45 protein-coding genes and 1 tRNA gene are annotated in these 57,671 nt (G+C 36.5%); 17 read left to right on the top strand and 29 right to left on the bottom strand.

Features of this window, described 5'->3' with window-relative positions; all coding sequences use genetic code 11:
• The first annotated feature begins 107 nt into the window (after window positions 1-107).
• Window positions 108-731, top strand: coding sequence for a YqaA family protein (locus tag M0051_RS15755; RefSeq protein WP_306742473.1), 624 nt, complete (start codon window positions 108-110; stop codon window positions 729-731).
• Window positions 732-1,008: 277 nt separating this feature from the next.
• On the opposite strand, the gene M0051_RS15750 is transcribed toward M0051_RS15755, so the two are convergent.
• The 3 genes from M0051_RS15750 to M0051_RS15740 all read right to left on the bottom strand — a co-directional run bounded on the left by M0051_RS15750 (window position 1,009) and on the right by M0051_RS15740 (window position 1,978).
• Window positions 1,009-1,090, bottom strand: a tRNA-Leu gene (locus tag M0051_RS15750).
• 155 nt (window positions 1,091-1,245) lie between these two features.
• Window positions 1,246-1,596 (bottom strand): hypothetical protein, encoded by a 351-nt coding sequence (locus tag M0051_RS15745; protein ID WP_306742472.1) that lies wholly within the window; start codon window positions 1,594-1,596, stop codon window positions 1,246-1,248.
• A gap of 46 nt (window positions 1,597-1,642) precedes the next feature.
• Window positions 1,643-1,978, bottom strand: coding sequence for a DUF6686 family protein (locus M0051_RS15740; protein ID WP_306742471.1), 336 nt, complete (start codon window positions 1,976-1,978; stop codon window positions 1,643-1,645).
• A gap of 240 nt (window positions 1,979-2,218) precedes the next feature.
• On the opposite strand from M0051_RS15740, the gene mnmE reads away from it, so the two are divergent.
• Window positions 2,219-3,616: a tRNA uridine-5-carboxymethylaminomethyl(34) synthesis GTPase MnmE gene (gene mnmE, locus M0051_RS15735; RefSeq protein WP_306742470.1), complete on the top strand. Its 1,398-nt coding sequence runs from the start codon at window positions 2,219-2,221 to the stop codon at window positions 3,614-3,616.
• Window positions 3,617-3,924: 308 nt separating this feature from the next.
• Here mnmE and M0051_RS15730 read toward each other — a convergent pair whose 3' ends face one another.
• The 9 genes from M0051_RS15730 to M0051_RS15690 all read right to left on the bottom strand — a co-directional run bounded on the left by M0051_RS15730 (window position 3,925) and on the right by M0051_RS15690 (window position 22,653).
• A complete protein-coding gene (locus M0051_RS15730) occupies window positions 3,925-4,674 on the bottom strand; it encodes a DUF6261 family protein (protein WP_306742469.1) in 750 nt (249 codons plus the stop codon).
• 716 nt (window positions 4,675-5,390) lie between these two features.
• On the bottom strand, window positions 5,391-5,978 hold the full coding sequence (locus M0051_RS15725; RefSeq protein WP_306742467.1) for a transposase: 588 nt from the start codon (window positions 5,976-5,978) through the stop codon (window positions 5,391-5,393).
• Window positions 5,979-6,110: 132 nt separating this feature from the next.
• Window positions 6,111-7,406 carry a hypothetical protein gene (locus M0051_RS15720; protein ID WP_306742466.1) on the bottom strand — a complete coding sequence of 432 codons (1,296 nt, stop codon included), beginning with the start codon at window positions 7,404-7,406 and terminating at the stop codon, window positions 6,111-6,113.
• Between the two features lie 359 nt (window positions 7,407-7,765).
• Window positions 7,766-9,715, bottom strand: a complete 1,950-nt coding sequence (locus M0051_RS15715) for a glycoside hydrolase family 97 protein (RefSeq protein WP_306742465.1) — start codon at window positions 9,713-9,715, stop codon at window positions 7,766-7,768.
• 9 nt (window positions 9,716-9,724) lie between these two features.
• On the bottom strand, window positions 9,725-12,106 hold the full coding sequence (locus M0051_RS15710; RefSeq protein ID WP_306742464.1) for a hypothetical protein: 2,382 nt from the start codon (window positions 12,104-12,106) through the stop codon (window positions 9,725-9,727).
• Window positions 12,107-12,350: 244 nt separating this feature from the next.
• Window positions 12,351-13,985 carry a RagB/SusD family nutrient uptake outer membrane protein gene (locus M0051_RS15705; protein WP_306742463.1) on the bottom strand — a complete coding sequence of 545 codons (1,635 nt, stop codon included), beginning with the start codon at window positions 13,983-13,985 and terminating at the stop codon, window positions 12,351-12,353.
• Between the two features lie 41 nt (window positions 13,986-14,026).
• Window positions 14,027-17,116 carry a TonB-dependent receptor gene (locus tag M0051_RS15700; RefSeq protein ID WP_306742462.1) on the bottom strand — a complete coding sequence of 1,030 codons (3,090 nt, stop codon included), beginning with the start codon at window positions 17,114-17,116 and terminating at the stop codon, window positions 14,027-14,029.
• Between the two features lie 273 nt (window positions 17,117-17,389).
• Window positions 17,390-20,032: a helix-turn-helix domain-containing protein gene (locus M0051_RS15695; protein WP_306742461.1), complete on the bottom strand. Its 2,643-nt coding sequence runs from the start codon at window positions 20,030-20,032 to the stop codon at window positions 17,390-17,392.
• A 569-nt stretch (window positions 20,033-20,601) separates the two neighbouring features.
• A complete protein-coding gene (locus tag M0051_RS15690) occupies window positions 20,602-22,653 on the bottom strand; it encodes a TonB-dependent siderophore receptor (protein WP_306742460.1) in 2,052 nt (683 codons plus the stop codon).
• A gap of 395 nt (window positions 22,654-23,048) precedes the next feature.
• On the opposite strand from M0051_RS15690, the gene M0051_RS15685 reads away from it, so the two are divergent.
• From M0051_RS15685 to M0051_RS15670, 4 genes are read left to right on the top strand one after another with little or no spacing between them, the layout of a single operon-like run.
• Window positions 23,049-23,306, top strand: a complete 258-nt coding sequence (locus M0051_RS15685; RefSeq protein WP_306742459.1) for a hypothetical protein — start codon at window positions 23,049-23,051, stop codon at window positions 23,304-23,306.
• A gap of 25 nt (window positions 23,307-23,331) precedes the next feature.
• Window positions 23,332-23,664, top strand: coding sequence for a hypothetical protein (locus tag M0051_RS15680; RefSeq protein WP_306742458.1), 333 nt, complete (start codon window positions 23,332-23,334; stop codon window positions 23,662-23,664).
• Window positions 23,665-23,685: 21 nt separating this feature from the next.
• Window positions 23,686-23,928: a hypothetical protein gene (locus M0051_RS15675; protein WP_306742457.1), complete on the top strand. Its 243-nt coding sequence runs from the start codon at window positions 23,686-23,688 to the stop codon at window positions 23,926-23,928.
• Between the two features lie 3 nt (window positions 23,929-23,931).
• Window positions 23,932-25,587, top strand: coding sequence for a hypothetical protein (locus tag M0051_RS15670; RefSeq protein ID WP_306742456.1), 1,656 nt, complete (start codon window positions 23,932-23,934; stop codon window positions 25,585-25,587).
• Between the two features lie 746 nt (window positions 25,588-26,333).
• Here M0051_RS15670 and M0051_RS15665 read toward each other — a convergent pair.
• The 9 genes from M0051_RS15665 to M0051_RS15625 all read right to left on the bottom strand — a co-directional run bounded on the left by M0051_RS15665 (window position 26,334) and on the right by M0051_RS15625 (window position 38,615).
• Window positions 26,334-26,708 (bottom strand): hypothetical protein, encoded by a 375-nt coding sequence (locus M0051_RS15665; RefSeq protein WP_306742455.1) that lies wholly within the window; start codon window positions 26,706-26,708, stop codon window positions 26,334-26,336.
• Between the two features lie 49 nt (window positions 26,709-26,757).
• Window positions 26,758-27,000, bottom strand: a complete 243-nt coding sequence (locus M0051_RS15660) for a hypothetical protein (protein ID WP_306742454.1) — start codon at window positions 26,998-27,000, stop codon at window positions 26,758-26,760.
• A gap of 84 nt (window positions 27,001-27,084) precedes the next feature.
• Window positions 27,085-28,413: a DUF4302 domain-containing protein gene (locus M0051_RS15655; protein ID WP_306742452.1), complete on the bottom strand. Its 1,329-nt coding sequence runs from the start codon at window positions 28,411-28,413 to the stop codon at window positions 27,085-27,087.
• Window positions 28,414-28,434: 21 nt separating this feature from the next.
• Window positions 28,435-29,343 (bottom strand): putative zinc-binding metallopeptidase, encoded by a 909-nt coding sequence (locus M0051_RS15650; RefSeq protein ID WP_306742451.1) that lies wholly within the window; start codon window positions 29,341-29,343, stop codon window positions 28,435-28,437.
• Between the two features lie 83 nt (window positions 29,344-29,426).
• Entirely contained in the window at window positions 29,427-30,938 is a 1,512-nt protein-coding gene (locus tag M0051_RS15645) for a RagB/SusD family nutrient uptake outer membrane protein (RefSeq protein ID WP_306742450.1), read from the bottom strand.
• Between the two features lie 31 nt (window positions 30,939-30,969).
• Complete coding sequence (locus M0051_RS15640; RefSeq protein ID WP_306742449.1) at window positions 30,970-34,572, bottom strand: SusC/RagA family TonB-linked outer membrane protein; 3,603 nt, start codon at window positions 34,570-34,572, stop codon at window positions 30,970-30,972.
• A 149-nt stretch (window positions 34,573-34,721) separates the two neighbouring features.
• A complete protein-coding gene (locus M0051_RS15635; protein WP_306742448.1) occupies window positions 34,722-35,906 on the bottom strand; it encodes a FecR family protein in 1,185 nt (394 codons plus the stop codon).
• Window positions 35,907-36,047: 141 nt separating this feature from the next.
• On the bottom strand, window positions 36,048-36,566 hold the full coding sequence (locus M0051_RS15630; RefSeq protein WP_306742447.1) for an RNA polymerase sigma-70 factor: 519 nt from the start codon (window positions 36,564-36,566) through the stop codon (window positions 36,048-36,050).
• 279 nt (window positions 36,567-36,845) lie between these two features.
• Entirely contained in the window at window positions 36,846-38,615 is a 1,770-nt protein-coding gene (locus M0051_RS15625) for a tetratricopeptide repeat protein (RefSeq protein WP_306742446.1), read from the bottom strand.
• Between the two features lie 289 nt (window positions 38,616-38,904).
• Between M0051_RS15625 and M0051_RS15620 the strand changes: the two genes are divergently transcribed.
• Entirely contained in the window at window positions 38,905-39,429 is a 525-nt protein-coding gene (locus M0051_RS15620; RefSeq protein ID WP_306742445.1) for a hypothetical protein, read from the top strand.
• Window positions 39,430-39,476: 47 nt separating this feature from the next.
• Here M0051_RS15620 and M0051_RS15615 read toward each other — a convergent pair whose 3' ends face one another.
• The gene (locus tag M0051_RS15615; RefSeq protein ID WP_306742444.1) at window positions 39,477-40,037 is read right to left on the bottom strand and encodes a leucine-rich repeat domain-containing protein; all 561 of its coding nucleotides are present in this window, start codon (window positions 40,035-40,037) and stop codon (window positions 39,477-39,479) included.
• A 225-nt stretch (window positions 40,038-40,262) separates the two neighbouring features.
• Between M0051_RS15615 and M0051_RS15610 the strand changes: the two genes are divergently transcribed.
• Together M0051_RS15610 and M0051_RS15605 are read left to right on the top strand one after the other, a co-directional pair.
• Complete coding sequence (locus M0051_RS15610; protein WP_306742443.1) at window positions 40,263-41,804, top strand: YjjI family glycine radical enzyme; 1,542 nt, start codon at window positions 40,263-40,265, stop codon at window positions 41,802-41,804.
• Window positions 41,779-42,636: a YjjW family glycine radical enzyme activase gene (locus tag M0051_RS15605; protein WP_306742442.1), complete on the top strand. Its 858-nt coding sequence runs from the start codon at window positions 41,779-41,781 to the stop codon at window positions 42,634-42,636. The genes M0051_RS15610 and M0051_RS15605 overlap by 26 nt, the downstream gene beginning before the upstream one ends.
• Before the next feature lie 9 nt (window positions 42,637-42,645).
• On the opposite strand, the gene M0051_RS15600 is transcribed toward M0051_RS15605, so the two are convergent.
• Complete coding sequence (locus M0051_RS15600; protein WP_306742441.1) at window positions 42,646-42,831, bottom strand: hypothetical protein; 186 nt, start codon at window positions 42,829-42,831, stop codon at window positions 42,646-42,648.
• A 44-nt stretch (window positions 42,832-42,875) separates the two neighbouring features.
• Between M0051_RS15600 and M0051_RS15595 the strand changes: the two genes are divergently transcribed.
• A complete protein-coding gene (locus M0051_RS15595) occupies window positions 42,876-43,265 on the top strand; it encodes an FKBP-type peptidyl-prolyl cis-trans isomerase (protein ID WP_306742440.1) in 390 nt (129 codons plus the stop codon).
• A 56-nt stretch (window positions 43,266-43,321) separates the two neighbouring features.
• Here the strand turns inward: M0051_RS15595 and M0051_RS15590 are convergent, their stop codons facing one another.
• Window positions 43,322-43,837: a hypothetical protein gene (locus M0051_RS15590; protein WP_306742439.1), complete on the bottom strand. Its 516-nt coding sequence runs from the start codon at window positions 43,835-43,837 to the stop codon at window positions 43,322-43,324.
• A 377-nt stretch (window positions 43,838-44,214) separates the two neighbouring features.
• On the opposite strand from M0051_RS15590, the gene M0051_RS15585 reads away from it, so the two are divergent.
• On the top strand, window positions 44,215-46,668 hold the full coding sequence (locus M0051_RS15585; protein WP_306742437.1) for a DUF294 nucleotidyltransferase-like domain-containing protein: 2,454 nt from the start codon (window positions 44,215-44,217) through the stop codon (window positions 46,666-46,668).
• Window positions 46,669-46,741: 73 nt separating this feature from the next.
• Here the strand turns inward: M0051_RS15585 and M0051_RS15580 are convergent, their stop codons facing one another.
• The 3 genes from M0051_RS15580 to M0051_RS15570 form a co-directional block, all read right to left on the bottom strand.
• Window positions 46,742-47,422 (bottom strand): DapH/DapD/GlmU-related protein, encoded by a 681-nt coding sequence (locus tag M0051_RS15580; RefSeq protein WP_306742436.1) that lies wholly within the window; start codon window positions 47,420-47,422, stop codon window positions 46,742-46,744.
• Complete coding sequence (locus M0051_RS15575) at window positions 47,382-48,245, bottom strand: 3-keto-5-aminohexanoate cleavage protein (protein ID WP_306742435.1); 864 nt, start codon at window positions 48,243-48,245, stop codon at window positions 47,382-47,384. The genes M0051_RS15580 and M0051_RS15575 overlap by 41 nt, the downstream gene beginning before the upstream one ends.
• 203 nt (window positions 48,246-48,448) lie before the next feature.
• Entirely contained in the window at window positions 48,449-48,748 is a 300-nt protein-coding gene (locus M0051_RS15570; protein WP_306742434.1) for a hypothetical protein, read from the bottom strand.
• A 298-nt stretch (window positions 48,749-49,046) separates the two neighbouring features.
• Here M0051_RS15570 and M0051_RS15565 point away from each other — a divergent pair, with 298 nt between their 5' ends.
• Entirely contained in the window at window positions 49,047-50,099 is a 1,053-nt protein-coding gene (locus tag M0051_RS15565; RefSeq protein WP_306742433.1) for a quinone-dependent dihydroorotate dehydrogenase, read from the top strand.
• Window positions 50,100-50,113: 14 nt separating this feature from the next.
• Here the strand turns inward: M0051_RS15565 and M0051_RS15560 are convergent, their stop codons facing one another.
• Window positions 50,114-50,575 carry a hypothetical protein gene (locus tag M0051_RS15560; protein WP_306742432.1) on the bottom strand — a complete coding sequence of 154 codons (462 nt, stop codon included), beginning with the start codon at window positions 50,573-50,575 and terminating at the stop codon, window positions 50,114-50,116.
• A 107-nt stretch (window positions 50,576-50,682) separates the two neighbouring features.
• On the opposite strand from M0051_RS15560, the gene M0051_RS15555 reads away from it, so the two are divergent.
• The 5 genes from M0051_RS15555 to M0051_RS15535 all read left to right on the top strand — a co-directional run bounded on the left by M0051_RS15555 (window position 50,683) and on the right by M0051_RS15535 (window position 55,770).
• On the top strand, window positions 50,683-51,273 hold the full coding sequence (locus M0051_RS15555; protein ID WP_306742431.1) for a porin family protein: 591 nt from the start codon (window positions 50,683-50,685) through the stop codon (window positions 51,271-51,273).
• A gap of 103 nt (window positions 51,274-51,376) precedes the next feature.
• Window positions 51,377-52,465: an AraC family transcriptional regulator gene (locus M0051_RS15550; RefSeq protein ID WP_306742430.1), complete on the top strand. Its 1,089-nt coding sequence runs from the start codon at window positions 51,377-51,379 to the stop codon at window positions 52,463-52,465.
• Window positions 52,466-52,588: 123 nt separating this feature from the next.
• A complete protein-coding gene (locus tag M0051_RS15545; protein WP_306742429.1) occupies window positions 52,589-54,082 on the top strand; it encodes a reductive dehalogenase in 1,494 nt (497 codons plus the stop codon).
• Window positions 54,083-54,148: 66 nt separating this feature from the next.
• On the top strand, window positions 54,149-54,439 hold the full coding sequence (locus M0051_RS15540; protein WP_054721234.1) for a hypothetical protein: 291 nt from the start codon (window positions 54,149-54,151) through the stop codon (window positions 54,437-54,439).
• Between the two features lie 188 nt (window positions 54,440-54,627).
• Window positions 54,628-55,770 (top strand): FMN-binding protein, encoded by a 1,143-nt coding sequence (locus tag M0051_RS15535; protein WP_306742428.1) that lies wholly within the window; start codon window positions 54,628-54,630, stop codon window positions 55,768-55,770.
• Between the two features lie 179 nt (window positions 55,771-55,949).
• On the opposite strand, the gene M0051_RS15530 is transcribed toward M0051_RS15535, so the two are convergent.
• Complete coding sequence (locus tag M0051_RS15530) at window positions 55,950-56,780, bottom strand: YecA family protein (protein WP_306742427.1); 831 nt, start codon at window positions 56,778-56,780, stop codon at window positions 55,950-55,952.
• Window positions 56,781-57,671 lie beyond the last annotated feature (891 nt).

The raw sequence follows: 57,671 nt of genomic DNA, 5'->3' as shown, positions 1-57,671 counted from the left end.
AATATTTTATCTTATCCATTACCATTTGTAGCTCATCCATTCAATGAGTTAGGTAGTTCATGTTTAATTTTTAAATCTTGCATTGCTGCGAGAATTATAGTTGTTTTATGAAATTACAATCAAGCAAGAAGAGCCGTAAACCAAGACTTGTGCTCTTACACCAATACTATTCATACACCGGATTTTATAATTTTATCATTTCGAATTTAAAGAAGGCAATTTTACCCCTACTTCTGATTGTAGGTTTGTTGTTCTTTCTGGAATACTATGTGCTCGATTTTGAGAACCTTTTCTATACAACAACTAAGGATTTGCCTACCATTGGCCTGTTAAGTGTATTCTTTGTCTCCGAATCATTTCTGGGTCTTATTCCTCCGGAACTGTTCATTGCGTGGGTTAAAACCCTTCCTAGCCCTATTGTATATCTATCGATATTGGCGCTTCTATCCTATTTGGGCGGTTGTGTTTCCTATGCCATTGGGCGATTGGTGCTACGCATCCCTAGCCTGAAGAACTGGATTGAAGTAAAAATTGGCAAACACATCCAAAACATCCGAAAATGGGGAGGATTTCTAATTATTGTAGGGGCATTACTCCCAATTCCTTTCTCTATTGTAAGCATTGCTTCCGGAATTATCAGATTTAGCTTTAAAAAGTACTTGTTCTATGGCTTATTCCGCTTTTTAAGATTCTACTTGTTTGCTATCGCGATATTTAGATTAATGAGCTAATCAGGGAACAATAAGAAATGAACAATTATCAATTAATAATGAGCAGCAAACTATAAAAAGTGTACAAGCAAAAGTCCCTTTTAGGGGATTTAGGGTTATCGAAAAAGTTTGCTTTTAAAATATAAGACTTCTTCGTAAATACGGCATTAGTGCCGTATTTACAAAACCAATTTGAAGGTTTTTTCCTTACACACTCATCAGTAAATAAAGAAGCTTAAAACATCCCATCAAAATCATGGGTATAAAAAAAGGACCAACTTTCGTTGATCCTTTTCTGTGCGGATGAAGGGACTCGAACCCCCACGCCTCTCGGCACTAGATCCTAAGTCTAGCGCGGCTACCAATTACGCCACATCCGCGTTTCGTTGATTGCGGTGCAAATATGAGGTTTTTTTCTTTTCCCACAAAATTCTTTTCGATAAAAAATCTCACCAATCCCTTTAAAAATGCAAGATTCAGCTACAACATCCTGATTTTCAAACGTAGATTTTTTACAAAAAAAATTTCACTTTAATTACTCAATTGGCTTCATCACAAAAACACCATAACACTCATGGTGATCGTAGCTGTGACCCACAATTTGGTTCTGAGAATTCAAGACTCCTTCCCAGGTATCCAAATGATACTCAAACTGTTTTTCACAATCCAAAAGCTCCACTTTTGTCCCAGTTACGCTAAAGTTGGTGCCATCGAAATTACCTTCTACATCTTGCTGAACACGAAAAGGAGTTTCTCCTTCAATTCGTTCGGTATAAACTACTACTCCTGTAATCTTCTTTCCTTCTTGGGTAAATTCGGCAAAACCTTCATCGGTACCAAAGCCAAAATCTTCGTTAAACGACCAACGTCCTGTAATGTTCTTCATTAATTTAAGGTATTTAATAAATGAGAAGCAAAAGTAGGAAACTTATTTAGTTTAGACTAAAATCGATCTCAAGTTTCGACATGTTGAGGATATTTGTATCGAGATGCAATAAACAAAGTCTTTTTAAATCCTCTAATTCACCAGGATGCAACATGAAATTACAGCTACCGCCCCCAATGGGAATTATAATTTTTCTTTGATAAGGGGAATGAGCATTCTGCTTTACCACCGCCGCAATATTAATATCGTGAAGATATTCCGCAAACTGATAATATTTATCCTTGGTCGAAAAATTGATGTTCATATTATTGAATTCCATATGAATAGACTGGCAGGAATCACATTTAAATAAACAGCCATTAGACGTTCTGTTGTATATCATACTGTTCTTATTTAGATTAATTACACAAATCAATCGAAAATATGATGCTTTAGCAATACCAAAATGTAGGGATATTTGAAAATCAAATCTCAAAACCCAAGATCCCAAATCCCATTTTTAAAATTCACAATTGATAATTCATCATTCAGCATTTATAATTCATAATTCTCAACTATCTTTGTTGATTCTAAATCTGGAACGGGCAATATGGCCTGTATTCAATATTTAAATGATTTGTTTATGATCGATCAATCTACCATATGCGCAATATCAACTGCTCCGGGTAATGGAGCCATTGCCATTGTGCGCCTTTCGGGAGAACATGCTCTCGACATTTGCGAGAAAGTTTTTACGCCTGTTAAAAGCAAAAAAATAAGTGAACAAAAAGCCAACACCGTACATTTTGGAACCATTCAGGATGAAGGTGAGGTGATTGATGAAGTGCTGGTAAGCCTGTTCAAAGCTCCACACTCTTACACCGGCGAAAATTCGGTTGAAATCGCTTGTCATGGTGCACCTTTTATTCAGCACCGCATTTTGCAGACTTTAATCAAGAATGGAGCTCGTACAGCCAATCCGGGTGAGTTTACCCAGCGTGCCTTTCTAAACGGTAAAATGGACCTTTCGCAGGCCGAGGCGGTTGCCGATTTAATTGCTTCCAACTCTGCTGCTGCCCATAAAGTGGCCTTACAGCAAATGCGTGGTGGCTTTTCGAGCGAGATTGCCGGTTTGCGTGAGCGATTGCTCAATTTCATCTCTTTAATTGAGCTGGAGCTTGATTTTAGCGAGGAAGATGTTGAATTTGCCGACAGAACACAATTGACCAATCTGGTAAACGAAATTCAAAGCCTGATTCAGAAATTGGTGGATTCCTTCGAGCTGGGGAATGTGATTAAGAATGGAGTTCCTGTAGCCATTGTAGGAAATACCAATGTTGGGAAATCTACCCTGCTGAATGCCCTTTTGAACGAAGACAGAGCCATTGTATCGGATATTGAGGGGACAACCCGCGATGTGATTGAAGACACCATCAATTTGGGCGGAATTACCTTCCGTTTTATCGATACAGCGGGTATCAGAACTACCAAGGATCGTATCGAGAGCATGGGGATTGAGCGTACCTACAGCAAAATGAAGCAGGCACAAATTGTAATGCTATTGGTTGATGCCGACCGCGATATGGATCGCATTAACGAATCGCTTGCCAGCGTGAACAAAACCATTGATCGCGATTCCCAGCACCTTGTGGTTTGTATTAACAAGATTGATTTGATTGAAAACCCTCAGGAGATTGCCAAAAACTTAATTGGCATGCAAACCGAAGACAAATTGTTGTTCATTTCAGCCAAGCAGAAGCAAAATATCGATGCGCTTACCGCCGAACTGCTAAAATCGGTGAACATGAGCAAGGTAAACGAGCAGGATGTGATTGTAACCAACATTCGCCACTTTGAAGCCCTTAAAAACGCCTTGGGCAGCATCGATCGTGTAAATGACGGACTGCAAACACAGATCCCAACCGACTTCCTGGCACAAGACATCCGTGAATGCCTTCATTTCCTTGGTGAAATCACTGGTGACATCTCAACAGATGAAGTTCTGGGAAATATATTCAAAAACTTTTGTATCGGTAAATAAACCAATCCAAATATATCATTTAGAAAGCCTCCAATTTGGGGGCTTTTTTATTAAAAGCCTATACCTCTACCCTAATTGGAGCTCCTCCGCATACAAATGATCAGGCTGAGAAGATGATCCCACAAAAAAATCCCCCTTAAAAAAGGAGGATTAACCCGTTATAAAATGTTGTTGGTATAAAAGTTTTCGAGGATAGATAAATACTAACAAAATGCTCTTATTTTTGTTGGTAAGCTGAGGCCCTTAATTCCCTTTTAAAACTTTCGTCGGTTTAACTCGAGAATTTGTGGAGCCTCTGCTTTTTTTATTTATGCCTCTTGTTCTTCGGTTTCTTCACTTACTTCTTTTGCTTTTTCATTTTTGGTTGAGCGAGTTTTCGCTATGGCCTGATAACGCTGTGTACAATCGTTAATGAAATTGATCATTTTCGTGTACTTTTCGTTTGGAGCAATACGATTCAACACCTCAATGCTTTCAAACAATTGCTCACATGTAACCTGTAGCTCCTTGTACACTTCTAAAGAGTCGTAATCCTCTTCAGCAGCCTGGGCTTTGGTTTTGTCTTCCTGCAATTGTAAAAAGGCTGCATTATCATCAAGTAAATCCTGATACCACTCTGTTGCAGATAAGCTTGCAAGCGCTTGGGTATTTTCGGCTGACGATAACTCTTTTGCCAAACTTGCCAATTTAGCCGATTGCTCTGCCCTGCCCAATCGCTGTAAAGACCAGTCGTGTGAGCGAAGCAGTACACACAGGTTTTCCGCGATTTCGGCTATCTCAGCTGATTTGCGATGCGTGCAGGCCTCAATCATGTTGCGAAAGGCAATATAAGATTCATCTCTGCGATGATCCTTCTCTTTCAACAACTCGGTATACTTACTGGACCGATTACGATTGGCAACCTCAATTGCTTTTTCATAGTTAGAGTCAAAACCATCAATAATGGTATTGATTTGTAAACCTTCCTTATCCATTGCTTTTAGAAAGGCAATGATTTCGCCGCAATAACTTAAAAACTCATTTAAGCGCAGCATGCTAAAAATTAATTTTATTATCATACGAAAAGATTTTTATTGATGAACCAACAACATCATCTTAACGAATATAAATTTATATTATTCTGTAAAACACACAAAGTTTTTATTCATTTTTCACACCTCACATCATCACATTAAACATTTGATCACTCCGCATTTGCCAGAATTACCAAGCACATTACCCTGCAATATCACAAATAAAAAATTTTATTATTGTCAGTATTTGATAATTCTGCAATTTCTCAGGCATATTGCCAAAACAGACCAATTCCATAGCTTTTTTTAAAAAGGGCATGCATGAACAAATGGATGCTAATGTCATACGCCCAGAAGACATCCCTATATTTTAGAAACAACAATTTTTACTTTTTGGAAGGCCCGTACGCTGGCGGATCGAATCATTTATTTTTTTGGGAGGTTCGTCCGCTGGCGGAACTACTCAAAAATTTTTTTGGGAAGCTCGTCCGCTCGCGGAACAGGTTATTTATTTTTTTGACAAGCCCGCACGCTGGCGGAAGTGATCGTTTATTTTTTTGAGAAGCTCGTCCGTTGGCGGAACTACTCAAAAAACTTTTTGGGAAGCCCGTCCGCTCGCGGAACAGGTCATTTATTTTTTTGACGAGTCCGAACTCTGGCGGATGAAGCCATTTTTTTTGCAATAAGATCAATTTAAAACACGCATAAACACTAACAATTCAGCGTTTTTATGACAATCATCCGTAAAACCACCAGTCTAATCATGGTGATGTATATTCATCCTCTTTCCATCTGGCAGGATTATTCTGGATGTATTGTTCTATTCGGTGGTAGGAATCAAAATCGCGGATGATGTGATCGTGAAATCGGGATTGCCATGCGAATTTGGGATTTGTTTTGCGAGCCATTACCGTTACCGATGATTTGAACCCACGAATAATGGATGCCAAATTTTTCGATTGCGCCCCAAAGGTAGAGACGCCATGCCTGGCGTCTTTGTTATTTTTGGTTTGATCAAACGTATAGACGCGAGGCATCGCGTCTATACGTGTATTGTATTTGTTTTTGCCGATGGTGATGATGGCATGAAAATGATTGGGCATTACCACAAATTCGCCCAATTCCAAATTCATATCTGGCCTTAATTCGGGTGTTTTTATCCATTCTTTCTGCACCATTTCCTTTATCGCATTCAATTGCATTTTGCCATCGATGATTTCACCAAAGTAATGTTCCCGTTTATGGGTGCAAATGGTCACAAAATAAATGGCATTGCAACCATAATCCCAATCCTTCAATCGGGCGCTGGCTATGCGGTATTTATTTGGGAATTTATCTTGTACAGACACAAGGCCTTGCGTCTCTGTCTAATATAGATTAATGAAATTTTGGAAGATAATTGAAATCATTCTGCAAACCCACCAGCCTGATATTACATTCGAATGAATCCGAAAGGTTGAGAGAAATCAATAGAACAGAATTTATTCTATCTCATTCGCATCTTCTACCAAAAGCTCCCTAACCTCTTCAGTCCCTTCGTCGAACATTTCGGTTTTGCCACGTTTGATGTATTGTGATAAGGCATTCCAGTTGTAATCCTTCCCATCTGATTCATGTCCGTGGTTAATCTGCATATCGAATAAATGACTTAAGTCAGCTTTTTCAAATAATTCTATCATCTGCTCATTCTCTCTTAAATTGGTATCAATAAAATTTTGTAGGGTATCTATTTTCCAATAGGAAATTTCTTCCTTACTAAGTCCGGATAGTTCCCCCAATTTATCGCCCTCGGGTGTTGAATGGTGAGTTAAAAACAGGAAGGTTTTAATAATAAGTCGATTCTTATTTATAGTGGCAAAAAAATATCCACACTTGGTTTCGAAATAGTAAAAAGGAATTAAAATGCGTCCATTGTAAAATTCAATGTGTAAATCATGTCTCAGGTTGTAATTCATAGCCCAAACCACTTCGGTATCGAATAAAGGTTTAAGCCTGCTTAAAATTCTATGGTAGGCATGTCGTTGAATACACACTGGAAGGTATTTCTTTTTGCCCTTGTACAAGCCTTTCAAATCTTTGGTTCGTACAAAAGTCCAATTCATTTCAAAACCATTGTTTACGTATCCGAGTTGAAAAACAGCTCTATTCCTTCCCTCTTCCTCATAGGAACTTTCTCTTGGAGCAATACTTTCTAAAGATGATTCCCAATTCATTCTCAGCGTGGGATATTCTTTAACCTTTACATTCAATTTTAAAATGTACACATTATAGTCGAAGATATTGGTGGCATTGGCTACAAAAGCATAGTGTTGAATCATCTTTCCAAAATGACTTTCAAAATCACCGATGTATTCTACCATGGGCTGAAAGGCATCCATTAAAAATTCATAGCGTTCGGGGTAATCCTTATTAAATGAGGTAATAAAATAATTTGCCACAAGAAGTTCATAATTTGTAAGTTCAATTACTTTGCTTTTCCACACACAATTCATTGGATTTGAGAAGAAATCGTTTACAAAGTCATCAAAGAACTTTATACAATCCGATGTATAGTGCTGTTTCTTATTGGTTTTTAATTTTAGAACAAAAACTGAACATCCAAAAGCTCTTATTTTTTCTTCCTTGCTGAGCAACTTGAATGAATCGGCACAATTCATTTTTTCGCAAACTGCCTCAATAATTTTTAAATATTTCTTTCTGAGTAGGCTATTCTGATAAGGTGAGTTGTTTTGCTTCCTTTTAACCTGGGGTTTTGCTTTTTTCCTCTTTTTTGCCATAAGATTCAATTTTATAGTAGTCACCTATAAAATTAACAATATAATTTAGAAACAAAACTATTTCTTTCGATTAATGAAATGTCATTAATATTTTTTCTACATAAACCCCTTAACAACTGACAATAACACAACCAACTTTTAAATCCTACAAACTTTAAATTGAATTCTCATTAAACATTTTAGATCATCAAGTGATAAAGATTAACTAGATTGTAATTCCCTTTAATGGCAAAGGGAGGTACATTCCTGCACCTCCTTAATTAAACAATTATTCTTACAAGCGAGCGTTGTTTAAAACCTCAAATGAAAATTTATGATTCATCCATGAAGTAGGCATTGTGAGTTTTTTATTTTATCAATTAAAGCGGCTGAATCATGGCAGCCATTCCTCCACCGGGAGCCATTTTCAACTCATATTGAAAAGTATTGTCTACAATAATTTCTTTCATTTTAAAATCTGTGGCATTTCTGTCTGCATTGATCCCGTCCTGATAAATGGTCATTTTGTATTTTTTTCCCTTTGGTAAGAAAGAAAGATCAAATTGCAGTATACGTGCATCCCAATCGGTCATGGCACCCAAATACCACTCTTTTCCTTTTCTTCTGGCAAGAAGCAGGTAGTCGGATATTTTTGCATCCAATACTTTGGTTTCATCCCAAACTGCAGGTACAGCGGACAAAAACTTCATGCACTCTGGTTCTTTTCGGTAATTTGATGGATTATCACAAAGCATTTGCAATGGACTCTCGTAAGCAACATACATGGCCAACTGGTGGCAACGTGTTCCCATGCTCATAGGACGATCGAATATTGGTTTGTAATTTTTCTTTTGAGCATTGTTCATTGCTCCTGGCGTATAATCCATTGGGCCAGCCACCATTCGTGAAAAAGGGGTAATCAGGTTATGCTCGGGAGTTTGTCTAAGGCTCCATTTGTACTGCTCTCCTCCATTTACTCCTTCGCGGGTAAGCACATTCGGGTATTTTCTTCTCAAACCTGCTGGCTTGTATGAACCGTGGAAATCCACGAGAATCTCTCTCTTTGCCGATTCTTTGGCAATCTTGTGATAGTAGTTTACCATCCATTGGTCATCCTTATCCATAAAATCCACCTTGATGCCTTTGATTCCCCATTTTTGGAACTGATCCAAGGCAGGCTCCAACTGGTCGTCTAATGTTTTCCATACCACCCAAAGAATGAGTCCTACTCCTTTCTTTTTTGCATAGCTGGTAAGTTCCTCCATATCCATTTCAGGAACGATCTTTAGTAAATTTCCCAGCTCATACCAACCTTCATCCAGAATGATGTATTCCAAGCCATAATCAGCAGCAAAATCGATATAATACTTGTAGGTTTCGGTATTAATTCCGGCACGAAAATCAACGCCATACACATTATTGGCATTCCACCAATCCCAGGCCACTTTTCCAGGTTTAATCCAGGAAGGATCTTTAATTTCGCAAGGATCAGCCAGCAACCAGGAAAGTTGATTGGTTATTAAATCTCCATCTTTTTCAGCTATGGCAACGTAGCGCCAAGGAAATGTTCTGCTTCCCTTGGTTTTGGCTATGTAATCCTTTCTATCCCTAACGAATACATCTCTATCGCCCACCTGTTCTGTTTTATTTGGGTAAGCAGGAAAAGTAGAAACCAGAGTATTCCCTTCTGCTCCATTGAACCACATTCCCGGATAATCTTCCAGATCAGTTTCCCCAATCACAAGCTTCACACCTTTTCCTGTATCCATTAATACCGGCAAACTGCCCAGATCCTTTAAGGATAGCTCTCCCAGAGAAGTAAATTCATAATAGACCTGATTGTTGGAATGGAAGCTTCTTTCCTTTGGCCAGTACACCAAATTGTTTTCCGGAAAATTAAAATTTCCCTTTTCTGATTTCACAGTTATTTCACCCGGCAAGTGAGTGCCAAATCGATAGGCAACACCATTGTTGTAAGCCCTGAAAACCACATCAAATCCTTTTTCGAAAGTCAGTTTCAGTTCGTTGAAATTTTCCTGAATCAGTTCACTCTTTTCACATACTTCCGGCTTAATCTCTCTGTTTAGGGAATTGGTGTTCTTTTGGATTACTTTCGGCTCTTTGCCCAGGATGATCCCCTCCAATTCGAGAGCAATTACCGTAGGATTAAGCAGAGGAATTTTCCTGTATTGCACTGAAAAAGTTAAGTCCTCTCCCGTTTGAATCCGTATGCTTGTTTTCTTATCTGGCGATTGCAATTGATAGTCCTTTGCAAATACCGCACTTATGCACAGGCAAAGGCTAAAAAAGCAAATTATTTTTTTAGTCATGATTCACGTTTATTTGGTTAGTTCTAAGATTTGATTTTGATATGGTGTTGGGTAGGCAGAAATCCATACTTCCGGTTTGAAATCGAGATTTTCCTTGTCGAAGCCGATAACAAACACTTCAATCTCTTTTCCTTTCATGCTTTTATTTAATGGAAGGTAATAGGTGTAATTGCTATCTCTTTTAGCGTTTACAAATTCCCATGTATTGGATGGAAAAGAAACGCTTCTATCGGGACATCCCACCAGTTTACCATCTATTTTTGCAGCAGCATAGGCCCCTTCTGTTCCATGCTTCCCTTCAATAGCAATTGACAAGTAGCTCCCCTCAGGAATTTCATCCAGATTGAATTTTGCACTCCATGCCTTTTGGGCTTTTTTCCTGTTTGTATGTGCAAACAGATTGGATGCGCTCCATTTGCTTCTATCCAACATCTGTCCATCCTTCCAGGCTTCAACTTCCACAATTCGTCCTGGCTGCTCCCACAATCTGATGTAGCGAACCGATCCGTTGATATCAATTCTCATTTCTTCCCCTGCATAGTAAGTAATCGTCTTCCAGCTTTTCAGATCAGTAGAAACTTCAGCGTAATTTCCTTCATCTTTCAATAATGGTTGCAGCGAAAAATCATCGGGAACCCTAATAATTAACTGGCCGACATCAGTAATTTCACCCAAATCAAGACGAAAACATCCTCCTTCCACTTTCTGGTCGATATTGTATTTTCTGCTAGGCCAAAACCCTGTCTCGTTATCGCCATCAAACAGGTTCTTATCCCACACTCCTCTTTCTACAAAAACGGATTGATTAAAGAAAGCATCTCGAGCCTTTTGAACCTGAAGGATATTGCTTGCTCCTGATCTCTCCAGTGATCGAACCTCCAGTGCATTGTTGTCGGCCGCATAACAGGTTGCCTCGTAAAGTGCTTGTGCGTCCTGTGGAATATCAACCTCTGCTAAATCAGCCAATTTTCGGTGAGCTTCCTGCTTCAAGGCTTCTCCCTCAAATTTAAGCTTAAGCGACTTTCCTTTGAGTAATGGGGAAACTGATTTTCCATTAAGAGTTGCTGTACTGTAATTCTCAGCATTCACAAGCTGAATTTTCGAATTGGTCCCAGGCATTCCCAATAGTTTGATAAGAGTCGATTTTCCAGGAATATTTCGTACCACCTCATACTCAGCACCTATTACTCCAGGTTCATTACATGGTTTGGCTGTTGCCAAAATTAAGCATGAGCGAAATGGATCAACCTTAACTTCAACTTCACTCCCAGCCTGATAAGAGCCTAATATTTTTTCTGTAGGATGGAACTGGCGTACTTCAATTTTGCTTTCTACATTCAATCCAATCTCCTGATCTAATTGTATCTTGTAAATAATAGGCTCCCAAGTCAAATTTCTTAAGGTAAGCAACCTTGTAACCTTATCACCCCTTGACACTGCAGATTTTCCATACTTCTCTTCAGGCAATACCATTCCATGAACCAGAATTTCACCATACTTGCGATGCAGATTGTAAATTCTTGCCAGCTTCGCAAATTCCTCATCTTTCAACAACCATGGGTTGCCATAAATCTCCGGCGCCAATATCATACTACGATTAAAAGCCTGAAGAATCAAATCGTCATCCCAATAATCCAGACAGGAGGAAATACAAACCCCATGATCCTCAGTCAATCTTTTCAAACCTGGAACCAATCCTCTTTCCAATGCTCCTGCCCTGTGGTGAGGAGCTGTGGTGGTATTGGATGTAAACACATCAATATAAGTTTCCTGTCCTCCCCATAAAAAGGTTGTTGCATATGGTTTTCCTTTGTTCAATCCCAATCGGTGATTCAAAAGAATCAAGTCGGGACTGTAAGTGCGACACTCCTGCATCATCTTTATAAATGCACCTTCTTTTTCAGGACGCAATGGCCCACATACCGCATCAAATTTAAAGAGGGCAAATTCATAATCTTTACAAAGTCTTACCATCTGATTGATACGTGCCTGTTTTTCCTCTTCACTCTCTCCAAAACCATCGGGTCCTCCCCACACTCCCAGTCGGGTTCCCATGGCCTTCGCCTTTTTATACATAGGGTCAAATCCATTGGGAAACTGCTCTTTAAAGCGGTCTGAATAGATGCTTCCATAAAAGCGTTTTCCATCAATGGCTCCTGCATCAAAAGCATAAATATCCAAAATCATCCCATACTCATCCTGAAGCCATTGGAAAAATTCCAGATTAATTAAGGTATGCTCTTCAGTTGCTCCCTCGTTGGTATTGTTGATCCAGGAAAAATACTGGGCCTTTGATGGAGTTTGTTCATCAGCCCCCGGAAAGACCTTTTCCTGCCCCATTGCATTTTGAATGAGGCACCAGAAGACCATTGCTACAATTGTTCTTTTCATTTGATTATAATTTGTCTACAGTTGCCATATGAAACTTACCATTTATAAATAATCATCCTCATAAGTGAGTTATTTTCTCCTGTACGTTTCATATCAGCTTTACATTTCATGACTTGGAATCATATTCTATAATTCCCAAGTCACACTCTTTACTTGTTAAAAACCAGTTCTATTCTCTCAATCATTTTAGGGCTAAGTATTTGTTTAAACATTCCCGGAGGAATTCCTCCGGGAATAAATGGTTTTACCATCCAGGGTTTTGTTCTAAATGTGAAATATCTATTTCGGCTTGTGGAATAGGCCACAGATAGTGTTTATTGGGGTTAAAGGTGCGTTCTCCCCATGAAAGGGTCACCTCTTCCCCTGAGTTTGGATCGGTGTATGTAAGTCCATTTGGTACTCCCGGCATTACATTTTCAGCGATTTTCCATCTACGAATATCCAAAAGGCGCAAACCTTCAAAAGCTAACTCTACTCTGCGCTCACGACGCACAATTGTACGAAGTTCTTCTTTGGATTTACCAGTTGTAATCAAAGGCATATTTACATCAGGGCGCTGACGCACTTCGTTGATTGCATCATAAACTGACTGATCGATATCATCATTCTCTATTTTCGCTTCAGCATAGGTTAATAATACTTCCGCATATCGAATCAAAATAAAATGTATGGCTCCATTCCAATAATCACCATTGTCAATATCATCTTCAGAGATGTATTTCAGCCAGTTGTAGCCTGTTGCTGTCTTGTTCCATTGTCCTCCTGTTCCATCGGTCAAATCATCGCCTGCAATAATTTCTTTTCCAGGATAAGTTGCTCCCGGAATGGAATTGAAAACACCACCACGCCAGTCATGACCAGGGTAAAGAATGGAATGAGTCAAACGAGGATCACGGTTTGCGTATGGATTGTTTGCATCGAATAATGGGGATACATCAATGGTTTTACCATCAGTACATTCATAAGTATCAACCAATGATTGCAAAGGACAACCACTACTCCAACCTCCTACAGAGTTAGGCCCATAATTCTGCAAAGTGAAATTCCATTGCTTCTCGTGCATTTCCTGCAAGTCGAAAATCACCTCTGAATTATTAATCCCTTCATAGGTAAACATTTCCTGATAACTAGGATATATGGTATAAACAGTCAAATCCATAACTTCTTTGGCAGCAGCGGCTGCTTCTCCCCATTTTTCCTGGTAAAGCAAGATGCGGGCTTTTAATGATAATGCAGCACCTTTGGTTGCCCGACCAAGATTATCGCTGGAATAAGAGGTCGGTAAATCTGTTGCGGCTGCAGTAAGATCAGTAACCATCGCATCAAGAATTGTTTGCTTTGCTGTTCTTGTACTTTCAGCAGCTTCATCAGGGGTTACACTATTTGTTATAAATGGTACATCACCAAATAGATAAACCAAATCAAAATAGAAATAGGCTCTAAGAAATTTTGCTTCTGCTAATAATCGTGCCTTTTTCTCAGCATTTATGTCCGTTACACCATCAGCACCTTCAAATATTCTATTCGCTCTTTGAATTCCTCTGTATCGCTCTCTCCAACGATGTTCCACATACCAATCGTATGCCGAAGCAGTTCCGTCTGCCAGACGATATCCGGCATTCCATGAATGATGATCCAGAGCATTATCGGTTAAGTTTTCAATGCGCAACAAATCTGTCGAGTATCCATAAGTTGTTTCCCAGCTGTTAAAGCCTATTGATGCATAAACCGCATTCACCGCATAAACCAAATCTTTCTCTTGCGTAAAGAAGTTTGTTGATGATACCTGATCGCTAGGTGAACGCTCCAGGAAATCTTCGCTACAGCCCGCTAATACAAATAGTAATGCACAAGCCAGACCTATTATATTTTTTTTCATCTGTTAATATTTTTCAAGTTAAACGAATCAATAAAGCACATCTAGAAACGAAGTTGTACTCCCATTGTGTAAGTTGATACCGGAGGATAATAATTTGGTCTTCCATCGTAGGTTTCAGGATCCAATCCAGATTCCACATCTGTTATCGTGAACAGATTGGTTCCTCCAATGTAGAATCTCATCTTATCGATTTTCCATTTCTCCAAAACAGATTTAGGAAGAGAATAACCAATTTGAAGGTTCTTCAGTCTTAGGTAAGAAGCATCTCTAAGCCAGAAATCATTATACAAATAGTTGTTTTTGTTCGAAGCAGCTTCTAATCTTGGGAAGGATGCATCTGGATTATCAGGCGTCCAGCGATCCAGCACTCTTTTGGTTGTGAAAATCTCATAAGCTGGTCCTTCGTTTGGAGCTCCATAGAAATAATTTTCAGCTTTCATGACTCCTTGCATAAAGGCAGAGCAATCAAATCCTTTGTACTCCATATACAGGTTTAATCCGACGCTGTATCTTGGTATAGAAGAACCTATTACCTTGCGGTCTTCATCGTTAATTTCACCATCACCATTTTGATCTACCAATTTAATATCACCAGGCTTTAGCTGCGATTGATTTGGTTGGGTCGCATGATTGTCAATCTCTTCCTGCGTCTGGAACAAACCATCTGATTCATATCCGTAAAACGCATTCACAGATTCTCCTTCTTTCAATATGGTCCATCCGCTTATGGAAGGTTCGTTCCCTGCAAAATCTACCAACTCATTTTTCACATCAGAGATATTGAAACCTAGCGAGTAGTTAAAATCATTGATATTATTTCGGTGCGTAACAGAAAGCTCCCATCCGGTATTGCGAACTTTCCCGGCATTGGTTTCCGATGCCCCTAAACCAGTCAGGTAAGAAATTGGAAGTACCAGCAATACATCTTTAGTGTCTTTCTGATACCAGTCGGCAACAACTTCCAGCTTGTTATTGAATAAGGTCAAATCAAAGCCAAAATCAATCATTTCAGTGGTTTCCCAGGTAATATCAGTATTTGCATAGTACCACTGGGAATAACCGTTTACTTCTGTATCATTAAAATTGTATGGGAAATCGGCATAGACTGTAGAGGTAAATTTATAGTAACCAATATTCTGATTTCCTAACTGTCCCCAACTCCCTCTCAACTTTAGATTATCAACAAAGTCTAGGGAGATCATAAAATCTTCTTCAGACATTCTCCATCCTGCTGAGAAGGATGGAAAAACACCCCACTTGTTTCCTTTCGCAAAACGAGATGAACCATCGTAACGGATGTTTCCTTCCAGTAAATATTTGCCTTTGTAGGTATAGTTTACTCTTCCCAGGTAAGAAAGTAATGCCCAATCTTCCTGGTATCCTTTGTTGGTTTGACCTTCGGCATCACCAGTGTTTAGCTCCACATAATCATCGCTGTAGATATTGGTTCTTTCACCTTTAATTACGTAAGCTTTGTTTTCGGTTACATCAATACCTGTTAGTACATGGAAAGAATGATCACCAAAAGTTTTGTTATAATCCAACAAAGCTTTAAAGTTAATTTCCTGCTGATTCCAACGTCCGTCTACCAACTTACTTGGTGTCCACCTGTGAACTATTTCATCAGGATTTTCAGGATTCCTGAAATCATAGGCTGCAGTATAATTCTTATACCTGTTATTAATGCTTTTATAGGAAAGATCCGATCGCAGGGTTAATCCACTCAAGACCTCCAAATCAGCACCAATTTTCAAGTTAAGAGCCTCTTTGTTTTCTTCATTCATTCCTCCTACTTCCAAACATGCCAAAGCGTTGGTATTGTCCTTGTTTAATCCATAAACACCATTGGGATGTTTCAGTACAGTAACTGGTGAAGTACCTACAATTGCACCTATGGCACTATTCATTCTGTTTGGCCTTTCATTGTCTCTTCGGTTAAAGGAAACATCAGCTCTTACTTTGAAGTTATCTTTCACCTGAAAGTCGGTATTCAATCGAAAACCAAAGCGCTCTGATTCCACATTCTTCAACATCCCGTTCTGCTTCATGTGATTTAGAGATAATGCAATTTTAGATTTCTCATTCCCACCGCTAATTCGAACAGATTGGTTAAAAACTGGAGCGGTTTCAAAAAGCTCTTCAAACAAATTCACATATGGATAATTTATCGGATCATTTCCTTCAACCGTTTTCTGAATGTACTCCTGCGAGTATTTCGGGTTCATACCAGCATTTACCAAGGCTTCATTAACCAAGTTCAGATAATCTTCTGCGCCAACCAATTCAGGCAAGGTTGCAGGGGTTTGCCATCCATAGTATCCATTGTAATCTACTTTATATCCACCTTCTTTGCCTCGTTTCGTGGTAATAAGAATTACCCCATTGGCAGCTTTAGCACCATAAATAGATGAAGATGCAGCATCTTTTAGTATGGATACACTTTCGATATCATTTGGATTCACATCACTCATCGACATCTCAATCCCATCAACTAAAATCAATGGATGTGTACTTGCCGATAAGGATCCGATACCACGAATATTGATATTCAAGTCTTCCTCACCCGGAGCTCCACCACGATCTACAATGGTAACACCAGTTGAAACTCCCTGAAGGGCTTGTCTGGCATCCGTCATAGGTTTCTTTACCATTTCGTCTCCTTTCACGGCAGATACAGAACCGGTAAGATTGGCTTTCTTTTGGGTTCCATATCCTACCACCACTATTTCGTCTAATCCCATTACATCCTCTTCAAGCGTTACATTAATGGTAGTTTGATTTGCCACTGCAAGCTCCTGATTGAGATACCCAATGAAAGTGAATACAAGCACTGCATCCTCCGATACATTCAGTTTGTAGTTCCCATCAAAATCAGTAATTGTTCCTGTTGTAGTTCCTTTTATAAGGATGTTTACGCCAATTAGAGCCTCACCATTCTTATCTACCACCTTTCCTTCCACCAGTTTTTCCTGATTTTGCTCTGCAACTAGAACTGCTTCTTCATAACTGGATGAAGCAAATGCCGGAGTGACCGTAAGTAATGATGCACTACAACACAAGCCTGCAATCCATGAAAAACTTTTCTTTAGCAAAGTGCCTTGCCTTGCTAAACTTCCTGTGATTTCTTTCATAAATTTTTGGTTAGATTAAATATTAATACAATTGTTTTTCACAAGGGAAGGTGGGAGCATCCCTGGAATATTAAGCTTGTAAATTTCATTCTACCTGAACGATTCAAACAAGCAGTAAAGTCAAACTTTGACTTGTCCAAAACAACTGAAAACAGGGCATTACAGCTTGTAAAAGCTGACCAAAAATCTGTACGGAATGACCATTTTGGCTTAAAATCAAAGGATTTTAAGCAAGAGGAATTCAAAAATGAAAAATTAGATAAATTCAGCGCACTAAAGTGCTTTTTCGGGTGCACAGCAAAGCGTGTTGTAATGCTCTTTATATTCCGATGGGGCGATGCCAAACTGTTGTTTAAAGCAACGAGTAAAATAAGAAGGCGAATTGAATCCCACCTCGTAGGCGATTTCGTTGACACTTTGTTTCGCCTCAATTAATAATTGTGCAGATTTTCTCAAACGAACGAAACGAATCAATTCATTGGGCGACAAATCAGTAAATTTCTTCAACTTGCGGTAGAAGTTCGATTTGCTCATTTGTATTGCCAGATAAAGCTCATTCACACCAAAAGAATTATCCGAAAGATTCTCTTCAATAACGATTAGAGCCCTTTGCATGAACTCATCCTGAGTCCATTCCCTGTAAACTTTATCTTCCGGTGTTTCAGGCTGTTCTTTTTCCTCAACTATTGAAGCCAAGTCTGCTTTTCTTCCCTTCCAATACCAGAAAACAATACCTGCCAATGCAATCAGAATAATTCCCCACAGGCTTAGCGTAGCATTCAGGGAACGCTTGATCTGGAAATGGAATGATTTAAACTTGTCATTCATGATTCCATCTGCATTGATTGCGGCAATATCCAATTGATATGAACCTCTGTCCAGATGGGAAAAATCCAATACAGCCTTGTCTCCAGGCAAGTAATTCCAACTTGAATCGGGATGAAAGAACCGATAAGCGAGTCCATTTTCCTCTTGATGATTATAGGAGAAGTTGTAGACATTAAATATGGATGCTTCTTCTTTTTTTCCCTGCTCTACTTCAAACATTGGTTTGGGAAGATAACTGCATGCCTGCGGATTAATTGAAACCACTCCATCGTTACTTCCCCAATAAAATTCACCTTCCAGACCTTCCAATAACTTAGCATGGTTAAAACTATTCGCTTTTGATCCTCCTGTGATTTGATAACTCGCAAAAAGTTTAGATTGCGGATCGAATCGATAAATACCCATTCGGGATCCTAACCAAAAATACCCATCTTTATCCCTTCGTATAGAGGTAAACTCAATCACCTTCTTTGCTGGATTGTAAAATAAAGGCTTTGCATTCACATTTGGTAAAAATGCCACTCCTTTGCCTGTAGCAAGCCAAACTTCACCATTATTACCAATATGAAAATCTGAAACTTCAGTCCCAAACTCCAATTTTTGTTGATTGAAATAAAGTTCCATTCTATAGGATAGAATCCACTGATTATCCAAGGAATCGAGGGCAAAATTAATGGAAGATACTGAATCTAACTTCGAAAAGTTATTATTATCAAATCCGTATACAAATGTCCCTTTAGAAGAACAGATATATAATTTTTCATTATAGTGCTTTAAGGCATAGATGTAGTCATTTTTTGCCAGGCCTGCTTCTTTGGAGAACAATTGTCCTGATGCAACGACCTGTGTATTTTCACCTGCTACTACCGATGCGGTAATGATACCCATATGTCTTGTTCCCACATAGAGCTTGTCTTTGTGTTGCAAGATGGCTTCTACATACAAATCATTCAAATTCCCGGGAAAAATAGGCGTCGGTGTTAAGCACTGCTTTTCCCGATCCAGATAGTACAAGCCTTTGCCTGAAGTTCCTACCCAAACTCTCCCCTTCTCATTCTGAAAGAGTGCATTGATATAACCTGCTTCAGGCTCACGATCCTGAATATCACTTTCGTATTTTTTGTAGGTTATCTTTTTTCTATCTATTCTATCCAGTCCTGCTCGATTGGTGCCTATCCATACTGATCCGGAATGATCCTTAAACAGCACATTAATTTGAGCATCGTAAAAGTCATTGAAAATCTCATTGTCCCTGTTAATGTAATCCTTTAAGGTATACCTATCTCCTTCTTTGTATATCTGTTGAATGAATTCACCAAAAGTTCCCAAAAGTATTTCATTGTGTTGTGAGATATTCATAGAGGAAAAGGAGCCTTCTATTACAGGTACCAGCTTTTCTTCTTGCATCATCCATAGCGCATTTTCGGTAAGTATTACAGGCTCTCCCTCTTTCAAAAATGAAATCGCCTTCACAGATTCATGTTGAAGTTCCGGATAGCTTTTATTTAGTACCAATAAGGAATCCGAATTCAATTCTGCTTGCCAAACTCCGCTCCCTGCGGTTCCCAACAGTAAATCCCCATTAGGAAAAAGCTGTTTGCAAGTAATCGAATGATCAAATCGTTTCATGCCAATCCTGTTCTGATCATCCCATTCATAAATTCCTGATTTTGTACTGAGATAACTCCGGTTATGAATTTTAAATAGAGCGGTAAGCATTGAAAAATCTCCGGGGATATCAATTTTCTGATACTCCTTGTTTGAGATTGAAAATAAATAGCTGCCATTACTTGTTCCCAAGAGGAGTTGATCTTTACTAAGTTGATCGATTAGAGTAATGGGATATCCCATTTCAGAATCTGTCATTGGATAGGAAGAAAATACAAGTCCATTATAAGAACTTAATCCTTCTAAAGTTCCAAACCACATTCCTCCAGTCGAATCCTGGAAAATAGAATAGATGGTGTTGTTGACAATACCATGTTCGGTAGTAAATTTGCTTAACTTTTGAAAATAATTTGTCGCCTGAAGTTGAAAACTACAGACTATAGGTAAAATAAAAAAACAAGTTAAAATACTTCTAAGCATCCCAATTTTTTCCTAAAATTCAAAGATAGAAAAAACAAGAGTGGCACCCAATCTCCCACATTGTTTATACCACTCTTGCAACGCATCTAAATTTAAAAAATTTGACTCTTTTACTTCCAGTTTCAAATGCACATAGGCCAAAATCAACTAGTAATATCTGATCAAAGTATAAAATCGAGACTACCAATCCCAATCTTAACACTTGCGTAAAACAAGCAAAAACAAAGGTTTTCCACTTGCACAATATGACCAAAAAAAAGTATTAACTGACCAAATGATTACATTATTGATAGAAAACTCATGTTATTATCTTATCACGCTATTTTGATTCACAAAACCGACTTACTCTTCTTTCTCAAAGTACATTTTCCTATTAAGTAAATACCGTATTTATGCTGTCTTTGCCATTGCTTCATGAAATGATGGTAAGTCCAAAGCAATGCCTTGAATCTACTTGTTAAACTTTTATTGCTAACTCATCTAACAGCACGTTGAATATGAGGACAAAAAAAATCCCCCTTAAAAGGAGGATTTACCTGTAAATTAATGTGGATTACAAAAATAATATCTTAATTGAATTTCAGTTTGTAATGTAGTCCGAATATAAACCAACGACCAGGTTGCTGTAGGTTACCTATATCATTGTATTTTTCATCCAACAGATTGGTTATACTTGAATATAATTTCAAATTCTTGTGCTGCCATTGCAATTTTAAATTCAGCAACCAGAAAGGATCGTAAGCCACTTCGCCAGTGTATTCACCATTCTCGAAATTCATATAGCTGCCATTTCGGTCCTGGTAACTCAATTGCCAATTGGCCGACAGCTTATTCCATATGCCATGATTCACCGTTAAATCGAATTTATGCTTCAGGTTATCCAATACATAGTTGGAAAAATACTCATCACTTCCCTTATCCAGTTTAATGTAAGAGTAATTCAGCTTCACTTTTTTAAGGAAGATCGATTTCCCAAATAATCTCTCTGGTGAAATATCAAGTCCGGTCTCAATTCCAAATGAGTTTACCTCTATTAGATTTTGTGTTTTCCACTTCTCTTCCTCATTTTCTCTTACCCAATCGATTAAATCCTTACCATTTCGGTAAAAAGTATTGATATGTGTTTTTAAGCTTTTGTTATTGAATTTAAAACCTCCTTCGAAAGTCAATGACTTTTCTGGCTTTAAATCGGGATTACCGATATTGCTAGGACCATTGTAGTACAAATCGGTAAATGTAGGCATGCGCATAGAAGAGTTTACCGACGAGTAAACTTTCAAATCATCGCTAATCTGATAAGCCACATCAATACCTGGATAAACCTTCCAATCAAAATCCAGATCGGATATCCAGTTGAACATGGCTCCTACCGAGATACTCCACTTGTTTAGGTATAAGGAATGCTCGGCAAAATAGGAAATATGTGATCTGGAGTGAGATCGGGTAAAATACTGACCACTTTCTCCTGGAACTTTAATGGGCTCATCCATTTCTTCTCCCAACACATTGCTCCAAATGTTTTCTGATCGAAATTCAGCTCCAAAGGAAGTTTTTCCCAAACTGGAACTGAACCATGTATTTAAACCTGCCCCTAATACATCGGTTAGGTGATAGTTGTGTGTGGTATACCAACTTGCCGGATTATCGCGAAACAATTCGAAACGATCCTGATGACGGCGCCAGTATAATGAAGGTTTAAAGTGTAGTTTCTTTCCTGTTTCGTATTGCAGGGATGCAAATGTTGTTTTGGTTTTTTCGTACTGATTTGGAAATTTGGGCGTATAGAAACTATTGGCTCCAAATCCTTTTTGTGTGTAGCCCAATTGCACATCCAACTTTCCAGGATCACTTTCAAGCTGTGTATGGTAAAAAATGTTATGCGTTTCGAAATCGGTATTGTCTATGTATCCATCGGAAGATTTTCGATTTGCAGCTACAAAATGTTGTAGTTTTCCGGTACTAAACGCATAGTTTGCATTCAAATCCGACAAATTGTAATCTCCATAAACAAGATCAACATTCAATTCATGATTCTTATTTTCTCCGGTAATGATATTAATGGCTCCCGAAAATGCATTTGGGCCATATACACGTGCTGCAGGTCCTTGCAGGATTTCCACTCTTGAAATGTTTTTTAAACTTACCGGAAGATTGAAGTTGTGATGTCCGGTTTGTGGATCGGAGATATTGATGCCATTTAAAAGAATTAAGGTTTGATCGAAGGAACCTCCACGAACCGAAATATCGGCCTGAACACCATGAACACCTCTTTGTCTGACATCAACACTAAGAGCATATTCCAATAGTTCCTGAATACTCTGCACAGGGGCAGCCTCAATTTCCTCTCTCTCGATTACGGATACAATCCGCGCCACCTGCGAGTAGGTAACAGGCGATCTTTGGGCACTGACTTTGATCTCATCAAGGTCGTACTGCATGCTTACCTCCGATGACTGGTTTTGAGCAAAAACAATTTCAGGACTGATAACAATTAAGTAAGCCACAAGTAGAACTGTAATTTTCACCTGCTTGCTAATTGCCTGAAATAAAGAATAGTTTTTACCACCCCAGCGTCGGAATGTTAACGTGCGAGCCCATTGGCTTTGTTTTAATACTTTCATTTACTTTTTATAATAAGGATGGCAAAAATAGAAATAAAAATAATCTTCACAGCCTAAACTAACTTTTATTTAGTCTACATTAAGTCTTTTACTTTCACTCCAGAGAATTGTAATGATTCACAAAACTATTAAGCAAAATTAAAAGTAACCATTTATTCTATTGTAAGCCTGTCTCCCGCATCACACCTTAATACCTCGTTATAAGGCTCTTTTATGTATTACATCTCTCCTAACATGAATTAAGTTAAAATTATTTTTGTCTTTTGTATTTTTAGTTGTAACTTTTTATGAAAATTAATTGATTACTCTTGAGTTTTATTGAATTGAACAAGAGAGTAATTAAAAGCTATTACAATAATCGACTCATTAAATTTACTTAAGCGTTATATCTTAGTATGTCAGAATTTAAAAAGGCTGTTAAGGAACTGATACAAGACCTCAACAGCAACGAAGTAGCTATCATTGAAAAAAGTGATTTTGATAGTTCATCCGCAAAGCTTCTATCCTATGGGAAGGTTGAATTAGGTGGTGATGCCGTTCAGGTATTATCGAAAGAAAATCAACAATTCACACAACTACACAACGAATTATTGATCTGTTCAAGTAAAAACCGCAAAGCAGTTTGGGATTTTATCAGCAGATCGCTCCTATAATATTACTAATTAAACACAAACTATTATGAGTATCAATGTAGAGCCTATAAAAAAGGCAATTAATGATGTCGCAACCCTTGAAGTTGCAACTTTAACCAATGCAAATGATAACAAATTTGATCTTACCAAGGGATCAAATGAAAATGTATTCGAAGCCATTCGAAAAAACCTTGCTCAATCTGATTTGGTAGCCTATACGCGCTTTGAACTGGATGGAGATGCTGTAAATTTTGTAAACAGCAAAGAAGAACTTACTGCTCTGGTAGAAGATCATAGTATCCTGGTTGATTCTGCCCTGGAAACCCGCAAAACTCTTTTCAATACCATTTACAATACGCTTAAAGATGTAATCAAATAATAAGTTTTATCATCTGAAACTGTGAAACAAAAAGTCAAGTATATTTTCTGTACCCTTAAGATTAATCTTAAGGAAAACTCTTTTCAAGCTTCAAGCATCTGGGACGAATTAAAGGCACAAAATGCCCAAGAAATTAATCCTTATTTAGAAGCCAATGAAGATCAGGATTCTGATGCATCAGGGTATGGAAAATATACTGTTAGTATTCAAAAGCAATTTGTGAATTTTCTACAATTCATGAGAAAGAAGCTGAATAAATCCTAGATCATGTCTATACAAGAAATTTTTAAGAATGAGTTTTTGAAACCTGAAACAGAGGTAAATTTCACTGCCATTCATAAGCTAGAGTGTGAGGAAGTTCTGGATAATTTGGGTTACATTGAACTCGATCGCAACAGTGGAAAACAAACTGCCAGCTTTGAGCAATTAGAGGAAGGCATTTCTTTATTCAGACAAGAATATGAATTGTACAAGCAGGATTTCCATAAAGGTATAGATCGTTTTGGCACATTTAAAAGCCAATTGCTTTCTGAAGAGGAACTTGACTTTCTGCATGAAATATCCTCTTTGGAAGGTGAATTTGAACTTCATCATTACCCAATAAAAAAAATTAGTCAAAACCCTATTCTATCCAGAATTCTTAACTGGCGATTGGGAATTCTTTCCATATTCAATAAAAGTATAACCAATCAATTATCCGATGATCTCACAAAGCATCTTAACCTATTAGGATCATGGTGTAACATTTCAGATCATGAACAAATCATTGAACTATTGGGTAATATAGAGAATCTTTCCTTGGCAATTGCAAAACAAGATTTCTACCCTAACTCTGACTATCGACACCTTATCTATTTTAAAAACTCTTACAAAAAATTAAAGGATCAAGGTGTTAGGTTTACAAGTAACAAAAAAAGATTCGAATCAAGGTTGTCATTTATTCCACAAGAGAGCCAAAACACTTTAAACTTGGTTCAAAAAAAGAAAGTTGCATTCGATAGCTTTCAAAACGATCAATTGCATCAGCTTATGACTCGTTTGGTACAAATTAGATTGTGGTTATTGGGTAATTATCAAGGCAAGCTCGATAATGATCTTGGTCCTTTAAGCATTACTGGTATTCATTCTCTTATTTCTTATATACACGAAAGCTATGGTGGAAAGCAAGGGTATAAAATGAGTGATTTGCTAATGCGCTTGGGAAACGACAGATGGGTTTTAAATGTTAACTATCTGTTTAAAGCACTGCTTCCTGTACTTGTCAGGATGGAAAGTGATAAGAAAATGGAAACCATATCAGAGGAATTTAGCACCATTATTAATCAACTGGAAGACGAAGAAGATAAAAAAGAGGTATTAAAAGTGATTGATCAGCAAATAAAAGCTGAATTTGAATCTCCTTCGAATCGAAAATCCAAAACAAGAGGAGGTAAAAGATTACTTCGTTCCATTGGTCGATTTTTCAAACGCATTAGTAATTTTATAAAAGATGGCATTAAATGGGTTATACAATCGATAAAAAACCTGTTTAAATGGTTTAAAAATGGAATTAAGATCTTAGTACGAGAGTTAAAAAAGGCATTTCATATGGCCAAAACAGCATTATCCTTTTTCTTTTCAAAAAGGATTGTAAAAACCCAAAATACCAACAGCCAACTGATCACCGATTACGATTTTAACTTCGACAGTTTAACCACAGTTATTGGAACAGACAAGGAATTAATTGAGGAACACATCCGCAAAAACAGGTGGATTACCAATGCACTTAAAGAAGTATCTGAATTTTTAGGTGAGGTTATTTCCATTGCCATTAAAATTGCAAAAGGACCTATGGGTTGGATTCAGCTTGGTATAGAAGTCATAAAGTATCTGGTTGACAACAAGTTTAAATACAATAGGTTGTCTCTTGATTTGGATCATTAGTTGAGTTCAGAAATGCTGAAATTAACTGGAAAAATTCAAATAAAAAGGAAAGAGCGATTTCATCAAACACATCTAATCTCTTACACACTCATTCTAAACACCTATTAATGAAATCGCTCTAATGAAGACTAACCCTAATTTTACACACATATAAATAGCCTTCGTTGCAAAGAATTAATAAGTTACAAATTTTAAGGCTAAAATGCTAATGCAAACTTGATGTCTGAATACATCAAGAAAATTTAGCTCTTACTAGAATAATGTGTGCTTTTTACCCATACAAAGAGATAATGTAGCATATCCTCTCTGCATTTATTGAAATAAATTTAATATGATTTAAGTGCTTATTAAGGACATTTTATTGGGAAATGCCATGTACAGCTGGTAAGTTTTGAAATGAGAACCAGTTGAATTATTGCATTCAGATAATTCTCTGTATCACCGCGAATTACAATCTTGATGGTCTTTTTGAACAAACTCAAGGAGCATTTAGTACTTCTTGAGATGATATATAAAATAATAGTTAGATTTGTGAGAATGTGAGAGGGCTTTCCCATCGGTTTTTTTAAGGATGTGTATGAATATTGGAGAAAGCCCTCTAACCACCCACTAAAACAACATCTAAAAGTAAATTTTTCATCCTACAAGAAAGAATACAGTCTACTTCTTTTCATTACTTTCGATCATATTTCCGAAGATCTATTTTTTTTTACATAACGTAACACCCTATATCTAATCTACTGGAATTAATCTGTTAGGAAAGAGTTTAGTTCCTCTTTGGAGCGAAACATCTCTATTTTACCGCTAGGAATTTTAACATTACAATACTTATTTCTTTCCTCTCCATCAATCACGATTAATATTTCAGTTACTCCTGAATTTATAAGAGGTCTAAAAAAGCACCTACTCATAAAATTTGTAAGCTCTTCATTGGGAAATAGATTAGAATCATGAAAATTCAATACCACAAATTTAGGCTGAAGGCATTCAACCAGCTCAACCAAATGACAGAAGTTTAAGATATAATCCTCTAAATTTCGGTAAGTTTCTTTGCATATAATGTGTTCAATGGAACTTCGTCCATTTATCCATTTGTATTGTATCTTTTTATATCTTTTCAATTAAAAATTTAGTTTGTGTTGACTACCAATAAAATCAACATGTAAGTAATTATCCTCTGGCATCAGTTTTCTGCCCAATTTCTCGTCTTCCTTTTTTGTTTAAACGCTTAAATTGCAAATATTGAAATACTAAACCGCCAATTAAATAAATAGGAAGGGTATACAATTGTTTCCATGTTATCAGCTCATCACTGGTTTCAACCACAAACATCGTAACGCCAACAAACATAATCACTCCCCAGATCAACCCAGGGTATATCCAGGTTTTTAATCCGAAACTTGTGTCGAACATTTTTATTTTTTAATGTGATTAATAATACCCCCTCCGCTTGTAATAGGATTAAATACATAAGCGGAAGGGTATTCAAAAGTCTAATTAATCTTCGTCATCATCATAAGTTAATCCAAAGCACATGTACATCTCTGGATCCTCATTACTTACCAGGTAATAAGATGACCCATACTCCTTTAATTCAACAGGAACAATAGTCCATCCCTTAGGGCTTGCCACTATATCTTTAATAGCCTGACCTTTCTCAGTAGACATTAATCCTTCAATATATTCCAGATCATCAAATGGTGCAGACCAACCTGTTTCATAACCAAGAAATTCCATCTCAACAACATCCTCAGTTTTCTTGTTATAGTTAACTTTAAACTTAAGAGAATTCCAATCTTCAAAATTTAAATTGGATGTACAAGGAAACCAGGAAGCCACATAGGTAGATGTAGAAAAATAACTGAATGCCGCATCAGGATAAACACCATCAATCAAATTGGCTAATTTAGGACTAACAATTTTTGCATCACCACCAAATGTTTTGGGGCCAAAAAACTTATCGGTCATCCCATCAAAGTGAGCAGGACAATCTGCTTCATACTTAAATACACCTATGACACCAGCATCCGTTACATCGAACTGATTTTTTGCTTCATCATATTTAAAAGATCTAGCACCAATACCGTTCAACACTACTGGATGATGAAATTCAAAACCTTCATGAGTAAAGTTGATTGGCATCAGCTCGTGCTTTACTTCTCCATTATCTACATAGTTAAGAAAAGCAATAAGCTTATCTCCGCTATATACCATATTTACTTTGGTATCCCAACCTTCAACAGATAAGTTGAAGTAAAAAGGTACCACTACCTGTTCATTAGCTCTCTCAAGATGTTTAGTGTGCTTGGCGTATTCTCTTAGTTGAGCAGGTGTTTCCGCTGTAGCTTTAACCAATACCATTGGATCTCCACTTACTCTCTCTGCAAGATACAGGGTATCTCCATCAGCTGATTTCTTGTTCATGCTAAACTCCAGTTCACCACCAAATCCTTTTCCTGGTTCTCCAATTTCCGGATCAGTCATCTTTGAAAATTTGCTATAGGTGTCGAAAATCAAAACTGGCTTTTCAAACATCTTTACTGAATATTCCGATTCATCAGGGAAATCTGAAAAATCCCAATTCATATTTACGGTACCTGTCTCATCAAATTTAAAATGAAAGGCAAATGATCCTAATTTTGTTGGATTAGGATAGTAATGGGTAAGCCATCCATGTTCTGATGAGGTTAAAGCATCTTTAAACTCATTAACAGCTATAGCAGCCCTTTCGTCTGGCGCAAGCTCAAACTCACTTTCAAAATCGTTGTCACATGCCGTAAACAAAACAAGCATGGAACATATTATATTTATATATCTTTTTTTCATAACACTCTTGTTTTCTATGAATTAATTACTCAACCCGTCCAAAACTACGGCAATATCAGCCTGCAGTTTATAGATATCAATCTTCCAAATCTGCAACATGTAATCCGCAATCATTTTCTCTTTCTCACGGATCTTAGCTCTGGCTAATTTCGATGCATCTTCATCTGTATAATAGTTTTCATCGTATACTTTGATCTTATCAATCAACTCATTCCAATCCTCGTTACTGCGGGTTAGGAATTCTGATAACATCTCCACAAAATCTTCATCAGGGTTTAACAGAGAATAAGCTGTAATAAATCCCATTCCTCTTGCTTCAGAATTACTAAAATTCATCCAGTTAGATGTATAACCTGTAGTTAGTTTCTTGTATTCCACAGGATAAGCTATTGTCTGATGAAGAATATGACCAAACTCGTGGTGCATGGTTTTAAAAACGCGAAGAATAGGTTCCATTGCACTACGTTTCTCCCACCTGTTTAAGCCTGACAAATCAAAGTCAATGTAGTTCAAGTCGAAAATGGTGATCTTTCTTCCCCCTTCGGCCTGACCCAATACGATACCCCCATTATCTTCATAATTGTGGCTTCCTACCAATACCATCTGCTTGGGAATATAAGCTCTCATAAAATCTTCTCCCCCATTCTTTGCATAAGGATCGACCCAAATTTCCTTCATTTTTTCAAGGAAAGGAATCACACGCTCCAACTCAGTAGGTGTTAGAATTTTTGTGTTGTCCAACTCTGAATTGTCCCACTTGTATTTCACTTCTACATTATAGGGATAGGTATAATTTTCTCTGATCCATTCATCCACTTCGTTCAGTTCTGGCGTAGAGGTATCAATTAATGATTCTCCCAAATCATCATCACTGCTACACGCCCCTAAAAACAGGAGTCCCAGCATTAGAAAACATATATATTTTTTCATCTCTTAAATTTTATTTTATTAATCATTCTCCTTTTTAGTTCCAATAACTCCGTAAGGAGAAAATAACTCATTTCTTTCCTTGTTTATCTAGGGTTTGCTTGCAAACCAATAGCGATCGCTTGTTCAGGAATTTGAATCACTCTGCGATTATCATCCTTCGGTAAGGTAATCGAGCCACCATCAATAATATCATGAGTAATTTCAAAATTGAATCGCTTCACATCGAACCATCTGATTCCTTCATGAACAAACTCACGACGACGCAAATCCAACAAATACCATAAGTAGTATTTCTGTCCCTCTTCAACTGTGTAGTAAGGAGCCAATTCAGGTCCATCAGCCATTTCATATTCCTTCTGTATTTTCTCCAAATCAACTTTGTTTTCCGGATTATATGATCTAACCCTTTTTTGAAGATAGCTGTCCAAATCCGTTAATACAGCAGCATAATCTTTTTTCATCAGGTAGGCTTCAGCCCTGTTAAACAGAACTTCTTCTGTGGTAAAAAGCGGTGCAACCATATTAGCATATCCCTGATCAGGATTGTTGTCATGACTTTCAATTCTGCCTTTAAATTTCGGGATAAATCCTAGCTGCTGTGAACTCGCGGCATACAAAACTTTGTCGCCAATCGTCATTTCGAAACGCATTTCATCTGTGATTGGGTCTTTCCCAAACAACTCACCAATCTTAGGAGCCGAAAGAGAATAGCGGAATACAACAGCACCATTCCCCCAATTGGTATAACCTCTGGCCAACATGATATTAGAAGCTTCTTCAGCCTTTGTATACTGCGCCCAAAGTTCACTTGCTTCATAGGTAAGATATTTTCCGTTCCAGTCTCTCAATTTACTTGATGGATCACTACCCAGAACAATATCTGAATGCTCAATTACTTTATCCCAGTCGCCTTTGAACAAATAGAAACGTGATGCAAATGCATGAAGCGCCGCCTGTGTAAAGTGATATTTACCAACAGCATAACTATCATCTCTAATCAGCTTGGCTGCTTCCTCAATATCAGTCTCAATTTTGTCATATACCTCTTTTACTGAAGCTCTTTTGTAATCTTTAAATACTACTTTCTCTGGTTCTTCAACAAAAGGCACTCCCAAATCGCTCTCTGCAGTAGCAGGATTGTAGTGCTTTCCAAACAAATTCACCAACATAAAATGTGCATAGGCACGTGCTGCCAGGGCCTCTCCCTTTTGGGCGGTATAATTTTCTTTATCCGAAACCTTTTCAATCGCATCTAAAGCGTGATTGGCTGCAGCAATTGCAGCATAACAAGCATTCCAATAAAAGGTAGGCGTATCGTACGAATCGGAAGCTGTATCCTCCCAGTAGTAAGCATCTCCATTGGGTATATATTCTGCAACATATTGTCCAACTCCCTTATCTCCTGCATTATCAGACATTACTTCAGCAAATCCATGATAGAAAGCTTCAGGGTAAGCTGATACCAACAATTCGCTCACCGCTTCAGGTGAATCCAAAACAGTCCTGTTATCAGGTGTTTCATCTAAGTAGTCATTACATGAAGACAACATGGTCATCCCCAAAAAGACTAAGGCTATATTTTTAATTTTCTTCATTGTCTTATTTTTTATCGATCTTCTTCACTATTTAAAAACCAAGTTTTACCGATAAGGTATATTGCTTAGGAACCGGCATTGCTACACCTCCTGAACCCATAAACTCAGGATCTTGTCCATTCAGCTTATCATCAGAATGTATTAGGAATAAATTCGATCCTTGCAACTTCAGGGAAGCACTGTTAAATCCAATACCTGATAAGAATTTTTTAGGCAGGCTGTAAGCAAGAGAGATCTCTTTCATTCTTACAAAAGAACCATCAGCAACACGTGCTGTAGATAAATTGTATCCATTGTAAGCCTTGCTATAGTTTACATTGTACTGACGCTGCGATAATATGGTTGGAATATCGGTAATCTCTTCATCACCCTTTAGCATCCAACGGTCGTAAAACTCCTTAGGCATTGCATCCAGATCTGAATATTTCGCTTTGAACTGAGGACGTAATCTTACCTTATTTCCAAATTGGTAGGTCATGAATACATTCAACTTCCAGTTTTTATAAGTGAAAACATTACCTAAACCACCTGTAACTTTTGGATCAATAGATCCTTCATACTTGAGATGATCGATGTCGTTTGACTGAAAATCCAAATCACTAACTGTAGTTTCACCTTTTTCGTTAATAAATGTAGGTAAACCTTCACTATTCAGTCCCTTGTATTTAATCGAGAACAAACTTCTCACCGGATATCCCTCCAATGGTCCTCCAACATCTTTCACCAGGTTGTAAATATTCTGGAAAGATTTCAACTTCGTAATCTCGTTCTTGTTGTAAGCAAAAGTCAAGTTGGTTTTCCATTTGAAATCATCAGTCTTTACATTGTGTGTGGTTAGCGTAAACTCAATACCATGAGATTCCATATCGGCATAGTTGGCAAATTTCCAGAATTCACCACCAATACCAGAAGTTTTGATGTAAGCAATCAAATCAAAACCTTTACGTTGGTATGCATCCACACTCAGGTTAATTCTGTTACGGAACAAACCTAAATCCATCCCCACATTGGTTTCATACTGCTTTTCCCATGTCAGCTCTGAATTCTCCAGGCCATCAATGTACATTTGAGATTCCTGCTCTGAAATGTAAGGACGGTCCGTCACCTGATTCATCAATACCAATGATGAGTTGTTTGCAGCTCCCATACTTGCTGTCAACCCGTAAGTAGCTCTAAATGACAGATGAGAAATTGTATTGGAATCGTTTAAGAAATCCTCCTCATGTGCATTCCAGGATCCACTCACATTCCAGGTAGGCAACCAACGAGCTGAAGTAGATTTCCCCAACTGGTTTGAACCATCGTAACGGAAGGTACCATTGATCGTGTATTTACCAGCATAAGAATAACTTCCTGTCGCAAAGAATGCTGCGAAACGGTCACGATACTCTTGCATACCATAGTAAGATTTTCCGTTCTGCAACTGATGTCTTACAAAGTCAGGATCAATGTAAGGTATACCACCTCTTTCCCACTGGTAACCAATGCCATCGAAGAAGCTATTTTGTCTGTTGGAAGATTTAATCTCCGTACCACCCATCACATTCACAATATGAATCTCATCAAAGATCTTGTTCCAATTGGCAGTTCCTCTAAAGTAATAGTTCAACAAGCTATTGTCACGCTTATTATAGAACCCTCCCTTAGGAAGAACAACTTTAGGTAATGAGTTTGGAGTTTCTAAATCTTTAAACAAGAACTTGTTGTTCTTAGCAATCTCATAGGTATCAGCTGCTCTGTATGCCGATGCCATATTTGAATTTTCTAAAATTTTGTGCTCCTGGGTAGATTTCACATATCTTAACGAACCAACAAAATTCAGATCCAGTCCCTTTACCAATTCATAATCGATATTTGCCTGCAATTTCAAATCCAACATATCAATATCCAGATAGTTGTTTTTCATCTCATTGATGATGTTGAAATCGGCATAATTCATACGATAGTATTCCAGGTTTCCATTGTCATCATATGGACGCAACACTCTACTGGTGTTCAATGCGTAAGAGAATGGATTGATATCAAAATCACGGCTGTATTCACCATTTATCGGATCTTCTGTACGACTCACGGTACCAGGAGCTTTTTGCTGACGAAACGAACCTGCCGTGATAAAACCAATCTTCAATTTTTCATTTAGTTGTACAGAGGCATTGGCATTCACTGTGTATCGATCTACTTCATCAGCAATCGACCATCCCTTATCTCCGTAATAACTTGTTGAGAAATAGAAAGCACTCTTATCATTACCACCTCTTAAACTAACTGAGTGATTTTGAGTTATATTATTGGTAAACAACTCGTCAAACCAATCGGTATTGGTCATTTCGTATTTCTGTAAGAACTTAGCTCGTGCTTCAGGGGTATTTTGCAGACCAAAACCAGTTGTCGGATCGTAGGTATTGATTAAATCGTACATCTTCTTGTAAATCCCACCATTTTTCTGACGCGAGATCTCCGCATGGTTCAACCAGCCCTTCGCTTCCAATTCACGATAAACAGACATCTGCTCACGAGAATTCATGATATTATAGTTTGAATAAGATGGCTTTAATCTCATTGTAAATTCTCCCGAATATGAAACGGAAGTAGCACCTTTTTTCCCGCGCTTGGTGGTAATAACGATTACTCCATTCATCGCTCGTGCACCATACAATGCAGTAGCCGAAGCATCCTTCAAAATCTCAAATTTTTCAATATCATCAGAGTTCAATCCAGCAACCGCAGAACTAATTAGCGTAGCAGCATCACCAGATGATAGATCATCAGGAGAAACATCTACAACATCTTCCAATACTACATTATCCACAACCCAAAGAGGTTTCTGATCTCCATAAATGGAAGAGGCACCACGAACGCGAATTTTAGGTGCAGCACCAAAGGTTCCGGATACGGTTTGTACAGATACACCAGCAGCCTTACCTTCCAGCATTTGCCCTACATCAACAACACCAGCTACTTTGGCCTCTTCAGCCTTTACCGTTGCAGCAGAACCGGTAAACAAACGACGATCGACCTTACGAAAACCATCTGATACAACAACTACCTCTCCCAATTGCTCTGAGTCGGTTGTCATTATAATATTCAGATTCGTTTGATTGGTTACAATCACCTCCTGAGATTGCATTCCAATAAAAGAAAAAAGTAATGTAGATTTTCCTGTGGCAGGGATTTCCAATGTAAACTCCCCATCGAAATTAGTGGAAACTCCTGTTGTTGTTCCTTTTAACAAAACAGACACTCCAGGTAGAGAAAGCCCTTGATCATCTACGACCACTCCGGAAATCTTTCTTGTCTTCTCTTGTTGAGCCTCTCCCGATGGTTGGCCCTGCTTTACACTCTTTCGAAGTGTAATTGCTTCTTTCTTGAATTCATATTCAAGTTCACTGTCTTTTAAGCAATGTTTCAGTACAGATTTAACTGTTTCATCCTTTGCTTCAACGGATACATCGTTTACTCCCTCAACATCTTCCGAGCTGTAAAGGAAGATCAGGCCTGTTTGTTCGTGAATCTCCCACAGTACCTGCTCAAGGTCTGCCCCATTCAAGTTAAGGGTAACTCTGGCATCCTGCGCTAAGGTATTTGCCGATACGCTCATCACACTGGCCAGTAAAAACAAGGCTAGTATCTTCATAAATAACAACATTTTAAACAACTTTCGGATTCGAAAGCCATCGTTCCAACATTTTTTCATAACTTTGTGTTAATTTAGGTTACACTTAAATTTTTATTTCTGTTACAGCAGAAATATCTGACGCAGGAAATGTTACAGCATTTCCTGTTTTATTTTGCACTAATTAGAATGGTTCTTCCATTTACTTCTACATTTATTTTTCTGGTTAATTCAAACATTTCCATAATGGATTCAATTTCTTCATCCTTGTTAAAATGACCTCCAAAACGAAGATCTTTTACTACTGGATTCATGTAAAAAACTTTTAAATCGTACCAACGAGTCAATTCATTCATGATGTCTTCAAGTCTCTTTGCCTTAAACAAAAAGATACCTTCCTTCCATGATGTAAACAGATCTACATCAACATCCTGAACAAGTATTTCTCTCATTTTATCATCAACTACAGCCTGTTGTCCAGGTTTAAGTAATGTAGATTTTCCACTCACAGAAGCATTTACCTTTACATTCCCTTCAACCAAAGTGGTAACAATTTCACTTTCATCACTGTAAGCTTTTACATTGAAGGAAGTTCCCAAGACCTCTATTCTTGTTCCTGACACATTCACTAAAAATGGATGTTCCCTATCTTTGGCTACCTCGAAGTAGGCCTCTCCGGTTAATTGCACTTCCCTTGTTTTACCAGAAAATTTGGTAGGAAATTTCAATGCACTCATCGAATTCAAATAAACTGTGGTTCCATCGGTCAAACAAAGCTGATAATTGGCTCCATTGGGAATTTCTACAGTATTATAAAGGACGTTTGATTTCGCATTTGCTCTATTCTGATATTTCAGACTTCCTGCATTTCTTTCAATCAAGGTTCCATCTTTCTCTTTCAAATCAACATTTTCTTCATTTTCAAGGTTTACTTTGCTACCATCTGCTAGAATTAATCTTGCCTTTGATTTCGATTGTTTAGAACTATTCACTTTTGCATACTGTTCAGGCAAGTGGGAAAGGTCAGTATATATATAGTATCCAATACCAGATAAAAACAGAGGAATCAGAATAACCGCCGCATATCTTAAAACCGTTTTAAAAGCGTCAATGTTTCTACGTGGTTTAATGGTAGATTCGAATCTATTCCATCCCTCTACAATATTTATTTGATGTAAGCGTTGATCCCAATCCAAAAATTTTTCACGATTGCGAATGCTATAATACAAATCAAGATTTTCTTTGCTTTCATTCAACCAATTGTCTAACTCAAGTTTCTCTTCTCTGGTGAGTTCATAATTCACCTCTCGAGCAATCAATTGAGATATTCTTATGTTGTTGTCAATTTTATCCATTTAAAAATATTTAGTGCTAAAACAATCCAGAAATAAAAGTGGGTGGGTATCAATTATTTTTTTTGCAAAAAAAAATGCCAGAGCTCCTATAAGCCCTAACATTTTCTAATTATTTAACCCATTGTATGTGCAATAATGTCATTATAGAGACAGTAAAATCATCAGGATAACAACAACATCCTGTAATCTTAATCGAAGTAAACGATATGCATTGGCCTTTACAGATTTTACCGTGTTTACTGAAATGCTTAATCGCTCAGCAATTTCAGGATTTTTTATCCCTCTCATGCTCATTTCAACTACGCGCTTTCCTTGTGATGGTAAAACTTCTATGGCATCATGAATCGCTTTATAGGTTTCCTGTTCTATAATATGATCTCTATAAAATAAGTCTTTCTCCATAGCCTGTAAACTGTGGTCCAAAACAATTTTATTGTGTTTTAGATAATTCAGACAATTGTTTCTTGTTACAGTATACAAGAAAGCTTTAACCGCATTTTGATTCTTAAAATCATCCTTTCCTTTCCAAAGCTTAATGAAAGATTCTTGAACCATATCTGCTGCTACATCCGAATCTTGTACATACTTTTGAGCAAACAAACACAGCATTGGGTAAAAACTTTCAAAAAACTGTCGGAATTCTTTTGTCTTCCTTTTCACTCTGGCTGGTATTTATTGTTGGTTAATAATTTTTCAAAGAATTCAGAAGCTTTGGGAGACTTCAAATTCTTGCGTTTAAAATTATCTCAACAATTGCGTAAACACCTAACCTACAACACAGACAAAAGGGGTCGCAAGCTTATTGCATACCCAGACAAAAGGGGTCGCTAGTTAAAAAGTGGAATTTTAATGGTGTTTATTGATCAAGTTTCAGTATATAGATCATCACATTCTTATTTGCCATGCAGTGGACATTTAGAACTTACTTTTAACATGAAATTAGAATCGATTTATATATTCAAATAAGCTATCAGTTGACTCTAAACTTAGCTTTTTTCTCAATCTATATCGACGTTTCTCAATAGCATTAACAGAAATATTTAAGATTCTGGCAATTTCTTTGGCATCCAAATTCAACCTCAGATAGGCGCAAAACCTTAACTCATTTGTGTTCAAATCGGCATGCCTCTCCAACAAACTCTTAAAAAATCCCTGATGCACTTCCTCGAAGTGCATTTTAAACTTATCCCAATCCTGGTCTAAGTGAATATTACTTTCTATTTCTTGAATCAGCTTTCTTAAAGCTATTTTTACTTCAGCATTTTGAGCCAGTAATGCATCTTCTGCAAGTTTTTTAAAACTATTCAGCGTTTCGTTTTTACTTACCATGTGCAAAGCATTGGCTGCTAACTCTCGCTCTTTGTGTTTCAATTCTGTTTTGTACTTGAGTTGCTTCAACCTGTTAATCTCCTCATTGGCCATCATCTCTTCGTTCAATCGTAAGTTCTCCTGTTCCTTTTCTCTTGTTTCAGCTTCCATTTTTTGCAGGGCAAGCTGATCCATTTGTTTTTCTTGTTCTAAAAGAAGGTTTTTCCGTTCCAGACTAGTCTGCTTTAACCTCAGAAGTCTCAATATCAGCACGCTGATAACAAGTAAACCACCCAGAATAATAAGAAGATTTCTCTTTTGTGTTTTTATACGAGCTTGTAAAAACTCAATCTCATTCTCTTTTTTTTCAGTTTCGTACTTTATTTGAATCTCACTAATTTGCTTCTGAGTTTTCTCATTATATATTTCATCCTTGTATGAGATATAAAGTCGTGTATTACTCAATGCCATTTTATAATTCCCTGATAATTCGTATGCATTGGCAAGTCCTTCATAACATTCCATTACACGTGCTTTATCATGGTTTTCAAGTGATATTTTTAGTGCTTTTTCATAGAACTCGATTGCTTTTTCATTTCTCTTATTATATAGGAAATATTGTCCTAAATTTATAGATGAGGAAATAATGCCACTTTCAAAATTATTCTGTTCTGCAATTTTTAATGCATCCCTATAATCATTCAATGCCTTATCAACTTTCCCTACTTTAAAATAAATACTTCCTCGATTATTTAAGGTAGACGAAAGTTTCAGTTTATTTCCCGAAGAAATAAAAATAGGGATGGCTTTATTTAAATATTGTAATCCCTCTTCGTATTTGCCTAATTCATCGTATATATTAGAAATGTTAACTGAAGTAAGTGCAATCTGAATTGAATCATTTTCATTTTCGTAGATATGCAACAAGTTAGTAAATAATTCCAGAGCTTTATCGTGATCTTTATAAATGGAATAGATAATTGCAATATTATTCTGCAAGACTATTACCCTTTCTTTATACCCTATTAATTCAGCCTTTTCGAGGGCTTTGAAATAATAGGTCTGAGCTTCTTTATAGTTTCCTATATGAAAATAAGTAATTCCTATTTCGTTCAATGCATTTACTAAAGAATAATCCAAGTCATTTTCAATAGCAATTTTTTGGGCTTTCTTAAATGTCTGAAGACCTTCAAAATAATTTCCCAAATTAGAGTGTTCGCGCCCCAAATATATTAATGCCTCAATTTCATTATCAGCTTGTCTCAATTCTCTAGCCAAATCAAGGGCCTGCCTACTGTAAAGAATACATTTCTCAGAATCTTTTTCCACCAGGCTTTCACAAAGTTTCAATAATACATCTAGCTTTGCTTGTCCTGAAGTACTGATAAGTTTTGTTTCCAAACTATCAAGCCTATTTGTTTGTATAGTAGAATTAGCATTGCAGTTTGAAAAAAATAATATTAAAAGAAGTATAGTAAGTAGAAAGCTTTTCATAAGGCAAGTATTATACAGGTCAAATATATAGATTTATACCTAGCATGAAAACAATTTTATCTATAGGATAATTAAAATATTTAGCAAAAGGCAGGTAATAGATTTAATTTTTTCAATTTCTTGCCAAAAAATCATCTTTTTAATACGTGTATTAGTTTAGATGGCTGTCATAGTAGTAAATCAATACTATAAAAATATGAAAGCACGAATATATACACTATTATTTCTCCTAGGTTTATTGAGCATGCAATCATGCAGCAAATCTGCCCTTAGCGATATTGAATTGACTGATCCATCGCTATTAAAAGTTTCTGTACGAATCGCACAGGATTACAATAACAATAAGGAAGTACAGGTTTTTATCAGGGATAAAAATAGTAGGCCTGTTCAACTGGAAAATGGATGGGTTGAAGTAAATGGAATTGTTGCCCATTGGGATCGAGCAGATATCCATTCGCTAAATGAGCGCGGTTATATTTACCGCCCCGATGTTTATGAGCATGACTTTCGTATATACATTCATTTGAACCCTCGGGATGTATACTGGTTTGATTTAAATCCATCAACTGGTTTCCCAGGTTTTATTCGTAAATATCCATTACACGATGATGAATTTCATCCTGAATATGATCCATATATCGATGATCATTACAACTTGTATGATATGCCTTTCAGAAATGAAGTTGTGAAAGTAAATTATAAAATCCTAAAACCCAGATAGTAATTGAAAGGTGGCTGTTTTTTTACTCTGTAGTCACCTTTTTTTTATTAAAACAAAAAATTTTTCACCCTTGATAAATTCTCCTGTGGGTTTTCAATATTATTTTCCATTACATTTAACTCAGTAATTCTATTGGGTTTAAGTAGGTGGAAAGGAAAGTATCTTATACGGTTATTTCTTAGATATATATTGCTTATTGATGTAGATTTTAAAATATACTCTATGCCTTCGGATAACAAATTATCAGTAAAATCGATTAGTTTTAATGTAGCACAATATTGAATCAATTCAGGAACTTTGGTAAATAGATTATTTCCAAGGTATAACTTTTGAAGCACTGGTAAAGTAGTTATTGATTGAGGTAATTCTTGAATCTGATTGTTGCGAATATCAAGGCATGATAAGTTCCTAAGTTCTTTAATTTCTTCGGGAATAGATTCCAATTGATTTTCCTGAATATCCAAAACTTGTAAATGTGTTAATTTAAATAAAGCAGAAGGCCACTTCCCTTTTAAATTACACTTGGCAATATTCAAGTGTGTTACATGACCATGATCATTTAGCTGGTAACCTTTAATTAACCACGTCACTTTTCTTACTTGTTTCAAGTTTCGATTAATTTGACTACTTAATTCCTCAATAATCTTTTCATCCTCCATTTAAGCTATCCTAATTGATTTCTTAGCTGCAAAATAGTAAAAACTTAATTGGTGAACCAAACAAAATATTCATTCTTAATATATTTTCTGATTTCTTGTATTGCCCTACATTCTTTTGTATATTTTTGAGGCATTAAAATCCGTTGGATTGAATTGAATGTAGAAAGTAGAAGAATGGAAGAAATTAAAGATAGAGTATTACAAGTTCTTACCGATGGTAATTTAGATTATCGACAAAAAAAGCATCATTTGGCTTACATTGCAGAAAGCACACAAGATTATCCTGTCATCTCCAAAGAAGCAACTGAAGCCTTAAACGAGAAAATTATTTGTGACCTATTTGAAGGTAATGCTCCTTATCGTCCGAGATATGTTCTACCTGATTATGCCTACGCCTTAAAAAATGGAGTAAACTATCTTGAGTTAGAACCTCCTACAAATTTCGATGAGGCGATTAATTTTCTATCGATACTCTATATTCAGGTTCCTTCTATTACTGGATATTCAGTATACCTTGGTAATATCGATACATTATTACTTGATTATGTTGGTGATTTATCAGAAGAAGAGATCTACAATAAGTTGAAACTGTTTTGGAGATTCATCGACCGAACGCTTCCTGATGCTTTTGTTCATATCAACATAGGACCAGAAGACAATGCAATTGCCAGAGTAATTTTAAGAATTGAACGGGAATTAAAACAGGTTGTTCCGAACCTTACATTAAAATACGATCCGGAAATTACATCCGATGAACTTCTGCTTGAGGCCAACAAAACCGTATTTGAAGTAGCAAAACCACATATTGCCAATCACAAAATGACTACTTCTGATTTTAAAGGAGAATATGGTGTAGTGAGTTGTTACAACTCTTTGCCTGTAGGTGGTGGTTCTCATACTCTTATTCGTTTAAATCTTAAAAAGATAACGGATTTACACAGTGGTAATGCTGAAAGTTTCATATCTGGTACATTGAAAAAATATTGTGAGATGACATTGGATGTTATCGAAGCAAGAAGCAAATACCTGGTAGAATGTGTTAAGTATTACGATACAGATTTTCTTGCCAAAGAAGGAATTATTTCCCTGGATAACTTCTCAGCTATGTTTGGTTTTTATGGTCTTGCCGAATGTGTAAACCAATTGATGAAACGCAGTGGTAAGGAACTTAGCTATGGAAAAGATAAAGAAGCCAATCAGCTTGCACATCTTATTTTGGAAGAAATGAAGAAAATTGTGGATGCAAGGGAGCTTCCTTACTGCAAAGGAAATAATGGCAAAGCTTTTTTTCATGCTCAATCAGGTATCGATATTGATATAGAGGAAAGTGCTGGAGCTCGAATTCCAATTGGAAGTGAGCCTGATATCTATACACATATTAACACAGTAGCTCCACATCATCACCTGTTTAATGGTGGAATTAGTGATATTTTCCACTTTGATGAAACAGTGAAAAGAAATCCTTCGGCAATTGTGGATATTATCAAAGGTGCATTTAAAAAAGGGATGAGAATGTTTACCTTTAATTTATCGAATGGTGAGTTTATCCGTATTACCGGATATTTGGTTCGAAGAAGCGATTTAAAAGAGTTCCGAGAAGAAGGATCAAGATATGGCAGTGCTCTGTTTGCGGCCAATTCTATGGACAATGCCAATGTAGACAATCGTGTTTCGAAAAGAGTAATTTCCAATGAGCAAGTTGCAAGCAAATATTAGTGGAATAATCAAATCGAGTGTGATTGATGGACCAGGTAATCGCATGGTTATTTTCTTTCAGGAATGCAATTTAAACTGTATGTATTGCCACAATTCCCACACCATAGGATTGTGCAATTTGTGTGGCACTTGTGTTGATACATGTCCCACAAACAGTTTGCAAATTGATTCTAAAAACAAACGAATCATCCACAACGAGAACACTTGCACGCGTTGTGATGAATGTCTTAATGTTTGTCCTGAAAACAGTAGCCCTTTTTACAAACAAATGTCGGTTGAGGATATTATTTCTGAAATTCTTGAAGTAAAGGATTTTATTTCGGGTATTACCGTATCAGGTGGGGAAGTAATGCTTCATGCTCCATTCTTAGGCTTGTTATTTCAAGAAATCAAATTGCATTACGACTTAAAACATTTATCCATTTTAATTGATTCCAACGGGAATATCGAGCAGGAAGAATGGGAGTCTCTCCTCCCCTTAATTGATGGCGTAATGCTGGATATCAAGGCATATTCTGCTAAAACACACAAGCAAATAACAGGCTATTCTAACGAGAAGGTCTTAAAATCAATTGAATACTTAAACGATAAAAACAAGCTGAAGGAACTTCGTTTTGTTTTGACTCCCAATTACAATAATGACGAAAGTGAATTGCGAGAAATTGCCAGGCTAATGAAATCGGTATCTCCTAATGTTGGAAAAACTTTAATTAAGATGCGAAATCATGGCATCAGAAAAGAGTTTTCTTTTTTAAGAGAAGCAAACACTGAAGAAATGAATTTTGCCAAAAATATTTTTGTGCAAGCTGATATAGATATTCTTGAAATATGATATCATATCTCACCACTGGTTTATCAGCAAATACAAAAGCAACAAAGGAATAATAAGCAGAAAGCCAAACCATGCATTTGATTTGTTCTGACAAACCATCATGTACTTGGGTCTCTCCTTTCCTAAAATTAAAGATTGTATATACAGAATTGCAAAACGAATTGCTCCTCCAATAAAACAAAAAATAGGATGCATGATTTTAATATCTAATTTTGTTGTTGCAAGATAGTACTATTATCATGAAGAAAAACAAATTTAAGCAACTTAACGAAAAAGAGATTCAGGCATATATCTCAAAACATCAGCTTGATACGCAAAGAACAGAATCAGGTTTGCACTATGTAATCGTAAACAAGGGAGAAGGTAAAAGCCCCACTCCTGAGAGCAATGTCTCAATTGCTTATATTGGTTACTTAACCAGTGGCAATATTTTCGATAAAAGTGAAAATCTGGAAATTAACCTATCGGTAGTTATCGAAGGTTGGAAAGAAGGATTATCCTATTTTAAAGAAGGTGGAGAAGGAATTTTAATCATCCCATCGCATTTGGCCTATGGAAATACTGATTATGGAGCCATTCCAGGAGGTTCTGTACTGATATTTGATATTGTTCTAGCTAAAGTTTTTTAGTACAAAAAAACCTGACAAAGAATATGTCAGGTTAAGTTTTATCAATTAGAACAGCTTTATATTCTCTTCATCATGTGTTCAATCTCTTTAATTTGAGCTGAAAGCATTTTTTGTTTGTCTAAATTCTTGGCTTCCTGCAAGTAATATTTAGACAGTTTTTTATTTCTTCTTGAAAGGTAAATTCCTGACAAGTTTAAATTCGCCACTGCCTTATCTGTTTTCATTCTTAGGCCAGTATTCAAGGCTTTTTTAAACTGCTTTTCCGCCTGGTTGTTTTTATGCTCTTGCGAATGAATCAATCCAGTTAAATAGTAATAATATGCCTCCTGACTTTTGATCATTCTTTCTGGGTGCTTTACTCCTGCTAAAACTTTTCCCGCTGATTCAAACTTATTTTTCCTTAAAAAATAAAAGGCGATTAGGTTTTTCTCATTCTTAAAATGTGTAAGGACAAATAATCCGGACAACAATACTGCCAACACTCCTAATCCTATAAAAGAATTTATGAATAGAAAGATTGAACCCAACAGTAGAATTCCAGCAATAATCAATCTTAGAATATTATTCAACATGGTATGTAATTTTTAATTTGCACTACAAAACAAATCATTTTTTGTTAAAAAGCAAGAGTACACTGCCTGTGTTTTACTATTTAATATTCTTTCTATTTAAACCCAAGCTTTCTATTGATATTACAAGTATTTGAATGCGAGTGATCCACATTCACAATATACATTCCCTCATTAATAACTCATGTTTTCAACCATAGATTAAAAATGGTATTTTATAAACTCAGAGCCAGTATTGTGAATTGTAGAATTACTTTATTGGTTTTCATGAAGCAGTCAGCTTTAATCATACATTGTATGAATCCGACTAATAAGTTTTACTATATTTACCTGAGTTCAATTAGTAGATTTTTTCTACTCCTTTTCAAACTCCTTAATTCATGAAAAAAGCCAACAACAAATTTATATACAGCATTGTAATCCCAACCATCATTGCAATTTCAATGTTTGTTATTACATTCTATCTGATTCTGATTCCATTATTCGAGCGCAGTATGATGGATCGTAAGAAAGAAATGATTTCCGAACTAACCAATGCTGCCTGGAGTGTATTATCCGAATATCAGGAGGCTTATCTCAAGGGAGAAATTAGTTTGGCGGATGCAAAAGAAAAGGCTTCGGAACATGTTGGTAAAATGAGATATGGCAACGAACAGAAAGATTATTTCTGGATCATTACCAACAGTCCAAAAATGATAATGCATCCCTATCGTCCAGAACTTAACAATACTGACCTTTCCAATTACTCCGACAATCATGAGAACAAGCTATTTGCTGATGCTGCAGATCTGGTAAAAAAAGAGGGTGAAGGATTTATTCAGTACTACTGGCAATGGAAAGATGATGCCTCTAAAATTTCTCCCAAATTATCCTATGTAAAAGGTTTTTCGGATTGGAATTGGGTAATTGGTACCGGAATTTATTTGGATGATGTTGAAATGGAAATCAGTCAATTAAAAAAGACCTTATTAAAAATATCCTTCACCATTATTCTTTTTATTGGTTTTATTTTACTTTACGTACTCCGACAAACTAGAATTATTGAGGAAAAGAGGTTAAAAGCGGAACAACAACTTCTTTCATCCATTCAAAAATACAAAAGCCTTGTGAATGCATCTACTGAAGGAACACTAATGTTAGTAGATGATAAGGTAGTTTTTGCCAACAATAAATTCACAAAGTTATTCGATAGGGAAAGCATTGTAGGCTCTAATTTTTCAAGCTTGTTCAAAATGAGCTGGACCGATTTGGTAAGTAAAATAGAGAATCCTCAGAAAACCTCTACTTTCGAAACAGAACTGGTAAATGCCCAAGCTGGTCGCGAAACTGTGGTAGTTTCTGTTACACAAATTAGACTATCGGGCGAAGTAGGATACATTATTGTTGCCAAAAATGTAACTGAAAAAAAACGTTTAAGATTAGATGCTAATAAAATTTCAGAAGACATTCAGCTTTCTTTACAGTTGATGAATCAACCTATTGACAACCTGATTCAAAAAAATGTATGTTGTCAATTAAATACTAATATTAAAGAAGCTGCCAAACTAATGACTGATCAGAACTGTAAATTAACTTGTATTAAAGAAAGTGATCAAATCATTGGAATTGTTACCGATACTGATTTAAGAACAAGAGTATTGGCAAGTGAAAAAAGTACTGATGATACCGTAGCTACAATTATGACTGCCCCTGTGATCAGTATCAAACATGATGCTTTGCTATATGAAGCAATTTTACGTTTTAAACAAAGCAATGTATCCCACCTCTTAATTGAGAATGAATATGGTAATATTATAGGCAATATCAGTAGCAAACAGTGTTTGGAAATGCAACAAAACTCGCTAACTCATTTAATCAATCAGATTAATGATTGTAATAATGTGGAAAGTATTAAACGCATTTATAACAAGATACCGATATTAATACAAGCTGTTTTTACGAGCTCCGAGAACATTAATAGTGTATCGCGCATAATCACTTCCATAGCAGATACCATAAGCTCCAGAATTATTGAACTTGCAATTCAGGAAGTTGGCCCTGCACCATGTAAGTTTGCCTTTATCACAATGGGCAGTGAAGGTCGTTCTGAACAAACTTTAAAAGCCGATCAAGACAATGCCATTATTTTTGTTGATCATAGTGATGAGAACAAATCCTACTTTTTGAAACTTTCTGAGATCATTAATGAAAACCTGCATGCCATTGGGTACTCGCGATGTAAAGGTGATTTAATGGCTGGAAATCCTGAATGGTGTAATTCCCTTGATGTTTGGAAAAACTACTTCTCAAATTGGATTGGCAATCCTGATATGCCAAATGTATTGGATAGTTCTATTTTTTTAGATTTAAGAAGTATTTATGGTGATAATTCTTTGGTAGATAATCTTTTTGAACATGTTTATTCAGAATTGAGGCATAATCATGATTTTTACAATCAGCTAGCAAAAACCGTAATTGGAGTTAAGCCTAGCTTCGATAAGAAATCCGTTGATATTAAAAGGTTTTTACAGCCAATTATTGGCTATTTAAGAATTCATGCTTTGCACCATTCTATTCGAGAAACAAATAGCCTTTTGCGCTTGAATCAATTGATGGCACTAGGTGTTATTCCTGAAAAGACGGCAGAAGAAATAGAGGCCATGTATAACTTTCTGATGCATTTAAGAATTAAATGGCAAGTAAATTTAATACTAGATAATGATTGGCCTGAAAATGAAGTTTTGCTTAAAAACCTAACCGAACTGGATAAGTCAACATTCAAAAGAATAGAAAAAGAAATCACATCACTTCAAGATGAATTAAAGACTGCTTTTAAAATATCCGAGTACCAGTAACCAGCCATAATTTACATATCAATTGAAAACGAAATAGACTTTGGTTTTGTATCATCCAAAGTCTATTTTATTTCTAATCGGTATAATCAAAATTCCACATATCATTCTTCCGAATTAGCTTGCATGGATTTCCAAATGCGATGCTATTGGGTGGAATGTTTTTAGTAACAACACTGCCCATTCCTACAAATGAGTTGTCGCCAATTTTTACATTGTTCTTGATAATTGCACCTGAACCGATTTCACAACCTTTTCCTATAATTACGCTTCCTGAAGTTATTACTCCAGGATTAATATCAGTAAAATCTCCAATGATATTGTGATGGCCTATTTTTGCACCTCGCTTAATACTCACACCAAAACCAATACTGGTTTGAGCACTAATCACACACTGATGATCAATTAATAATGCTTTATCATATTGACTGCTAACACTAATTATAGATGATTCTGCTATTAAATTGTTGTAATCCTTCCTCTCTACAGTTCCTGCAAAACTCTGGTAGACTGGATATTTATTTTTAGGACTTGCCAATCCAAATAGCAGTGGTAAATTGCCGTTAATATCTTTTTTATCTGCTTTTTGAAAAGGAATATTCATCAAGTGATCATTAAGCTTAGTCTGCATCTCAATATTCAGAAAAACTTTTAGACTAATCTCATTCTCATGATTGTAATAGAGTAAATCATGTATAACACAAACCCAATTCGGATCAAATCCTAGTAGCTGATACAAATTCTTTTGCGACTTCATTATTTCTAAATCCAAGTTGACCAAATTCTTTAGGAGTAAAAAACTGTTTATCGTGTATTGTAATTAACGAATGTATTCGCTGTACCAACTCAACATTGCTTGTATGACGCGACCTACTTTCATCCCACCAAATGTTATCCTCAAGCCCTACTCTAACTCCATACCCCATAGCAATTGCGGCTGCATTCACTTTAAGCTGATCGGCTGCTAAGCCTGCTAAACCAATAAAATGATTCTCTGGAATTTCGGACAAGGCTGTTCCTATTTGTTGAAAATTTGCTTGAAAACCAGCAATATTTCCAAATAGTAAATTCCAATAAAAAGGGCCTTCAACAATTCCCTTTTTAATTAAATATTTACCGTAGTTAATCATTCCCAAATCGAAACACTCCAGTTCGGTTCTTACACCATATTCCTTCATTTTAATTGCCAAGCGCTGAACCATATCAGGAGCATTTACTGATGCTTGTTTCACAAAATTAAGACTACTTAATGTCAGCGAGCACATGTCAGGCTTAAGCTCAATTACCTCTGATCTTTTTTCAAATTCTGGAAAGTTCCTGCCTGAAGTGCTGCCACAAATAATCAAATCGGGACAGTATTTTCGTACTCCTTCAAAAATATCTCGATAAACATTTTTTTTGTAAGTTGGTACATCATCTTCTCCTCGTGCGTGAAGATGAGCTATTGTAATCCCAATTTCGTATGCCTCATGGGTTTGTTCAATAATTTCTTGAGGAGAAATCGGCACAAAAGGTGTCATATTTTTGGTGGGCACCATTCCAGTTGGGCAGAAATTTATAATAATCTTATCATTCTTCATATTGTATTGTTAATAGTGTACTATTAAATATACAATATTTTTCTTTTTTTCGACAATTTAATCTTAGTGTATACATTCAGATTTTCAGCACTTTAACTATTATTAAACAACTAATAGGCTTGTCTGAATTTTAAAATCACATTAAGCTTTTAACAAAAAAAATCCTCCTTATCATACAATAAGGAGGACCATATTAAAATCATTTATTCAGCTCCAATGGATATTCTGAATCGAAGTGCTTTTTCCCGAAAATCGTCGAATTCTCCATACTCAATAAACCTGCTTACTCTGCCATTACATTTTTTGCAAGTTCCTTTGATCAGGATATCATTCATATCATTCAGAAAGTTTTCTTTTACGTCTACACCTTTTGTACACATTTCTTTGCAATGCACACAATATGTACCCTCTTGAACAATGTAGTCGTAAGCTGCTTTTTCCTCTTCATCTAAAAGAACATTTAGTTGAAAATGGTTGAGCTTAATCTCTCTTAGTTTACTCATTATGCAATACTTAGTATATTTAATGCAGTAGTTTTTCTAAACAAAAATCGTATAACGAATTTAAGAATATTCTGACTTATGACAAATTTTTTTTGATGCTTTTTATAAGCAAAATTGATATTACTAATAAATTACTGATCGTAACATTAACAGCAGTAAAACTCAGCTATTAAACCAGTTATATTTTTGGTTTTGTGAATATTTACCAGGCATTATAACATCCTACCCCCTTAAATCGGACACAATACTCTTTTTCTTCAAAATATCCTGTTATCTTTGTGCAAAACAATATTACAAAATGAGTTTATATCGCCTAATCATACGTCCTCTATTAATTCAATTTGATGCTGAGAAAATACACAAGTTTACATTCTCATGCTTGATATTCTTTCAAAGGATTACTCTCTTTCGAAAAATTTCATCACTATTCTTTTCGAAAAAAGATCCATTATTGGAGCGTGAATTGTTTGGTTTAAGATTTCCAAACCCCGTTGGTCTTGCAGCAGGTTTGGATAAAAATGCTGAAGCATTTGATATGCTAGGCAGTATGGGATTTGGCTTTATCGAAATTGGAACACTTACTCCAAAACCTCAGGAAGGAAATCCAAAACCCCGTCTTTTCAGATTTGTAAATGATAAGGCCATTGTAAATAGAATGGGATTTAATAATGATGGAGTTTTGGAAGCTGTAAAGCGTTTAAAGAAGAAGAAAACCAATATTATCATCGGAGGGAACATTGGAAAAAACAAAGTCACACCTAACGAACTTGCCAGCGATGATTATATCAACTGTTTTGAAGCATTGTATCCTTACGTTGATTACTTTGTAGTGAATGTAAGCTCTCCCAATACTCCCAACCTTAGGGCATTGCAGGATAAGGAACCATTAAAAGATCTCTTGAATAAATTAATGGGATTGAATAAAATCAAAAAGAAAACCAAAGCAATTCTGCTAAAGATTGCTCCTGATGTTAATGAGGCTCAGTTGGATGATATTATTGAAATCGTTACGGAAACGAGAATCGCTGGTATTGTAGCCACAAATACAACCATTTCGAGAGATGGATTAAGCTATTCGGATGAAGAAATTGAAGCAATTGGTGCAGGTGGCTTAAGCGGAAATCCATTAAAGCAAAAATCTACGGAAGTAATACGATACATTCACAAAAAATCGAATGGAAAGATACCAATTGTTGGTGTGGGTGGTATCATGACTGTTGAAGATGCTATGGAAAAATTAGATGCTGGAGCCTCATTGGTTCAAATCTATACTGGATTTATATATGGTGGTCCTGGTCTGATAAAAAATATCAATAAAGAGTTAATCAAACGAGCCAATCACCTGTCCTAATTCCTAAAGGATATCTATAAGATTTCTTGTATGGTATAATTTTGTTCTTTAAATGTAAGTGAATCACCTTTACGTTTTCCTTTAAAGGCTTGTACCAATTCGGATTGAAATGAAACGACAAAATAGTACTGTCCATTCAATTCCATTTGTCCCAAACCTGCCAAAACGTAAAAAGATATGTGGTTGGTTATTACCAATGAACCTAGCTGAACAGTTTCATTTTCGATTTCAGGATTAATCCTATCGACAATGCTTTTAAGTTTTTGGTTATTTGTTAGTTGTCGCATCACCTTTTCTTGCTCAAGATGCATCATTGCTCTACCCGTTTCATGCTTGTCTCCTGCTGTACTTTTGGTTTCACTCGCAACAGATTCTTTTAATGCGGATAGCGACTCATTGTTTGCCTTGATTTTCGATTGAATTAGCTCTTGCGCTTTATTGTACAAATCTATTTTTAGGGTATCGGGTACATTCATTATTGTAATTTATTAAGAAATCAAATGTACAAATAAGTAATAGGAATCATGCTCATTTCATTTAAATTATCGTAAATTGGAAATGTTGTGTACTAAACTATAGTGAGATGAAAAAACTAATTGTACTGGTATTTTTGCTTGTGCCTACATTACTAATTGCTCAAGAATTTCAAGCTGGAATAAGGGGCGGATTTAATTTAGGGAATTACCAAGGAGAAGATAATGGAGGTAATTATAAATTTGCAGCCTATGCAGGAGGAATGCTCACCTATCGGTTAAGTGATATTACAAGCCTTCAGACAGAAATCAATTACTCCATGCAGGGCTTTCGAGATCATGTAAATGGAGAATCGGTTACAATTGACTTGGATTATATTACCGTCCCACTACTGATTCAATTCAAATTAAGAAACTTCCAACAATTTAAGTTTGTATTCGGACCACAACTAGGATTTTTAATTCGTTCAAACGAAGATCCTGAAGATTTGTATTTACCAGTTGTCAATGATGAAATTAGTGGAGATACTTTTGAAGATTTTGACTATGGAGCTGTAGTAGGAATGGAATATGAAATAAATGATCAATTTTGTATACAAGCAAGGTATTACCACGGCATTAATAAACTATTTAATGAGGATAAAGTGAACTCTGATGCAAAAAACAGTGCATTTTCATTAGGATTGGCAGTCAGGTTGTAAGCTCTAAATCCATGCTTTTTAAGTCCTCTTTGAAACAAGCTATTTTGCGATTTTTTAAAAAATACTTTACATTTCGAAAAATCTAAACTATCGATTTTCTCATATGAATATTCCCTATTTGATTCTTTTTTGTTCAGCCCAAATTATTGGTTTGATCCTGATATTGCTGCGTAAAAAATTCAGAACTCTGCCTAACTTTATTTTAAAGCTTATATTCATTAATATTATATTCCACTACGTTTACTACTATTTCTTTTATAAAGGATTTATCGCATTAGATTCAAATTGGCCCTACAGCGTAGTTCCTATTGCCACTATGGCTCCTCTGGTGGTATATTACTATGTAATGTCGGTATTGTATGGAAAACTTAAATTCACAAAAGTAAGTTTATTACATCTGCTTCCTTTCTTAATAAACGGAGTCATCTTTATTTTATATCTGAATACCAATTCGCTAAAAAGTACATATCTACTAATTGCAAAAAACATTCTTGTTTCCCTTTCCCTGATTTATCCTTTCTTGATTTTAAAGATGATTGGGAATTTTTATCAAATCAAAGGAATGTCGCTAAGTATATTTAATTACAACAAGAAAAGAACAGGCCTGATTAAGTTGCTTTGCTTCATGATGAGTTTGCATTTTGTTATTCTTGAAATTAAAACCAATCTCCCACTCTTTGTATCAGGTTCCGAAGCCACCATGGATATCATTAACCTGAGTTTTTTGATGTTTTTGGGCTATGCCATTTCCTATGTAATTGTAAGTGAACCCAGAACTTTGCATTTAAGCACCGAAAAAGTAGGATTAGGTGGATTCAAAAAATATGACAAATCGAAACTTACCCGCGAATTGGCCGAAAAGAATGTAATCAAAATGAATCAGCTTATGGAAAGTGAAAAGCCATATCTTGATCCAGATCTGAACTTGTCAAGTTTCTCTCAGCAATGTAACATCTCTTCCCATGAGATTTCAGAAACCATGAATGGATTAATGAATCAAAGTTTTAATGATTATATCAACAATTACAGAGTTGAGGAATTTAAGCGTTTATCGAAACTGGAAGCATACAAGAATTACACCATATTGGCATTGGCCTTCGAGGCTGGATTTAAATCGAAAGCTACCTTTAATGCTGCTTTTAAAAAATTCACCAATCAAACCCCCTCCCAATTCTTGAAAGAACTCGAATAGTTTTCGATTTAAAATGAGGCAATTGATGGTCCGATAAAATTGGAGTACGTCCGAAATTATTGGTTTTGTCGCAATATCAATGTTTTAGCTGCAGATTTGAACTGTAACAAAAACATTGACGCAATGAGTAAAAACGAAAATTCATCAAAGTTAAATCGAAGAGATTTCTTTAAAATTGGAGGAATAACAGCCGCTGTTGGTGCAGGTGCCTTAACTACTTTTCCGCAAAAAACTGCAGCCAAAGAATTGGACAAACGTCTTGTGGATAAAATTGTAACCACACATGATGATTTTCCCGTAGAAGTACGATCAGACTATGTTCCACCTCGAAATTGGGATCATGTGCAAGCCCGATCGTTTTTCGTGAACGAAATACGGGCAATTGGTGAAACTGTAGAAGATGATATTGTTGCAGACGGGCAAGCTTTTGTTCAGAAAATGAACTTTGCTTACGACAACGACAAAATCGGTTACAATCAAGCTGATAAAGCCCTGTTAGCTGGTGCCTGGGCCATGAATAATTATGCTGCAGGTCCAAGTCCGGCTGCAGTGCCCAACTTTGGAGTAAATTCATGGGAACAGCGTACTGATAAGGTGCAATTTGCTCTATTTGATAACGACTATGTAGTAAAAGAGAAATACCAATTCGAAAGTAAACAAGAGGCAGCCAATCAAATTAAAAGAGCAGCAAAACTTTTTGGTGCTGATTTGGTAGGAATCACTCGAAGAGATAAAAGATGGGATTACAGTAAATTCCTGAACCCTGTGTCTCCTTTATTCAGAAAACCATTGTTGGCTCCGCCTAGTAAGGAGCAAATGGAAGAACTCCACAATTGGGGACCTGATAAATTTGTTAACGACTGGAGTGACTTCCCCTTTGAGCCAAAAACAGTGATTGTATTGGCTTTCAATATGGATTACGAGGGAATTTCCACCTCTCCTTCTTTTGTAGGAAGTGCCGCTGCAGGAGCTGGCTATTCGGAAATGGCAAAAGTTCCTTATCAGTTGGCTGTATATCTTAAAAACCTTGGATTTAACGCTGTTTCTGCCGGTAATGATATGGGATTAAGTGTGCCATATGCTATCGCTGCAGGATTGGGGGAAGCTTCAAGATTAGGACAAGCAGTTACTTATAAGTATGGTCCTCGTGTTAGACTGGCAAAGGTATATACCGATTTTGACTTTGTAGAATACGACAAGCCAAAGTCATTCGGCGTAATGGATTTTTGTAAAAACTGCATGCGCTGTGCCGATGCATGTCCAACCAAAGCCATTTCATTCGATAAAGAACCATCATTTGAGCCAACTCACGACAATAAAGACAATGCCTGGTACAATGTGAAGGGCGTTAAAAAGTATCATGTTGATGCTAAAAAATGCTTTAAACTATGGGGTGAATTGGGAGATGATTGCGGAATTTGTATGGCATCCTGTCCGTACAACAAGCCTGACTTTTGGCATCACAGATTGGTGGATAGCATTACGGCAGCAATGCCTGGTCCGGTGCACGACCTGATGCGTGAAATGGATATACTCTTTGGATATGGTAATGTAGAAGACAAGGAATCCATTAAGAAATTCTACAGTCCTGAAGGCAAAAGCTACGATGGACATTAAAGCATAATGTATTGCAGGTTGCTTCACACTGCAATACATATTAATCACATTTAAAAAATCAAACACATGATATTTACAGGTATAGAAATATTGTTTTTTTCCCTGGGCGTAATCACCACTCTTGCCACAGGACTCATATATTATTACAATCAAAAATTGAAATTTAATATCTCTACATGGATAAGCATCTGCATTGGGGTTTTCTTATTCATATTTGGTATCGCCTGGTCCTTTAGTTCAATACTTGAAGGTGAGCCAAGAGCAGCAAGTATGGGATTAATCGTTTTCGTGATTCCTTCGCTCATTCTGCTTCTTTTATCGAGGAAACTGGCATTAAAAAAAGCGGCAAGCAAATAGTTTTTGTTTCAGGAGATTCGGAGTCATAGATACGTATGGCTTCGATCTCCATTCATTAGGATTCAATACAGTACATGAACCGAACATGTAAATTCAATCATATAATTTACACACAGGTAAATGATTGAATTTCTTGTGATCTCGAAAGCTTTCGGGACCATCTGACAAATGAAGATAAATTTAAACAGATGAAAAAATATATCAATTGGATCGCCTGGATAAGTCTGGGCATAGCTTTTTGCTATGGTATCATCTTTACCGATCACTCCCATGAACTTGAGCATTTAAAAATACTTCAATCTGAAGACCTTCAACTGAAAGAAGCAAAGGAAGGAATATATCCCCTTTATAAAAACGAAAAGCCTTATGGATATTTATCAACAGGTTCATCTCAAGGTTATGGTGGACCATTGCAGGTAGCAGTTGTAAGCGATACCAGTGGACTAATTATTGGAGCAGAGCTTATTAAAAGCTTTGAAACACCATCATTTGTTGCAAAACTAACCAATAAGAAATACTACAAACAATACGAAGAGAAAAGTTTGAATGATGAATTTCAATTAAAAAAGGATGTAGAAGCCGTATCGGGAGCAACGGTGAGTTCGCTGGCCATTGCCAATGCAGCGCGTGATGCTTCCTACCAAATTGCTCATAAGGTATTTCAGCTTGAAACTCCGCAAATTGAGAAAAGCTGGAGACTTACTCCCAAAGAGGGGATTGTTGCCTTGATCATTACCATTGCCTTTTTGGCGATCTATTTTAAGAGTAAGAAACTAATATATTTCAACCTGTTTTTAGCCTTGGTGTTTATTGGCTTTTTATTTAATGCCTCGCTTTCGCTGACTCACTTTGGTAGAATATTATTGGGATACTTTCCGGATATTCACACTCATTTAAGCTGGTGGCTGCTGGTTGCTGCAACATTAAGTATAATCATCATTTGGGGTAAAAATGTGTATTGTACCGCCATTTGTCCTTTTAGAGCCAGTCAAATGTTGCTGCATCAAATATCTGGAATTAATATTAAAATGGATCAATCACTTGGGAAAGTTTTGGCATTCACTCCAAACTTTTTGATTTGGTTGTCGTTGATCCTGATCTTTATATCTCAAAATCCAAGTTTATCGTCTTATGAGCCCTTTGCAATGTTGTTCTCTTTAAAAGGCGAAGGCATTCAGTGGTATATTTTGCCTGCAGCACTCATAGGAGCCTTGTTCTTTTCGAATTTCTTTTGCCGATTCTTTTGTCCTGTAGGTGGCATTTTAAATTGGGTAATTGCCAGAAGAAATCAAGTTAAACAGCTAATTCAAAAACATAAACAAGATGCTTAAAAATATTAAAAAGGAAACATTGGCTGGATTTGCACTTTATGCAATCTGTCTTTTATCCATACTACTTTATATATCAAGTAAATTTTAAAAATATAAACTTGTAGTTGGCGCTTGGGTTTATTAAAAAACGGTTTTACCACATTGTAGTAAAACCGTTTTATTATGCTATTATTTATTTCTTACGACAGTTTCTGCAAGCAACAATTCTTGTACTTCTTTCCTGATCCACAAGGACAGGCATCGTTACGGTTGACTTTTACCTCTTGCTGTATTGGCGATTGAGCACTCGCAAACATCTGCTCCATATGTTGGTAATGATTCTTCCACTCCGGATCGCGCATTTCGCAGAATGCTACTCCTTTTTGAAAGTCGGTAATCTTCCCTTCCATTACATCAATGTAGTACTGTAATTCGATAGCAGTATGCTTTCCTTCGAACTTTGGCAGAATCTCCTTGAATTTTGCAAGCGTATCTTGTCGCATTAAATCACCCAATACTCTTACGTAGTGATCTACCCAATGGAAATTTTCTTTATCGAGCATGGCATGAATTCCCTCGAAATGATTATCCTGCGCATAGTAAATTGCTTCGAAACAGAAAATGTATGGGGTTTTGTTTTCTTTCCTGATGTTCTCTTCAATAAAGAATAATACTTTCTCGAGAAAAGCACCCGGAAATGCTTTGGCCAACAATCCGACCAAATAGACTGCTTGTTCGTTCATTACATCCCAGTCTTCCTCAGTAGTAAACATTTCTAATAAAGGCTCGAAAAGCTCTTCGGATAAATGTTTCTCGGCAACCACTGCATACCACAAAGGTGCTGGTAACATGACCCTGTGTTTTTCTGAATAATAGGCCTTTCCGCTATAGGCGTTTTTAAGTGCATATACGAGCTTTTCATTCAACTCATCACAAGTTTCGTGATTTCTTAAATAGTCGATTGCTTCATAAGGAATGCCAGTTGCTTTTGTGTCTATTATATCAAATGCTTGTTTTATTGATCGGATCATATCTTTCATGTTTAGGTGGCAAAGATAAATAAAAGTAAAAAAGTAGAATAGTAGAAAAGAAATCTTGCAGGATGTTTTTCAGAATACAGATCTAATTTTTTATTTGTACTCAAGTTAATTCTATCCTTATTCCTTAGATAAGAAAAAGAACAACTAATATAAAAGAGATACATTAAAATTGCCTGAAGGGCAAAGATCATTCAGCCCAGGGCAAGGGAATGATAATGATCGTCGCAAGGGTTGATGTTGTATGGTCTGGCTGGTTTATTGCGACGAACATGAATTGTTGGTCTTGTCTTCAAGCCAGACGGGCTCAAACTTTTCTCCATTGATGAGAAAGTTTGCAAAGAATCTACGGCGCATCTACTCAGTGACCCATAACGGATCAAAAGCGAATAGAAATAGATAGTCTCACTCATGCTTCGTTCGACAGCATTTCTATTTGCTGCTTTCTCTCCTATGGGGCCCCACTTACCTAGCTGATGCCGATCCTCACAAAAATTGAGGTTTGAATCTATATTCGAGTCATTACATTAATCTGGTTTTCCTATTATTTATATTAAATGGCATTAAAATGGCAATTTGCCTGAAAGGCAAAGATCATTCAGCCCAGGGCAAGGGAATGATAATGACCGCCGCCCTGGGTTATTGATGCAGTTTATTATCGTCGCAAGGGTTGATGCTGTTTGGTCTGAGAGGTTCTTGCGACGAATATGAATTCTTTGTCTTGTCTTTGAGCCAGACGGGCTATTCTTTTGTCATTACCACAAAAGAATCAAAAAGTCTAGGTGAAAGCACTCGGCGACCCATAACGGTTTAATGATGAAAAGAAATAATAGTTACGTTCGTGCCTCACTCCACAGAATTTCTTTTTAATCATCATTTTCACCT

It is taken from the genome of Marinifilum sp. D714 (assembly GCF_030851345.1).
In the GTDB taxonomy this organism is placed as follows: Bacteria; Bacteroidota; Bacteroidia; order Bacteroidales; family Marinifilaceae; genus Marinifilum.
The sequence above is the reverse complement of the archived record's forward strand: the minus strand, read 5'-3'. Positions and strand labels throughout refer to the sequence as shown.

Bases quoted from the DNA above. Each gene is read 5' to 3' on its own strand.
- M0051_RS15640 (WP_306742449.1), bottom strand. From the start codon at position 34,572: ATGAAGATACTAGCCTTGTTTTTACTGGCCAGTGTGATGAGCGTATCG.
- M0051_RS15535 (WP_306742428.1), top strand. From the start codon at position 54,628: ATGAAAAAATATATCAATTGGATCGCCTGGATAAGTCTGGGCATAGCT.
- M0051_RS15565 (WP_306742433.1), top strand. From the start codon at position 49,047: ATGAGTTTATATCGCCTAATCATACGTCCTCTATTAATTCAATTTGAT.
- M0051_RS15710 (WP_306742464.1), bottom strand. From the start codon at position 12,106: ATGAAAAGAACAATTGTAGCAATGGTCTTCTGGTGCCTCATTCAAAAT.
- M0051_RS15635 (WP_306742448.1), bottom strand. From the start codon at position 35,906: ATGGATAAAATTGACAACAACATAAGAATATCTCAATTGATTGCTCGA.
- M0051_RS15540 (WP_054721234.1), top strand. From the start codon at position 54,149: ATGATATTTACAGGTATAGAAATATTGTTTTTTTCCCTGGGCGTAATC.
- M0051_RS15570 (WP_306742434.1), bottom strand. From the start codon at position 48,748: ATGAGTAAACTAAGAGAGATTAAGCTCAACCATTTTCAACTAAATGTT.
- M0051_RS15645 (WP_306742450.1), bottom strand. From the start codon at position 30,938: ATGAAGAAAATTAAAAATATAGCCTTAGTCTTTTTGGGGATGACCATG.
- M0051_RS15575 (WP_306742435.1), bottom strand. From the start codon at position 48,245: ATGAAGAATGATAAGATTATTATAAATTTCTGCCCAACTGGAATGGTG.
- M0051_RS15545 (WP_306742429.1), top strand. From the start codon at position 52,589: ATGAGTAAAAACGAAAATTCATCAAAGTTAAATCGAAGAGATTTCTTT.
- mnmE (WP_306742470.1), top strand. From the start codon at position 2,219: ATGATCGATCAATCTACCATATGCGCAATATCAACTGCTCCGGGTAAT.
- M0051_RS15550 (WP_306742430.1), top strand. From the start codon at position 51,377: ATGAATATTCCCTATTTGATTCTTTTTTGTTCAGCCCAAATTATTGGT.
- M0051_RS15690 (WP_306742460.1), bottom strand. From the start codon at position 22,653: ATGAAAGTATTAAAACAAAGCCAATGGGCTCGCACGTTAACATTCCGA.
- M0051_RS15685 (WP_306742459.1), top strand. From the start codon at position 23,049: ATGTCAGAATTTAAAAAGGCTGTTAAGGAACTGATACAAGACCTCAAC.
- M0051_RS15715 (WP_306742465.1), bottom strand. From the start codon at position 9,715: ATGACTAAAAAAATAATTTGCTTTTTTAGCCTTTGCCTGTGCATAAGT.
- M0051_RS15650 (WP_306742451.1), bottom strand. From the start codon at position 29,343: ATGAAAAAATATATATGTTTTCTAATGCTGGGACTCCTGTTTTTAGGG.
- M0051_RS15755 (WP_306742473.1), top strand. From the start codon at position 108: ATGAAATTACAATCAAGCAAGAAGAGCCGTAAACCAAGACTTGTGCTC.
- M0051_RS15720 (WP_306742466.1), bottom strand. From the start codon at position 7,406: ATGGCAAAAAAGAGGAAAAAAGCAAAACCCCAGGTTAAAAGGAAGCAA.
- M0051_RS15680 (WP_306742458.1), top strand. From the start codon at position 23,332: ATGAGTATCAATGTAGAGCCTATAAAAAAGGCAATTAATGATGTCGCA.
- M0051_RS15605 (WP_306742442.1), top strand. From the start codon at position 41,779: ATGAGCAAGTTGCAAGCAAATATTAGTGGAATAATCAAATCGAGTGTG.
- M0051_RS15655 (WP_306742452.1), bottom strand. From the start codon at position 28,413: ATGAAAAAAAGATATATAAATATAATATGTTCCATGCTTGTTTTGTTT.
- M0051_RS15610 (WP_306742443.1), top strand. From the start codon at position 40,263: ATGGAAGAAATTAAAGATAGAGTATTACAAGTTCTTACCGATGGTAAT.
- M0051_RS15695 (WP_306742461.1), bottom strand. From the start codon at position 20,032: ATGCTTAGAAGTATTTTAACTTGTTTTTTTATTTTACCTATAGTCTGT.
- M0051_RS15700 (WP_306742462.1), bottom strand. From the start codon at position 17,116: ATGAAAGAAATCACAGGAAGTTTAGCAAGGCAAGGCACTTTGCTAAAG.
- M0051_RS15620 (WP_306742445.1), top strand. From the start codon at position 38,905: ATGAAAGCACGAATATATACACTATTATTTCTCCTAGGTTTATTGAGC.
- M0051_RS15530 (WP_306742427.1), bottom strand. From the start codon at position 56,780: ATGATCCGATCAATAAAACAAGCATTTGATATAATAGACACAAAAGCA.
- M0051_RS15670 (WP_306742456.1), top strand. From the start codon at position 23,932: ATGTCTATACAAGAAATTTTTAAGAATGAGTTTTTGAAACCTGAAACA.
- M0051_RS15705 (WP_306742463.1), bottom strand. From the start codon at position 13,985: ATGAAAAAAAATATAATAGGTCTGGCTTGTGCATTACTATTTGTATTA.
- M0051_RS15580 (WP_306742436.1), bottom strand. From the start codon at position 47,422: ATGAAGTCGCAAAAGAATTTGTATCAGCTACTAGGATTTGATCCGAAT.
- M0051_RS15595 (WP_306742440.1), top strand. From the start codon at position 42,876: ATGAAGAAAAACAAATTTAAGCAACTTAACGAAAAAGAGATTCAGGCA.
- M0051_RS15590 (WP_306742439.1), bottom strand. From the start codon at position 43,837: ATGTTGAATAATATTCTAAGATTGATTATTGCTGGAATTCTACTGTTG.
- M0051_RS15560 (WP_306742432.1), bottom strand. From the start codon at position 50,575: ATGAATGTACCCGATACCCTAAAAATAGATTTGTACAATAAAGCGCAA.
- M0051_RS15730 (WP_306742469.1), bottom strand. From the start codon at position 4,674: ATGATAATAAAATTAATTTTTAGCATGCTGCGCTTAAATGAGTTTTTA.
- M0051_RS15740 (WP_306742471.1), bottom strand. From the start codon at position 1,978: ATGATATACAACAGAACGTCTAATGGCTGTTTATTTAAATGTGATTCC.
- M0051_RS15555 (WP_306742431.1), top strand. From the start codon at position 50,683: ATGAAAAAACTAATTGTACTGGTATTTTTGCTTGTGCCTACATTACTA.
- M0051_RS15600 (WP_306742441.1), bottom strand. From the start codon at position 42,831: ATGCATCCTATTTTTTGTTTTATTGGAGGAGCAATTCGTTTTGCAATT.
- M0051_RS15585 (WP_306742437.1), top strand. From the start codon at position 44,215: ATGAAAAAAGCCAACAACAAATTTATATACAGCATTGTAATCCCAACC.
- M0051_RS15660 (WP_306742454.1), bottom strand. From the start codon at position 27,000: ATGTTCGACACAAGTTTCGGATTAAAAACCTGGATATACCCTGGGTTG.
- M0051_RS15745 (WP_306742472.1), bottom strand. From the start codon at position 1,596: ATGAAGAACATTACAGGACGTTGGTCGTTTAACGAAGATTTTGGCTTT.